Raw genomic sequence first — 56428 nt, 5'->3', positions numbered from 1 at the left:
GCGTCGAGTTTGCCGTCCTCGGTCGCCCCGGCCGAACCGGCGGCGGCCTCGATCCGGACCACGGCCACGCCCAGCACGCGGTGCAGCAGGGTGCTGGTGACGTCCACCCCCCGCACGCGTTCCAACGGGATCGTGCGGCGCGAACGCCGGATCAGGCCCCTGCTGATCTCGACCCGGTCCTCACCCACCTCGTAGCGGAAGGTCCGCCAGGTCACGAACCCGCCGATGAGCAGCACGACGATGCCCATGCCGGTCGCGGCCAGCAGCCAGGGGTTGAACCCGCCCAGCACCAGACCGACGAGGACCGGCAGGAGGAGGCTCCTGAGCTGGTTGATGGGTCCGACCACCATGCTGCGCGGACTGAGCCGCTGCGCGGTCTCCGCACCGAAGCCCGTCGAGGGAGCGCCCTCGGGGGGCTCGCCCCACCAGGACCGCGCGGCCCCGTCCGGCCCCGGAGGCACGGGGTGCCACGGAGCGCCCTGCGGGTACGGCGGGTTCGTCGGGTTCCAGGGCGCGGACGGTCCACCGGGGCCCCGGCCCGCGTGGCCGGGTCCGCCGCCGTGGCCGCCCTGGTGGGGGCCGGGGCCCTGGTGGGGGCCAGGGCCGTGGCCGCCCTGGTGGGGGCCGGGTGCGGGTGCGGGCCACGGCCCGGGGTACCCGGTGGGTCCGGGATCCCCGCCGGACCAGGTGTTCGGCCCGGGGCGTCGAGCCGGTCCCTGGTCGGGCCGGTGGCCCGACCAGGGACCGGACTGTCCGGGCGTCCCCGGCTGAGGGCCGTGGCCGGACCAGGTGCTCGGCCCGGACGCGGGACCGGACCTCGAGTCAGGGCCGTGACCGGGGTGACCGGTGGGCCCGTAGTGGTCGCCGGACCAGGTGTTCGGGCCGGGGCCTGGTGGGGTCCCAGGGCCGGGGTGGTCGCCGGACCAGGTGCGGGGACCGGCGACGGGCGGGGTCCCGGGGCCCGGCGGGGTCGGCCCGGAGGGCGTGCTGCCCGGGGCGACCCAGGGCCGCGCCTCCCCGGCGGTGTCGGAGTCGGTGGGGTCGGTGCCGGGCTCGTCCGGCTCCTCGTGGCGTCCGTGCTGTTCGTCCATCAGGTCGCGTCGTCCCGCAGGGTTCCGGCGCGCACGGCCAGCTCCTCGCTGAGCCTGCGGGCCTCGTCGGCGTCCAGCCCCTCGATGGTCGAGGAACCGGCGAAGGAGGCGGTCTGCACTTGCAGTGTGGCCACCCCGAAGATCCGTTCGAGCCACCCCTGTGTGTGGTCCACGGTCTGGAGCCGGTTGACCGGGACCAGCTGCCAGGCTCGGCTGATCCACCCCTCACGGGTGTAGATGACGTCGTCGGTGACCTCCCAGCGGTGCACCCGGTACCGCCAGGACGGGACGATCGCGATCTTGGCCACGGCGTACGCGGAGTAGGCCACCGGCAGCGCCCAGGCGTTCCGCGAGGCCCACTCCGGGATCCAGCTCCAGGGCGCCGCGCTCGCGGCCCAGGCGACCAGGCTCAACAGGACCAGGTTGAAGACCGCACCGAAGAGCAGCCGGAGCGTCCACACTCCGATCGCACGCCCGCTCACCCTGCGCGACGGCGGCCGCAGCCGTGCGGTCCCGGCCGGTCCGGGTGGATCGGGGAACTGTCCCGAGGGGGGAATGGCGTCGTGGGGCGGGGTGTTCATCACGTGCACGAGTCTAGGACGTCCCACCCGGACCGGGACGGACGCCAATGATGTCAGGGCGGGGCGAACCATACTGTCAGCGTTCTGTCAGTGCAGGTCGGCACACTTGGGGACAGACGTTGAAACGGAGGACCAATGACTGACGCCATCCGCGCGGAGGGTCTGGTCAAGCACTTCAAGGGCAAGACCGCCCTTGGCGGAGTGGACCTGACTGCGAGATCGGGGGCCGTGCTGGGCGTCCTGGGACCCAACGGGTCCGGGAAGACGACGACCGTCCGCATCCTCTCCACCCTGCTCAGGCCGGACGCCGGACACGCCGTCGTGGGCGGCCACGACGTGGTGCGCGAACCGCACGAGGTCCGCCGCCAGATCGGCCTCACCGGTCAGTACGCGGCGGTCGACGCCGAGCTGACCGGCACCCAGAACCTCGTGCTCATCGCCCGCCTGCTCGGCTTCGGGCGCGCCGACGCCCGGGCACGCTCCAGGGAACTGCTGGAGCGGTTCGGCCTCTCCGACGCCGCCGACCGCCCCGCCAAGACCTACTCGGGCGGAATGCGCCGCCGTCTGGACCTGGCAGCGAGCCTGGTGGGCCGCCCCGCGCTCCTGTACCTGGACGAGCCGACCACCGGTCTGGACCCGCACAGCCGCAACGGCCTGTGGGACGTCGTGCGCGACCTCGTGGCCGACGGCGTGACCGTGCTGCTCACCACCCAGTACCTGGAGGAGGCCGACCAGCTCGCCGACGACATCATCGTGCTGGACCACGGCAAGGTGATCAGCCGGGGCACGCCCGAGGAGCTGAAGAACCACGCGGGCAACCAGGTGCTGCAACTGCGCACCGTGGACCCCGCGCAGCTGCCGCTGGCCACCCGGATCGTCGAGGCCGTCACCAGCTCACCGGTGACCACGGACGGGCTGCTCGCCAGCGTCCCGGTCACCGACGTGGGCGTGCTGCCCGAGACGGTGCGCCGCCTGGACGAACAGGGTGTGTCCGTCGCGGAGCTCTCCCTGCGCAAGCCGAGCCTGGACGAGGTGTTCCTCGCCCTGACCGGCCACACCGCCGAAGACGAGACCGCGGGGCAGCCCGCGAACGAAGGGACCCCAGCATGAGTGCCGTGACGACCCGGCCGAGGTCGGCACAGGAGGGCGCGCCGGTGGCGCCCCCGCGCATCTCCCCCCTGACCACCGTCCAGCACGGGCTCCAGCTCACCTGGCGCAGCGTCCTGAAGATCAGGGCCAACCCCGAAGAGGTCTTCGGGCTGATGCTCCAGCCGGTCATGTTCGTGACCCTGTTCGTCTTCGTCTTCGGGCAGGCGATGATGGGCGACTGGCAGACCTACCGCGACTTCCTGATGCCCGGCATCATCGCGCAGTCGGTCATCTTCGCCACGATGGGCACGGGCTTCAGCCTCAGCCAGGACGTGGAGAAGGGCATCTTCGACCGGTTCCGGTCGCTGCCCATCGCGCGTTCGGGCCCGTTGATCGGCGCCATCCTGGGCGACCTGGTCCGCTACGCGATCACCGTGGTCATGGTGATGGTCGTCGGCCTGGCGATCGGCTTCCGGCCGGACGGCGGGTTCTTCGGTGTCCTGGCCGCCAGCGCCCTGGTGCTGCTGTTCGCGTTCGCCCTGTGCTGGATGTCGGCCTTCGTGGGCATGCTCGCCCGCACACCGATGGCGGTGCAGTCGTTCGCGATGATCCTGCTGTTCCCGCTGACCTTCGGCAGCTCGGCGTTCGTCGCTCCCGACGACATGCCGGGCTGGTTGGCCCCGATCGCGGCGAACAACCCGGTCACGCACGTGGTGGACGCCATGCGCGGGCTCATGCTCGGCGGTGACGCCGCCGCTCCCGTGGCCTGGACGCTGGTCTGGACCCTGGTGATCACGGCGGTCTTCTTCCCGCTGGCCGTCTGGGCCTACCGCCGCCGCACCTGATCCCGTGCGTCGGGCGCCGCCGTGTGCGGCGCCCGACGTCACTGTGCCCAGTCCCCGAGGTCGACGTCGTCCGGAACGATCGGGGCGAGCCACGCCTCCACGCGTTCCCGCCCGGTCTCGCGTTCACTGGCCTCGCCCTCCGCCAGCAGACGCGCGAACCCCTCCGCGCCCAGACTCTCCCTGAGCAGTCCGCGGACCCGGCGCCCCCTGTGCGAGGCGGTGTCGGGGACGCCGCGCAGCCGAGCCGCGTAGCCGAGCATGAACGCGGCCCACTCCGGGTTCGCTCCCGCCACCATGGACGCCATGGTGTCCAGGACGTCGGCGCTGATCGGCCCCAACCCGAACCGGGACAGCCACCAGGCACGGCCCACCTCGCGCCAGGCCAGGCCCGTGTCGCCCTCGGCCCAGGCGAGGTCGGCCGCCTGCACCCGCCACGCGGGTTCGACGTAGGCCGGGGCGAACCCGCCCAGGGCGGCCACGGCCGGTTCGGTCTCCTCCAGGAGCCGCCGGGCCTCGACCGTGCGTCCGGCGGCGCACAGCCACTGGATGTGGGTGAGCCGGAGGGAGATCAGGTGCTCGTCCTCGGCCGAGCTCCCCAGCAGCCGTTTGAGGTCCCGCTCGGCCTCCTCCACCTCGCCGAGGTCGACCAGGACCTGGGTCCGCCGGGCCCGGAACATGGTCACGACACCGTCCAGCCCGCCCTCGCGCGCCAGGGCGATCCCCTCGTCGAGCAGACGGCGGCAGCGTCCGAGGTCCGTGTAGCGGACCACGTCCACCAGGTGCACGATGGCGTTGCACTGCCCCCACACGTCCCCGACCTCGCGCATGGACTCCAGTGCGGTCGTGGCCCGGTCCACGGCCCGGTCGGCCTCGCCGTGGACCGCGTCCAGCAGCGAGAGCATCAGGTACGTCATCGCCCGGGCCCAGGGGTCCCGCTGTTCCCGGACGCTCTCCTCCAGCCGGGCGCGGGACCGGCCCCCGGGGTGGCGGTCGGCCATCGAGCGGTACACCAGGCACAGGATGAGCACGGGGTGGTCCTCGGCCCGGAGCCCGGCCCCCGTCAGCACCTCGTCCACCCGGTCGAGGCGTTCCATGACGGCGGCCCGCCCCAGGTCCATGTCCCCCGAACGGTGGAAGAGGCAGCTCGCGTAGGCCACCTCGTGCCCCTCGGGAGGTGTGTCGCCCACCAGCTCCAGGACCTGACGGGACCACCGCTCGGTCTGCTGCCAGTGTTCGTCCAGGGCCCAGTACCACTGGGAGTGCTCCACCAGCTCCAGGGCGAGGGCGGCGTCGCGCCGCTCCACCGCCCAGTGGAAGGCGGCCGCGCAGTTGTCCGCCTCCGCCGAGAGCCGGGCCAGCCAGGCCCGCTGGCCCGGTCCGCGCAGCTCGGGGTCGCCCCGGCGCCACAGGTCGCGCGCGTGGCGGGCCTGCGTGTCCCGGACGCGCTCCTCCTCACCGCTGGCGGTCAGGCGCTCGGCCGCGTAGGCACGGACCGTCTCCAGCTGCCGGTAGCGGGCGGGGGCGTCCTCGCCTTCGGGGTCCGCCACCACGAGCGACTTGTCGACGAGGGCGAACAGGACCGTCCAGACGTCGTCACCGGCCACGGTCCCGTCCGGCCCGTCCGGATCGGAGCCGACCGCCTCGACCGCCTCCAGGGTGGCACCGCCCGGGAGGACGGCCAGGCGGCGGAGCAGGCGACGTTCGGGTTCGTCGAGCAGTTCCCAGCTCCAGTCGACCACCGCGCGCAGGGTGCGGTGGCGGGGCAGCGCCGAGCGGCTGCCGTTGGTGAGCAGGCGGAACCGGTCGCAGAGGCGCTCCGCGAGCTGGGCGGGAGACATCGCGCGCAGACGGGCGGCGGCCAGTTCGAGCGCGAGCGGCATACCGTCCAGTTCACGGATGATCCGCACGACGTGGCCGACGTTGTCGGTGTTCACGGTGAAGCCGGGGAGGACCGCCCGCGCGCGTTCGGAGAACAGGGTCACGGCGGGGTAGGTTCCGGCCTCCTCCGCTCCGGCACCCTCGGGCGGCGGCTCCAGGGAGGGCACCGGCAACAGGACCTCTCCCCCGACTCCCAGGGGTTCGCGGGAGGTGACGAGCACGCGCAGGTCCGGGCAGCGCGACAGCAGGGTCTCGACCAGCCGGGCGGCGTCGGCCACCACGTGCTCGCAGTTGTCCAGCACGACCAGCGCGGAACGCTCACTCAGGAAGGAGACGATCCGTTCGAGCGGGGACTGCGGCAGGACGGCCGTACGCGCCTGGAAGACGGCCTGCCCGCGCAGGTCCAGGGCGGTGGCGAGCGCGTCGGGGAGGTCCGCGCCCTGGCGCACGGGAGCGAGACCGACGAACCACACCCCCTCGGACGCGAGCTCGGGTGCCCGTTCGACCAGGGTTGCGGCGGTTTCCACGGCCAGCCGGGTCTTGCCCGAACCGCCCGGGCCGGTGAGGGTGACCAGCCGGGCTGCGGAGAGGCGGTCCACGGCGGCGCACACCTCCGTCTCGCGGGGAACGAAGCTGGTCAGGGGCCGAGGCAGGCGGACCACGGCGGGTGGCCGGGGTTCCTTCGACACGGGACCGTCGGGGGCGAGCTCACCGCGCAGCAGCCGGAGGTGGACCCCCCGGAGGTGTTCGGAGGGGTCGAGCCCCAGCTCGTCCGCGAGCCGTACCCTGAAGGCGTCGTAGGCGGCGAGGGCGTCGGCGGTCCGCCCGTTGCCCGCCAGCGCGCGCATGAGGAGTTCGACGGGGCGTTCGCGCTGCGGTTCCCGGGAGGCCAGCGCCTCCGCCTCGGGCAGGGTCTCCACGAAGCGGCCGAGGTCGAGCCGGGCGCTGAGATGGTCCTCGCGGGCGGTTCGGCGGGCCTCGGACAGGCGCAGGGCCACGTCCTCGCCCACGCCGCGCGCGGTGAGGTCGGGCAGGGCCGGTCCGCGCCACAGGGCCAGGGCCGCCGACAGGGCGCGTTCGGCCTCCCTCGCCCGACCGGCCAGGAGCCGTTCCCGCCCGCGCCCGGCCAGTTCCTCGAACTCGTACAGGTCCACCTGGCCGGAGGCGACCTCCAGTCGGTAGCCGGTGGCGTCGCCGTGGAGGCGGACGTCACCGCCCAGGGCGCGGCGCAGGCGCGAGGCCAGGGCCTGGAGCGCGTTGCCCGTGGCGGCGGGGGCGTCGTCCCCCCAGATCGCGTCGGTGAGCCGTTCGGTGGACACCTGTCGGCCGGGGCTGAGCAGGAGGAGTGTCAGGAGGGCGCGCAGACGGGCGCCGCCGATGGTGAGGGGCTCTCCGGAGGCGTCGTGTACCTGGAGGGGCCCCAGAATGGAGAACCGCACCGAACCATCATCACCGATTTCGGGGACGTCCGGGCGTGACCGCCGCTCCGGAACGCCGGTGGCGGCACCGCCGCGACGCCGGTCCGCGAACGGCGCGGAATGCGGTGGTCGCGGCCGATCACAGTAGGGTTCGGACAGGGCCGTGTCGCGCCAACCGTCCAGGTGCCGGTGCGCACGGTTCCCCCGTGACCGGCCCGGGTCCCTCCCGCGCCTGGTCCGACGTACCGCGAGTCTCGCCTTATGGCCCGAAAGTCCAGCTGGAGCCCCATTGTTCCCGGTCTTGTCTTCCCTCCGGACCACCGCAGCGCACGGTGTGCCCCGAACGTCCCCCGGCACCCGTGCGGGCGCCGTGGCGGTGGGCGCCGCCCTGCTCGCGTCAACCGGTTGCGGGGTCCCCTCGGAGCTGCGTGGTGAGATGCCGACCGACATCAACGTGACCAGCCCGATGATGCAGGAGGGCCAGCCGCTTCCCGCCGCGTACTCGTGCGAGGCCGACGGCGAGCCGGTGTCGCCGCCGCTGAGCTGGTCGGGGCTGCCCGACGACGTGGGCTCGATCGCGCTGGTGGTGGACGACCCGAGCGCCGCCGTCGTGTTCTGGATGGTCTACGACCTGGACCCGCAGCTGGTCGAGCTGCGGCAGAACACCGTTCCGGGCGACGCGAGGCAGGGGCAGAACACCGCGGGGGACTCCGCCTACGGGGCCCCCTGCCCGGAGGAGGGGGACATGCACGAGTTCCGCTTCACCGTGTACGCGCTGGAGGGCAACCTGGACCTGCCCGAGGGCGCGTCGCTCGACCTGACCCTGGACGCCATCGCGGAACAGGCCGTGGCCCGGGGGACGCTGCTCACCAGCAGCGAGTGAAATAGGTCATAATAGGCAACTCCCTGCGCCCGGAAGCCGGACGGACCCGCCCGACCGACGACTCGGGGATCACCTGAGGAAGCACCCGTCGCCCTCTGCACACAGCGCGCGACAGCGCATACAGTGGGTCCGTGCCCCTCACCCCATTTCAGTTGACCGATACCCGTTCACCCGCCCCGCGGCACCCTGACCCGAGACCGCGTCGGATCACCGGCGGTCGCGCCCTGCCCACCACTCGGTCCCGGCACGCCGGGTCGACGCGGAACCGGGCCGCCGCCTTCCCACCTCGACCGGTACTCGTCAGGCCGGTCCCAGGCGCTCCCCGGGCGCGGCCGACCTCCCCAAGGTAGTGCGTACACCATGACCGTCACCGTCATCATCATCACCGCCGTCATCGTCGTGCTCGCCGTGCTCGTGCTCCTCCTCCTGGGGATGCGCGCGCTCAGCATCGGCTCGCGTGAGGACGACTACGACGACGAGTACGAGTACGACGACGTCGAGGACACCGACCGCGACGACCGGCGCGACCGGCGGGAGCGGGACGAGGCCCCCGAGGACGACGGGGCCGCCCCGAGGGGCCGGTCCCGCAGATCGCGCCAGGACTCCGGGGGCAGGGCGGAGCGGCGGCCCAAGGGTCGGCGCCAGCGCGGGGTGGACTGGGAGGACGACTCCGACGGGCTCTCCGACAACGACTTCTGGTCCAGTCTGAGCGACGAGGACGCGGCACCGACCCGTTCCGGTGGGCACGGGGGCGCCACCGGACCCGGTGACGACGACGGTTACGCGGACGACTACGACGACGACTTCGACGACCACGGTGTGCCCGAGCGGCAGGACACCGTCATCCAGGCCCCGATCAGCGGCGCCAACGCCCTTCCGCCCGCCCCGGCGGAGCGCGGGCCCACCGGCCCCTCCGACCTCGCGATGCTGGCGAGCCTGGGGCAGAGCGACACGCCCCCCGAGCCCGCCCCCCGCCACCAGGAGCAGCGCCCGCCCGAGCAGACTCCGGCGCAGGGTCTGACCGCGCTGCCGCCGAGCCAGGGCCTGCCTCCCACGCAGGGGCTCCCCCCCGCCCGGGCCGCGGCCTCGCCTTCCACTCCGGACGACGACCCTCTGGGCGCGGGTTCCTGGACCCCGCGTCCCCCCTCGACCGGGGACCCCTTCGAGGGGCGTGAGCCGCTCCGGCCCGCCGAGCGGCGTGACCCGATCGCCCAGGACCCGCTGGGCGGGCCCCTCGGCGGCGGGCCGCTGGGGGGAGGCGGCCCGGGCCCCGGTTCGCCGGGCGGTGGATCCCTGGACGGCGTGCCGCTGGGCGGTGGATCCCTGGACGGCGGTGCGCGTTCGTCCTACGACAGCGGGGCGATGCACCGCTCCGACTACCCGCCCCTGGGCGGCACCACGGGTTCCGGCGGTGTCGGCGGGACGACGCCGACCTCGTCCGATCCGTTGGACCCCGGGTTCCGGCCGAGCTCTTCCAGCGGTGACGACCTGAGCTCACCGATCTGGTCGAGCATGGACACCGGCGCCCACCAGCGCCCCGATCTCTCCTCGCTGGGCGGGTTCGGAGCGGGCCACGGGGGGCCGACCGGTGGTCACGCGGCCCCCGGACCGGGCGCCCAGCCCGCACCGGGCCAGCCGATGGGCGGCCCGACCGTGCCCGGACACCAGTTCCCCGGTTCCACCGATCCCCTCACCGGCGGGTACCCGGCGGGTTCGTTCACGTCCGGCGCGTCCTACGACAGCGGGTCCTTCTCGCGTTCCGAGTACGACACCGGCACCCACCGGCGCGGCCCCTACGACACCGGCGCCCACACCCGCGACTACCAGTCCGGAATGCCCGGCCAAGGCGCACTCGGCGGACCGGAGTACGACACCGGAACCCACCACCGCCCCGCCTACGACACCGACTCCTTCACCCGCTCCGAATACGACACCGGCACCCACCAGCGCAGCCCCTACGACACCGGCGCCCACACCCGCGACTACCAGTCCGGAATGCCCGGCCAAGGCGCACTCGGCGGACCGGAGTACGACACCGGAACCCACCACCGCCCCGCCTACGACACCGACTCCTTCACCCGCTCCGAATACGACACCGGCACCCACCAGCGCAGCCCCTACGACACCGGCGCCCACACCCGCGACTACCAGTCCGGAATGCCCGGCCAAGGCGCACTCGGCGGTCAGAGCGGTCGGCCGAACGCGCCCGGCGGCGTCGGCGGCAACGCTCCGCTCTGGGGCGGGCAGGACGACACGGGCGGCTTCGGCCAGCCGGGCCAGCCGACGATCCCGGGCGGCCAGCCGGGGCAGCCCTCCCCGTACGGGCAGGGCCCCGCCGTTCCTCCGGGGCCGGGCAGCCCGGCCAGTGGTCCCGGATACCCCGGCACCGGCTACGCGACCGGCGCCTACTCGGCCGAGCAGCTGCGCGGTGAGCTCCCGACCACCTTCCCGGGCCACACCCAGCAGGGCGACCCCTACGGCCAGCAGCCCCACTCCGGCGGGCAGGGCGGCTACGGCGGCCCGGGTGACTACGCCGACCCCCTCAGGGGCGGATACGCCCCGCAGCGGCCGGAGCCCGACTACGGGTACCCGCCGGTCGAGGGCTGGCAGCCGCCGTTCCCGGACGGCGGCGACGGCCAGGGCGGGCCCGGACAGCAGCAGGGCCCCGGCCCCTTCGGGCAGCAGCCCTACGGTCGCCGCGCCCAAGGTGAGCACTACGAGGGCGGCTACGAGGGCGGTTACGAGGACGGCCGCTTCCGCTAGGCCACGACCTCCGGCGCCACCGCGCGCCACCATCACCACTTCACACCACCGAGGTGGCGGGGAACCCCCGCCACCTCGGTTTTCTTCTGTCCCGGTTTGTCCGCGCGGACATGTGAAGTCCGGAAAAAGGTCACCGGGAGCACAACAGCGCGTAACACAGAGTCACCCGAATTGACTACAGTTGGTTATTGACGATGCACCCTTCGCGGTCACATCGTCGTCACGCGTTCAGCCACGTGCCCCCCGTTGCGGACTCTGCCGTCCCCGTGCGCCTACGCATACGCCTTTGCCTGGTCCAACCCGAACGGAGTAACCATGCGCAACGACGCCCAGGGAGCACCACCCGGCCGCCCGGAGAACACCTCCGAACGGCCCGGGACCCACACGGATCGCAAGGGGGTCGCCGCCGACGTCGGTGCCTCCCTCGTGGTCTTCCTGGTCGCCGTCCCCCTGTCCCTGGGGATCGCCGTAGCCTCCGGCGCGCCCCTGATCGCCGGGATCATCGCCGCCGTCGTCGGCGGTATCGTCGCCGGTCTCGTCGGCGGATCGGTGGTACAGGTCAGCGGCCCGGCCGCCGGACTGACCATCATCGTCGCCGACCTGATCCTGACGTACGGCTGGCGGGTCACCTGCCTGATCACCCTGCTGGCCGGTCTGGTCCAACTCGCACTGGGGGCGTTCCGCATCGCGCGGGCCGCCCTCGCCGTCTCCCCCGCCGTCGTGCACGGCATGCTCGCGGGGGTCGGCGTCACCATCGCGCTGGCCCAGCTGCACGTGGTCCTGGGCGGGGCCCCGCAGAGCTCGGCCCTGGCCAACATCGCGGACCTGCCGCACCAGATCGCGAACAACCACACCGCCGCCGTCGCGGTCGGCGTCATCACCATCGCGATCATGTTCGGCTGGAACCGGCTCCCCGCCATCGGCAGGGTGCGGCCGGGGATGATCCCCGCCGCGCTGGTCGCGGTGGGCACCGCCACCGTCATCGCCACCCTGGGGCGCTGGGAGGTGGAGACCGTGGCCCTGCCCGGCTCCCTGGCCGACGCCTGGAACGGGCCCATGCTGCCCGAGGCCGGGCAGTGGCACGGGATCGCCCTGGCCGTGGCGGCCGTCGCCATGGTCGCCAGCGTGGAGTCGCTGCTGGCCGCCATCGCGGTGGACCGCCTGCACAGCGGCCGCAGGGTCCAGCTCAACCGCGAGCTCTGCGGTCAGGGCGCGGCCAACACCGTCAGCGGCGCCCTGGGCGGCCTGCCCATCGCCGGTGTCATCGTGCGCAGCACCGCCAACGTGCGCGCCGGGGCCCGCAGCCCGCTCTCCACGATCCTGCACGGCGTGTGGATCCTGCTGTTCGTCGCGTTCTTCGCGCACGTGGTCGAGCTGATCCCGATGGCGGCCCTGGCCGCGCTGCTCGTCTTCATCGGCGTGCAGATGGTGTCCCTGGCCCACCTGCGCGACCTGCGCAAGCACCACGAGGCCAGCGTCTACCTGGTGACCCTGCTCGGTGTGGTGTTCATCGGGCTGCTGGAGGGGGTGTTCATCGGCTTCGCGTTGGCGATGATCGTGTCGCTGCGCCGCCTGACCAAGCTCACCGTGGTCACCGAGGAGCGCGCCGGACGGGTGCACGTGACCGTGCACGGGTCACTCACCTTCCTGGGCGTGCCCCGGCTGGCACACGTGCTGCGGACCATCCCCGAGGGGGCCAGCGTCGACCTCGACCTGCACGTGGACTTCATGGACCACGCCGCCTTCGAGGCGATCCACGCCTGGCGGGTGGACCACGAGCGCACCGGCGGCAGCGTCGACATCGACGAGGTCCACGAGAACTGGTACGCGCGCAGCTCCACGAGGTCGGCTCCGGCGGCCAAGACCATCCCCAAGGGCCGCTGGTGGGCCCCGTGGGACATGCGCCGTGAGTCCGGCGCCGACCTGGCGGTGAACCCGCTGGGCATGCTCACCGCCGGGGCGCGCGAGTACCACGCCAGCACGGCGGACCAGATGCGCTCGGTGATGAGCCGCCTCTCGCACCACCACAACCCGACCACCCTGTTCATCACCTGCGCGGACTCACGGGTGGTGCCGAACCTGATCACCGCCAGCGGTCCGGGTGACCTGTTCACCCTGCGCAACGTGGGGAACCTGGTGCCGCCCCACGGGAACGCCGACGGTTCCGCCGGCGCCGCCGTCGAGTACGCGGTCAACGTCCTGCGGGTGCCCTCGATCGTGGTCTGCGGGCACTCCCACTGCGGAGCGATGCGGGCCCTGGCCGAGGGGGCGCACCAGGGGCCGGTCGAGGCGGAGAGCACCCACATCCGCCGGTGGCTGGCCAACGGCGAGGGGAGCCTGCGCCGGGCCGGGGCGGACCACGGTGAGTTGGCGGGGCTGCCCGCCTCGGAGGCTCTGCGGCGCCTGGCCCAGGCCAACGTGGTCGAGCAGCTCGGCAACCTGATGGGGTACCCGGTCGTGCGGGAGCGCGTGGAGTCGGGGGAACTCACGCTGTCCGGGATGTACTACGACCTGGAGACCGCCAAGGTGCACCTGCTGGACGCCGGGACCGGGGAGTTCTCGCCCGTTCGTGGCGTCCAGGACGTGCCCGAGCCCGTGCCGCACCCCCGCCCGGAGGTGGTTCAGCCGTCGGACGGGTCGTCGTCGGGCGCGTCGTCCCGTCCGTCCTGCTGAACGCCTGAGGCCTGGTAGGTGGCGAGCAGGATGATCGCCACGATCGCCAGGATCGGCAGGGCGAAGAGCAGCACCCAGAAGGCGGTGGAGTCGAACAAGAGTCACCCATTCCCGTGAACGCGGATGCCCGTCGGGCCGTCGACCCCGGTCGGCCCACGGGCGTTCGCGCTCCGGAGCTCCCGGGGTACGGAACGCACGGGCCAATCTACCGTCCCACAAGGCGATCCGGCCATCACCGTGACGATTCAGGAATGTGTCCCCGAAGCCGTTCCGTCCGTCCGAAAGCACCCGGAACCCCCCTGTACGAATCGGAGCGGGCACCCTACTCTCCAGGGGACCGAAGGAAACCATCCATACGAACCCCCTCCTTCGGCATATTCCTTCACAGGAGACAAGATGTGCGAGTCCTGCACGGCGCCCGTCTCTGACCCCCGCGCCTGTGAACCCTCCGCCCCCTGGTCACGCCGCATGCTGTTCGGAACCGGGATGGGAGCCGCCGTGGCCCTGACCGGCCTGGGCGGCACCGCGCACGCGGCGTCCGCGATGAACGCCTCCTGGTGCAACCCGGCCCTGGGCTACTTCCCCTCCGGCGGGCACTTCGGTGCGCCCCGGGGCGGCAGCACCCACGCCGGTCAGGACGTCACCAACAGCACGGGCACCGCCGTGTACGCCGCGGCCGCCGGAACCGTGGTCGGCCGCTCCTGGGGAGGCGGCCTCCCCGGCCGGACCGGCGAGGCCGTCGTCATCTCCCATGGCGGCAACGTGTACACCTACTACGGACACCTGAGCGCCTACCGGGTCGCCCTCAACGCCCGGGTCAGCGCGGGCCAGCGCATCGCCGACATGGGCGCCACCGGCAACGTGACCGGCCCCCACCTGCACTTCGAGACCCACACGGGGCGCCTTGGAGGGATCACCAACCCGGTGCCCTTCCTGCGCTCCCGGGGTGTGGACCTGGGCGGTGGCTGGCCGAGCATCGACCCCGAGGCCAACGGGGTGACGGTCTCCGTCATCCAGCACCTGATGACCCAGCGCGGCACGTCCCTCGTGACCGACGGCTACTACGGCCCCACGTCGGTCAACGCGGTGAAGGCGTTCCAACGGTCCAAGGGGCTGGTCGCGGACGGCCAGGTCGGCCCGAAGACCTGGCCCCACCTGGTGTACGAGCTCAAGCAGGGGGTCCGCGACGGCTCCCACGTGCGCGGGCTCCAGACCGCGATGAACAGGCGCAGCGCGGGCCTGGCGGTGGACGGCAACTTCGGGCCGGTCGTGAACACGGCCGTCCGCGAGTTCCAGCGCGTCAATCGGCTGGTCGTCGACGGCGAGGCCGGCCCCCTCACCTGGCGGGCCCTGGTGGGCTGAGTGCGCCGCTCGGCCCCGCCCCCGGACCCGGGGCCGAGCACCACGGCCGCAGAGGCCGAGAAGAGGAAGGAGAGAGGGAGTCGGCCGGTAAGCCGGATTCCACTACGCCCGTTCCGCTGACCTCGACCGAAACCCAATGAAGCCACGGCACCTGCAGTGACAGGTCTCGCGGCTTCTCGCTGTTCCCCGGTGCTCCCCGACCTCCGAGCAAGCACAGAGCAAACACCACCAATAACCCTGAACTTCCTTTCACTTAAGGGTACATTTTTCTCAGATCTCTAAGCCCCCTAGGCTCCACGACCTTCAAATCTCCTATGTCGACCACAGGAGATCTATCATTCACAACCCTCCATGGATCAACGATTCGACCTTCCTGAACTAGTGGCTTGGCATCCACCTCCAACCCCACAGTGAAGACATCACCTCCAGCCTTTACAGGAAATATAGCAAAGGTCTCTTTGAGGAAATTATTTGAAACATCACCAGACCGCAGGGCGAACCAATCATCGACACACCCTCCCGCCCTCCATTCAAATATCGCCTCCACTCCGGGGCCAGGAAAATACTTCCCATACGCAGGATCCACCAGAGCCGGGACCTCGACCATGCCCTTTGAGAAAAATGACTCCCCATCAATAAAACTCGCCAACCGAGGAGACACAAGGACCGCACTGCTGCCAGAGTTAAACAGAGCCCCTCTAATAACGTAGTAAAGATCGTATTCCCAATCGTCAAGAGGGGATACTACCGCCAGTTGATCGTCGAAGTCATGCCTCGGATGGGGATAAGGGTACTTATCCTCATACTTCACAATGACGGGGGACTCCGGAGAACTCGACACCGCAACCACCACCTGAGGCGACCCAGCGTGGAGCTTACTCTCTATATCCCCGATCAAGGCAAGGCCAGTATTTCTCAGCGCATCCCGTGCTATAGCATTAGAGTGATCTGCCGCACTCGCCTGCTCTGCAGCCCACGCAGTCTGCTCCTGCATTTCCTTCACATTTCTTTTTGAGATCCAAGCCGACCAAAAAGAAACAAAAAGAGCAAGGAGTGCAACACCAAAGGAGAGCACACCGAGATTAACATTCTCAACAGTCCAAATCCACGAATCCTCAAGCAAGAAACCCTAAGCCCCCTTGCGTGGTTTGATAAGCCAAATCTAGATTTTAGCCGCAAGGGGTTCCTGCCGCCAGGGGTCGCCTGCGGTTGCTGTATTCATACCTCAGCTGAACTACACAAAGAACCTCTCACCTGCCCGATCTTCGTCCGTCCGCCTGGGCTCCCAGGGAAACCGCATTCTCCTCCAATCTTTGGCAGCCTCCCTGTTCTCTGTCTTACGCGCGCTCCGAGGCCCTGCACTTCCGTGTACTGCTCGCTCCATGGTTGCTATCTGGCCCTGGTTGTCTGGAGTCCCGCCGCTCGAACTGCCCGCTGTCGGTCCGAACCCCTGCGTCCCTGGACTGTTGCTGCCCCTGGTTCGCTCACTCTGTGAAGAATCGCCGTGCCCACTGGGCTGGCGGGGCGCGCGAGGCCGCGCCGCGCGGAACGCAGGCGAGCGCGGACGCGGCGCGCCTACCGCCGAACACCCCCGGGTGCGGTGTGGTAGGTCCTTGACCGGACGAAGGGTGAAAGGGAAGAGGGGCGCACCGCCACAGCAGTCCTGCACCGTGCGCAGCTGCCCCCACTTCCTAGATTCCCGAGTCCCCGCCGGAGGCCTGTTCTCACCGGAGGAACTGCGGGGCCGCAGCCGCCAGCAACACGCCCAGCCATCCGCCCTCCCGACCGCGTCCCGCACCCGACCGCCCAAGCTCAGCCAAGGCTGCCCCGCACCGCAGGTGCGGGCTTGAAGACGTAACGAAACTTCTCATCACCCGGCTCCGGGGATGAAGAAACCCGGAAGACTCAAGGTCCTCCGGGTTAGCTCCCCGCCCTACAGCAGGTTCGTGCCATCGTGGCAGCGGATAAAGGGGCCATCACCTCGCAGCGCGTCCAGAACACGGACCAGCCTCGCTTCCGGCATCCGTTCTCGGGCTCCACGCTGATCCAACGCGCAGTCTTCGCTTCTTCCGACGGCCGGGGTTCACCGGATTCGATCGTGCAAGCGATGGCCATGCTCACCACGCCAAGAGACATGTTCTTGTAGATCCCGATCAGCCGCCCCGGCCTGACCTTCACCCTGGTCTCCTCGAAGACCTCCCGAACAACGCCGTCTCTGGGGTCCTCGTGGAGCTCCAGAACAACGCCCGGCGGAACCCACCGACCGTCGTCGTCGCGCTCGATCGCGAGGACCTGGCCGTCATCGTTGAAGACCACGCCTGTGACGCTTACCGAATGCCGCGGAGTCTCAGTCATTGCGGTTCTCTTCCCACTCGTGCACCAGGGACCAGGCACAGGCGTCCAGGACGTTCACGGTCGCCTCGACGTTCATGCCCTGCGTATCGATGCCGATCCGGGTCACGACGATGACCGGAGTGCGAGGAAGTCCGCCTCTTCCTGAAGAGGACGGCGAATGGTGATCTCCTCGGAGACGTAGAGGAGAGGGAGTCGGCCGGTAAGCCGGATTCTGTCGGTCCTGGGACCGGACGGTCATCCATCTGGGGCCGCCGTTGCCGACGACCTCGGTGCGGTCTACCCGCGGACTCGGGCGGGCCGCCCTCGAACATCCGCGCGGGAACCCGGAGGTTCCCTTTTTGACCTTGCTCCGGGTGGGGTTTACCTAGCCAGCCGGATCGCTCCGGCCGCTGGTGGTCTCTTACACCACCGTTTCACCCTTACCACCGCGAGCGGTGGCGGTCTGTTTTCTGTGGCACTGTCCCGCGGGTCACCCCGGGTCGGCGTTACCGACCACCCTGCCCTGTGGAGTCCGGACTTTCCTCGAACCCGCGCCGGGCGCGGGTCCGCGACCGTCTGGCCGACTCCCCCTCTGACCCCAGTCTAGCCGCCTCGGGAGGGTCCGGATCCCCTACCGGTCCAGGTGTGCGGTGTCGTTGAGGGAACGCACCACCTGGGGTCCGTCCGCGTAGCAGTCCACCTCGGTCAGGCACGCGGTGTCCAGGTGCATCCGGTACAGCGCGGCGATCGGTGCGAGCATCGCCTGCTGGACGGTGACCTTGATCGGGGTGACGTGGGTGACCACCAGGACCCTGCGGCCCCGGTGGCGTTCCAGCAGGGCGTCCCGGGCCGCGCCCACGCGGCGGGCCACCTCGGTGAAGCTCTCCCCGCCGGGCGGGCCCGTCTCCGGGTCCGCCAGCCACCGGGCCACCCCCTCGGGGTCGCGCTGGTGCGCCTCGGCGAAGGTCAGCCCCTCCCAGGCACCGAAGTCGGTCTCCACGAACCCCTCGTCGGTCTCCACCGGGAGTCCGAGGAGCTCCGCCGCGTACCCGGCGGTCTGCCGGGCACGCGACAGCGGGGAGGAGACCACCGCGTCGATCCCCCACCCGGACAGGCGCCGCGCGGCCGCCCCGGCCTGGGCGTGCCCCTCCTCCGTCAGGGGGACGTCCCCGCGTCCGGCGAAACGGCGCTCGACGGAGAGCGGCGTCTGCCCGTGCCGGAGCAGCACCAGACGGGTCGGCTCGGTGTCCGGCGCGCCCCAGCTCATTCGGCGGCGGGGGCGTTGAGCCCCGACTCCTCGGTGCGCACCAGGATGCGGCGGCAGTCCTCACAGCGGACGACCTCGTCGGCTGCGGTCGCGCGGATCTCGTTGAGTTCCACGGTGCTCAGCGCCAGCTTGCAGCCGTTGCAGCGGCCGTACCGCAGCGGGGCGGCGGCCACACCGTCGTACTGGGAGCGCAGCTTGTCGTAGAGCGCCAGCAGGTCGGCGGGGATGTCCGCGCTGACCCGCTGGCGGTCCTGGGTGACGCGGGTGCGGTCCCACTGGATCTCGGCGGCGGCGGTGTCCCGGCGGGCGGTGACCTCCGTGAACTTGGCCACGGCCTCCTCGCGCTCCGCGGTCAGGCGCGTGACGTCGGTGTTGACGGACTCGGCCTCCTCCATGACCTCCAGGACGACCTCCTCCAGCTCGGTCTGGCGGCGGCCCAGCGAGGCGATCTCCGACTGGAGGTTCTGGAGCTCCTTGGCGTTGGTGATCCGCCCCGACTCCAGACGCTGGGTGTCCCGCTCGGCGCGGGAACGCACCTGGTCGACGTCGCTCTCGGCCTTGCGCTGGTGGCGTTCGATGTCGGAGGCCCGGGTCTGGGCCGTGATGAGCTCGGCGTCGATCGCGTCGACGCGCTCCTTGAGCCGGGCCGCCTCGGCGATCTCGGTCAGGCTCCGGAGACGGTGGTCCAGGCGCTGGAGCGCGGTGTCGAGCTCCTGGAGGTCGAGCAGTCTGGCCTGAGCGGCGGGTTCGGCTTTCACTTGGGGTCTCCTGGGAATCGCGGTTGGGAGGCCGGGGAGGCCGCCCGCGCCCTGTGCAGTTGTGGTCGTCGAGGGGGTGTCACGCGTGTGGGAAGGTCCGTGACCAGGCATCCGTCACGGTGGTCGACACGCGGGTCTCCACGTTAGCCCCATTCGGGCCACCCGTGCGCCGGAGCGCGTCGGCCAGGTGGGCGGCGCCGTCGGCCAGCCACGGCCACTCGCTGGCGAAGTGGGCGGTGTCCACGAGCGCGGGGCCGCCCGGTTCCTCGACGAACTCCGAGGCCGGGTGGTGGCGCAGGTCGGAGGTGACGTAGGCGTCGACCCCGGCTGCGCGGGCGGCGCCGAGCAGGGAGTCCCCCGCCCCTCCCGAGACGGCGACGGTGGTGACGAGACGGTCCAGGTCACCGGCCACCCGGACGCCTCCGGCGGTGGCGGGCAGCCCCTGGGCGACCCGGGTCGCGAAGTCGCGCAGGACCATCGGCTCGTCCAGCTCCCCGACACGGCCGATGCCGCGCCGTCCCTCGGGGTCGGTGGCGTCGGGGTCCAGCGGTCGCAGCGCACCGGTGAGGCCCACGGCGCGGGCCAGGGCGTCGGAGACACCGGGCGCGGCCGTGTCGGCGTTGGTGTGCGCGGTGTACAGGGCCACCCCGGAGCGGATCAGCCGGTGCACGATCCGGCCCTTGGGGGTGTTCGCGGCGACGCTGGTGACGCCGCGCAGCATCAGCGGGTGGTGCGTGATGATCAGGTCCGCGCCCCAGGTCACGGCCTCGTCGACCACCGCGTCCACGGGGTCGACCGCGAACAGGACGCGCTCCACCGGCTGCGCGGGGTCCCCGCAGACCAGGCCGACCGCGTCCCAGGAGGCGGCCCACTGGGGTGGGTAGACCTCCTCGAAGGCGGCGGTGACGTCGGACAGGGTGAAGGGCTGCGCGGTCGAGGTGCTCACGGCCACGAGACTAACGCCCCGCCCGACCGGGCGCGCAAACGCGCGTCCGGCCTCAGGGCAGCCGTGCGGCCATGGTGCGCAGCCGTGCCGTGACCTCGGGTGGCGCGTCGGTCTCGGAGTCCGCCCCCAGGGACAGGACCGTGGCCGTGTACTGGCAGACGAGGTCCAGGGACTCCGCGCTGATCCGGACCCGGCAGCGGCCGGGGGCGAGCGGTTCGACCCCTCCGGGCAGCGGCCCGTACAGGCGGCGCCGCAGTTCCTCCGCGTCCAGGCCCACCGTGAGGGTGATGGTGTACCGGTAGGAGCCCCGGGCGAACGACCGTGTGAGGAAGGTCGCGGGGTCGGGTGCGGGCAGGTCACGCGGCTCGAACCGCCGGTGGGTGGGGCGGGGCCCGCTCAGCCGGTCCACCCGGAAGGTGCGCCACGCGTCGCGGTCGGTGTCGTGCGCGACCAGGTACCAGTGCCCGCCGTGCAGGACCAGGTGGTGCGGTTCGACCCGCCGTTCGGTGGCGGTGCCGGACCGGTCCCGGTAGGTGAAGTCGGTGACCGCGCGTTCGCGTCGGCAGGAGGCCAGCGCCCCGAGCACGGCCGGATCCACCGCCGGGGTGTCGGGGTCGGGCACGGCCGAGGCGGATCCGGACACCGCCGCGAGCCGGGGCCGCAGGCGCCGGGGCAGGACCCGTTCGAGTTTGGCCAGGGCCCGCAGGGCGCTGTCCTGGACCCCGGTCGCGGTGGTCAGGGCCAGGGCGACCGCCACCGCCTCCTCGTCGTCCAGCAACAGGGGCGGCAGGTCGCGGCCCGAGACCAGGCGGTAGCCCCCGGCGGCCCCGGGGGTGCCCTCCACCTGGTAGTCGAGGTCGCGCAGGCGCTCCACGTCGCGGCGCAGGGTGCGGGCGCTGACCCCGAGTCGGTCCGTGAGTTCGGCGCCGCTCCACTCGCGGCGGACCTGGAGCAGCGACAGCAGGCGCAGCAGGCGTTGGGGCAGGGTCGCGCGCGCCGAACCCTCCGGTCGATCGTTCATGGTGGCCATACTGCCGGTCATCGCGGCCACGATGTGACCGCATCGGTTCCTACGGTGACGTCATGAGCGACACGAGAACGCACCCCACAGGCCAGGAATCAGAGCGAACCCAGCTGCTGGAGGCGCTGGGCGCACGGGTGGGCGGGACGGTGCACGCCCCCGGCAGCCCCGGGCACGAACGGGGGAGATCGGGCATCCAGCAGGTGGACCGCCACGCGCCCGACGCGGTCGTGACGGCCGCGCACACCGAGGACGTCCGCGCGGCGGTGGAGGTCGCCGCCGAACGGGGGCTCACCGTGGCCGCCCAGCGCACCGGGCACGGACACGGCTCCGGCATGCGCGGCGGTGTCCTGGTGGACACCCGGAACCTGGACGGGGTACGGGTCGATCCCGAGCGCCGCCGGGCCGTCATCGGTGCCGGTGCCACCTGGCAGGACGTGATCGACGCGGCCGCCCCGCACGGGCTGGCCCCGCTCTCGGGCAGCCTGCCGGGGGTGGGCGCGGTCTCCTACACGCTCGGGGGCGGGCTGGGGCTGCTGGGCCGCCGCCACGGCTACGCCGCCGACCACGTCCGTTCCCTCGACCTCGTCACCGCCGACGCCCGACCACTGCGTGTGGACGCCCTCAGCGACCCGGACCTGTTCTGGGCGTTGCGCGGCGGAGGGAGTTCGTTCGGCCTGGTCACGGGAATGGAGTTCGACCTCTTCCCGGTCGCGCGCCTGTACGGCGGCAGCCTGTACCTGGACGCGACCGACGCACCGGGGGTCCTGGACACCTGGCGCCGCTGGGCGGAGGACTCCCCCGAGGAACTGACCTCCGGGGTGACCGTGCTGGTCCATCCCGACTTCGAGGGGGTGCCCGCCCCCATGCGCGGCCGACTGGTCGCGCAGGTCTCCCTCGCCTGGTCCGGGCCCGTGGAGAAGGGTCCGGCGCTGGCGGAGCCGTTGCGCTCGGCCGCGCCGGTCCTGCTGGACACCCTGCGCGAACTCCCCTACGCGGAGTCCGGGAGCGTGTTCGCCGACCACGACGGCCCCGCCGGGTTCCGCGGTGAGGGGCTCATGGTGGACGCCCTGGAACCGGAGGCCCTGGACGGGCTCCTGCGGCTGGCCGTCGCCGAACGCCCGTACATGAGCGTGTTCGGCCTCCGTCACCTGGGCGGGGCCCTGGCCCGGCCGCCCGAGGTCCCCAACGCGGTCGGCCACCGCGACGCCGCCCACCTGGTGAGCGTGCTGACCCTCACCGGCTCCGGCGCGGACGACCCCGGCGCCGACCTGCGCGCGGAGGCGGCCGGGCTCTTCTCCGGGCACACGTCGGGGCGCTCGTCCAACCTGAGCTTCGGGGCGGTCACCGAGGCCGAGGTCCGCGCGATGTACACCCCCGGCGACCTGCCTCGGCTGGCCCGGACCAGGGACCGCGTCGACCCCCTTCGGCGTGTCCACTCCCACCGTCCGATCCCCTCCTTGCGCGCCTCGACGGACAACGTCTAGCGTGCGGTGAAACCGAGGGAAGCGGGTACGGGCGATGCGGGACACCACGGTCGAACTCCACGGGCGCACCGTCGCCCACACCGACCTGGGGGACCCGGCGGGCACCCCGGTCCTGTACTCGCACGGCGCCCCGATGAGCCGACGGAACCTGGGTGACCAGCACGACGAGTTCGCCGCCGCCGGGCTGCGGGTGGTCACCGCCGACCGCCCCGGCTACGGCGGTTCCGCCCCCGCCCCCGGCCGGACGCTCACGGACTGGGCCGACGACACGGCCGCGCTCGCGGACTCCCTCGGTATCGACCGGTTCCTGGTCGCGGCGCACTCCTCCGGCGGGCCCTACGGGGTGGCCGTCGCCGCCCTGCTGCCCGAACGCGTGCTCGGCGCCGTGGTCCTGGGCGGAGTCACCGACTTCTCATGGGAACCGAGCTGGGAGGGCTACTCCGAGGACGAGCGGGCCATGATGCGCCTGCCGGACGAACGGGCCGCCCTGGAGTGGGGCGAGCGCCACCTGGGTGACTCGCCCACCGAGTGGCCCGTCCCCGACCGGGAGCTGTTCGCGACCCGGCACGTCCCGCACCTGGCCGCGGCGGCCAAGGAGGCGTTCGCCCAGGGGGTGGGCGGATACACCCAGGACTCCTGGGTGCAGGGACGCCCCTGGGCCTTCGACCCGGGGGCCGTCCGCGCCCCCTTCCTGGTGGTGCACGGCGACCGGGACACCGTCGTACCGATCGCACACTCCCGGCACACCGCCGACCTGGTCCCCGGGGCCGACCTGCGCGTGCTGCCCGGCCACGGACACGTCACCGTGCTCTGGGAGCTCCCCGCCCTGCTCACCGAGGTGCGCGACCGGACCTGACCGGCCGGGCCGACACGGCGACGCCGCGCCGGGTGGGGCGTCGCACACCCCGCCCACCGGCCGGTCGGCCCTAGAGTTGGTTGGCGATGAACGACACTGAGCAGAAGCGGCCCCAGTCCCCGATCGGGGCACACGTGCCCGTGGCGGGCGGCATGGCGACCAAGGGCCTGGCGTACGCCCGGCAGATCGGCGCGGAGACCGTCCAGGTCTTCGTCTCCAACCCGCGAGGCTGGGCGACCAACGCGGGAGACCCCGCACAGGACGCGATGATGCGCGAGCGCACGGACCTGCCGCTGTTCGTGCACTCCCCGTACCTGATCAACCCGGGCACGCCCAACGAGGAGACCGGCGAGAAGTCGATGGTCTCCCTGGAGCACGCCCTGCGCCGGGGCGCGGAGATCAACGCCCTCGGGGTGGTGATGCACACCGGTTCGGCCGTGTCCGGCGGGCGCGAGGCGGGACTGGAGCGGGTCCGTTCCCGGGTGCTCCCGCTCATGGAGCGGCTCGGGGACGACGTCCCGCCGATGCTGCTGGAACCGATGGCCGGTCAGGGCCAGGTCCTGTGCGCAACCGTCGACGACCTCGTCACCTACCTGGAGGCCCTGGACTGGCACCCGAACGTGGGCGTGTGCCTGGACACCGCGCACCTGTTCGCGGCCGGTCACGACATCTCGACGGTCGAGGGCATGCGCGAGACCATGGACCGTTTCGGTGAGGTGGTCGGGGCCGACCGCCTCAAGCTGATCCACGGCAACGACTCCAAGGTGCCCTGCGGCAGCAACAGGGACCGGCACGAGAACATCGGTCTGGGCCACATCGGCGCCGAGCCGTTCGCGGAGCTCTTCCGCCACCCGGTGACCGCCGGTGTCCCCATCACCCTGGAGACGCCGGGCCCGGAGGGTCCGCACGCCGAGGACGTGGCCACCCTCAAGAGGCTCCGCGCCGAGGCCTGATCCGTCGGCCCCGCCCGCGTGGCCGGGCGGGGCCGGGGCGGCGGTCAGTCCCGTTCCGGCGCGGCCTCCTGCTCACCCACGGCACGGTCGCACAGGTCGGCTGTCTCGAACATGGTGCGCACGTTGAACAGCACGACGACGCCGACGACCGCCCCGCCCACCAGGTAGGGCAGCCCCAGATCCAACCGGCCCAGCACGCCGCCGAGGAGCGCCCCCACGGGGGTGGCGCCCCAGCCGACCGCGCGGTGCACGTTGCCCGCCCTGGCCCGGATACGGTCGGGCACCACGCTCTGGAAGAACACCGAACCGGCGATGTTGGACACGCTCATGCACAGGCCCATCCCGACCAGGAGCAGGCCCGCCACGGCGGGGTGTGTGGTCAGCCCCATCCCCAACAGGACCGCGGACGCGCCGAGGTAGCCCCCGAGGAACGCGGTGCGCCGTCCCAGACGGCGCAGCGTCCAACCGACCGCGAAGGTGCCCAGCACTCCCCCGACCGCCAGTCCCGCGACGAGGAACCCGTACAGGGACGCGGGCAGCTCCAGTCGTTGCCCGGCGTACAGGACCAGCACGGCCAGGCCCGTGTTCAGCCCGATCATGGTCCCGGCGTTGCACACCGCCAGGCGGCGCAGCAGCCGGTCACCGAAGACGTAGCGCAGGCCCTCGGCCAGATCGCGCAACGGGCCCTGGGAGGGGTCCTCCCGGGGCTCGACCGGCGGGTGCTCCTCCGGGCGCCGACGCAGGATCAGGACGACCGTGCCGACCAGCACCGCGCAGAGGGCGTAGGAAAGCGCCGCACCGGCCACGGGGATCACCGCGGCGACGGCGAAGAGCACCGCGGCCACCGGGGCCGCGCCGAAGTCCTGGGCGACCAGTCGGCCGCCCTCCACCCGGCTGTTGGCCCGGTCCAGCTGCCCTCTGGGGACGAGCCGGACGAGGCCGAGCCTGCTCGCCGGGTCGCTGACGGTCTCACAGCACATCACCACGAACATCGCCGCGTACAGGACCCACACGGTGGCGTGGCCGGTGACCAGGGCGACGGCGAGCAGGGCCACGGTGGCGGCGGCGACGGTGTTGGACACCACGAGCGCCCGCATGCGGTCCACCCGGTCCAACAGCACCCCGCTGAAGGGGGCGACGAGCAGCCACGGCAGGAAGCGGGCCACGGTCAGCCCCGCCACCAGGAGCGGGTCCCCGGTGAGGGTGGCGGCGACGAGCGGGAGGGCGACCGCCAGGAGCCCGTCCCCGAGGTTGGTGGACACTCCGGCCGCCCAGAAGCGGTGGAAGGTACCGCCCAACCGTTCCCGGTCCGGGGCCCCGGGGGCCCTCGGGGTCGACGGGGTGGTGGTCATCGGTTCTCCTTCTCGGTCACGGGCCGTGCGGCGGCCTCGATCAGGGCCAGGTCCGCTCGACGGGCGGTCTCGGAGGTCACCCGCCGAGCGAGGATGACGGTGACCGCCATGATCACGGCGCCCACCAGGAAGGGCAGCGCGAGGTCGAGGCGGCCGAGGAGTCCGCCCGCCAGGGCGCCGATCGGCGTGACGCCCCAGCCGATCATCCGGCTGACGCCCGCGACGCGGCCGCGCACGGCGTCGGGGACCACGGTCTGGTAGTACGGGCTCGCGGCGATGTTGGACACGACCATGCAGAAGCCGGACACCGTGAGCAGGACGAAGGCCACGTAGGGGTCGCCGGTGAGGGCCACGCCCAGATACGCGGCGGCGATCCCCAGGTAGCCCCAGGTCACGACCGCGCGCCGCCCGCACCGGGTGATCACCCGGTCGGCGGTCAGGCTGGCGAGGACGCCGCCGACCGCGGCGGAGGTCATGAACACCCCGAAGAACGCGGCGGGGACACCGAGGCCGTCCTGCGCGTGGAGGACCAGCACGGCGCCGCCCATGTTCCCGCCGACCATCATCCCGGCGTTGCAGAGTGTGTTGCCGCGCAGGATCGGGTCACCGAGGACCTGCCGGAACCCCCCACCGGTGGCGCGCAGGAACCCCTCGGGCTCCGTGGGTGACCCCTCCCCCGGGTCGGAGCGGCGCCACACCAGGGGGACGGCGCACAGCAGCACCGCGCACAGGGCGTAGGACCCGGCGATGCCCGCCAGCGGCGCGACCGCTCCGGCGGCGAAGAGGAACCCGGCGACCGGGCGGCCGAGGCAGTCCTGGGCGACCAGCCTCCCGCCCTCCACCCGGCTGTTGGCGCGGTCGAGGAGCCGGGCGGGGACCAGTTGGACCACCGCGATCCGGCTCGCCGGGTCGGTCACCGTCTCACAGCTGATCAGCGCGAACATCGCCGCGTACAGAGCCCAGACGGACAGGTTCCCGGTGACCAGGGTCAGGATCAGTCCGAGCACGACCAGCACGGCCACGGTGTTGGACACGAGCATGGCGCGTACGCGGTGTACCCGGTCGATGAGTACGCCCGACAGCGGCGCGAGCAGCAGCCAGGGGAGGAAGCGCACGGCGGTGAGCCCGGCGACGAGGAGCGGGTCCTGGGTGAGGGTGACGGCGATCAGCGGCAGCGCCACCATCAGCATGCCGTCCGCCAGGTTGGTGAGGACCCCGGCGCCCCAGAAGCGGTGGAAGTCCGCGCTGAGGCGTTCGGATCGGGGTGAGGTCGGGGTGGGGGGTGCGGTGGTCATGCGGCTCCTGAAGGGGGGTGGTGTTCAGGCGGCACTGCGAGGGGGTCAGGTGGACGTGGTTCCGGAGCCGTCCTCCTCGCTCGCGTCCGTCGGCGCGAGGTGGGGGAACAGGTCGGTGTGCAGTTCCACCGACTCGGTGTCGGGGTGGCTCCGGGCGGTGCGTCCCTCGTACCGGCGGGTCCGGGAGCGGATGAACTCCTGGAGCTCACCGGCGAACTCCTCGGTCTCCTCCGGGGTCATCCGCGCGTGGGACAGGGAGTCCTGTGCGGCCGACTGCCAACGGCGGACCACCGGGTCGTCGGGGCTGGTCCTGACCAGGGCCCGCCACTGGTCGAGCCGTTCCCGGCGGCCGCCGTAGTAGCGGTCCAGGACGACCTCGGCGGCCGCCCGCGTGGCCGGGTCGCGCAGGTGGTCGATCCCGCTCATGTGCCAGCCGCCGGGGCGGACGCGCCACCACCGGTCCCGGCGGCCGGTGTGGCCGGGGTCGGCCTCGACGAACCCGTACCGGGAGAGTTGGCGCAGGTGGTAGCTGGTGGATCCGCTGCTCTCGCCCAGCCGTTCGGCCAGGATGGTCGCGGTCGCGGCGCCCTGGACGGTGAGTTCGTCCAGGATGCGTGCGCGCAGGGGGTGGGCCAGGCCGCGCAGGGCCTCGGCACCGACCTCCAGGGACGGCTGATCCGGTTCCGTCGCCTCCGTGGGCTCTTCCTCGTTCATACCCGAACCGTACTCCAAAGACTTCTTTGCAAAAATACTTTTGCAGAGTTTTCTTTGCGGAATTTCCGCGCCCGGGGCCGACCTACCGGGGCACCCCACCCCCCGAAAAGCACGCGCATGGGCGACAATGGGCGAAGGCCCGTGGCGGGACGGGTCCCGGGAACCGAGGAGGCTGTCACCTCATGGAACCGTTCTTCATGGTCATCGGCGCGGCGATCGCGGCCGCCGGCTACCTCGCGGGGCGGCGCACCGCCCGCCGAGACGCCCGGCGCGAACTCCAGCGGCACCACGGCACCCCGCAGATCCCGGACCGCGGCCAGCGCACCCCCCAGCCGGTCTGCGGCTGCGGCCACAACCTGGTCTTCCACGACCACGAGACCAAGCGCTGCCAGACCCAGGTGGTCATCCCCGGCCGCTGGACCGGCCAGGCCAACTCCACCTACCGGCAGTGCATGTGCCAGGGCTACCGGGGCCCGCTCCCCGTGGACGAGTACTACGCCCCCGACTACCTCGACGGCACCGGACCCTGACCCCGCCGCTGGCACGAAGCCTCCGTCCCACCGCCAGCCCCAGAAGACCCGAACCGCACCGAACCGCCCGATCCCGCCCGCACCGCCGCACTCCCCCGCGCGACCCCGGGTCAGGGCAGGGGTGTTCGTGCGGGAACCTGGGAGTGCGGACGGCGACGCGCCGGGATGACAACAGCCCCGCGCACCGCGAGAATGTCCGCGCACCGAACAGCCAGAGAGTGGACGTTTACTCGTGACGACCCCTGTGACACCCACGATCGACCAGCGCATCGCCGAGGAACTCGGCGTGGGCACGCACCAGGTCAGTGCCGCCGTCGACATGCTCGACGCCGGGTCGACCGTGCCCTTCATCGCCCGGTACCGCAAGGAGGCGACCGGAGCGCTGGACGACGCCCAGTTGCGCGCGCTGGAGGAGCGCCTGCGCTACCTGCGTGAGCTGGCCGAACGCCGGAGCGCGATCCTGGAGTCGATCCGTTCCCAGGGCAAGTTGGACGACGCGCTGGCGGCCCGGATCAACGAGGCCGACTCCAAGGCCCGTCTGGAGGACATCTACCTCCCCTACAAGCCCAAGCGCCGCACCAAGGCCCAGATCGCCCGCGAGGCCGGTCTCGAACCGCTCGCCGAGGGTCTGATCGGTGACCCGAACCAGGACCCGCAGGAGGTCGCCGCCGCCTACGTGGACTCCGACAAGGGCGTGGCCGACGTCAAGGCCGCCCTGGACGGGGCCCGTTCGATCCTGGTGGAGCGGTTCGCGGAGGACGCCGACCTCACCGGCACGCTGCGCGAACGCCTGTGGGAGAAGGGCCGCCTGGGTTCCGCGGTCCGCGAGGGCAAGGAGGAGGCCGGGGCCAAGTTCGCGGACTACTTCGACTTCTCCGAACCGCTCACCGCGCTCCCCTCCCACCGCGTCCTGGCGATGTACCGGGGCGAGAAGGAGGAGGTCCTCACGCTCAACCTGGAGCCGGAGGAGACCCCCGAGGCGGGCCCGGACGGCACCGTCCCCCGCAGCTCCTACGAGAACGCCATCGCCTCCCACTTCGAGATCGTGGACCGGGGCCGCCCCGCCGACCGCTGGCTCCAGGACACCGTGCGCTGGACCTGGCGCACCCGGATCCTGGTCCGCCTCGACATCGACGTGCGCATGCGCCTGTGGCAGCGGGCCGAGGACGACGGCGTCAACGTGTTCGCCGCCAACCTGCGCGACCTGCTGCTGGCCGCGCCCGCCGGAAGCCGCTCCACCCTGGGTCTGGACCCGGGCCTGCGCACCGGCGTGAAGGTCGCCGTCACCGACCCCACCGGCAAGGTCGTGGCCACCGACACGGTCTTCCCGCACGCGCCGCGCCGCGACTGGGACGGCTCGATCGACCGCCTGGCCAAGCTGTGCTCCGCCCACGACGTGGAGCTGGTCGCGATCGGCAACGGCACCGCCTCACGGGAGACGGACAAGCTGGCGGGCGACCTGATCAAGCGCCACCCGGAGCTGAAGCTCACCAAGGTGATGGTGTCGGAGGCGGGCGCCTCGGTGTACTCGGCCTCCGCCTACGCCTCCGAGGAGCTGCCCGATCTGGACGTTTCCCTGCGCGGGGCCGCCTCGATCGCCCGACGACTCCAGGACCCGCTGGCCGAGCTGGTCAAGATCGACCCGAAGTCCATCGGTGTGGGCCAGTACCAGCACGACCTCGCGGAGGCGAAGCTCTCCCGCTCCCTGGACGCCGTGGTCGAGGACTGCGTGAACGGCGTGGGCGTGGACGTGAACACCGCCTCCGTCCCGCTGCTGACCCGGGTGTCGGGCGTGACCTCCACCCTGGCCCGCAACATCGTGTCGCACCGTGACGCCAACGGCCCGTTCCGGACCCGCGACGCCCTGCGTTCGGTGCCCCGGCTGGGCCCCAAGGCCTTCGAGCAGTGCGCGGGCTTCCTGCGTGTGCCGGGCGGCGACGACCCCCTGGACGCGTCGGCGGTGCACCCCGAGGCCTACCCGGTGGTGCGCCGCATCCTGGACCGGGCCGGCACCGACCTGCCGTCGCTGATCGGAGACGGGAAGGCGCTGTCGGGGGTCCGCCCCGAGGACTTCGTCGACGACACCTTCGGTCTGCCGACCGTCACCGACATCCTCAGTGAGCTGGAGAAGCCCGGCCGCGACCCGCGTCCCGCCTTCACCACCGCCACCTTCAAGGAGGGCGTGGAGAAGCTGGACGACCTGGAGCCGGGGATGCTCCTGGAGGGCGTGGTCACCAACGTGGCCGCCTTCGGCGCGTTCGTGGACGTGGGCGTGCACCAGGACGGTCTGGTCCACGTCTCCGCGCTCTCCAACAAGTTCGTGGAGGACCCGCGCGAGATCGTCAAGCCCGGCGACATCGTCAAGGTCAAGGTGCGCGAGGTCGACATCCCCCGCAAGCGCATCTCGCTGACCATGCGGCTGGACGACGAGACCCCGGCCTCCGGTGGCCAGGGCGGCGGTCGCGGTGAGCGCGGCAACCGCGGTGGCAACGGCGGCGGCCAGCCCCGCGGTGGTGGCCGGGGCGGTGAGCAGCGGCGTGGCGGCGGCCGTCAGAACGGTGGCGGTCGCGGCGGTCGGGACGCCGCCCCGGCGCCCTCGGGCGCCATGGCCGAAGCGCTCCGCCGCGCGGGCCTGGGCAAGTAGCGGTCGCCCCCGCCCTGCGGGGGTCGGTGGATCGTGGTGAGGGGTTCCCGCTGGTCGGGGACCCCTCCTCCGTGCTTCGGGCACCCGTTGCCGTCTCCCCGGTGCGCCGTCCGCGCCGCCGTGCGGTCGGCCGCTAGCGTGGCGCCGGGGGCGCCCTCCGCCGGGCGCCGATCCGACCGACGAACCCCCGGGGCCCATGGACGACACGACCGAGACGAGCACCGGCGCCGACGCGGATTCCGCACCACGGCGGAACGACACGCGCCTGTGGTCCACGGGGACGACGGCCGCCGGGGCCGCCTTCGTGTTCATCCTCCTGCGCCTCATGGCCGTCACCCACTACGACTGGGAGACCGCGTTCGGGCTGGCCGACGCCATCGACTTCGGTGACGCGGTCACCATCGTGGTCGGCACCTTCCTCGGCGCGGGAAGCATCACCCTGTGGCTCCTGGCTTTCTTCGTACCGCTGGCGGCCGCCGGGCACCTGCGTCACCTCCGCGAGGGCAACCACTCCACCGGATCCCTGCTGGTCGTGGTGGCCATGGCGGTCGTGTTCGCGGCGGCGGTGCTCTCCTTCTCGGCGTGGGCGGCCCTGGTGGCGGCCCTGGCCTGGTTCACGCTGCTGGCCGTCGTCGACCTGCGCGGCGGCCCCGTCCGCGACTTCTTCCACCGGCTCGTCGCCCGCGCCGGAATCCTCGCCCTGGCCGCGGTCCTCATCGGAGCGGCCGTCGTCGACGAGGTCTGGGTGCCCGAGGAACGCATCGAGCTCCAGGACGAGGTGGTGCACGCCTACGTCGTCCAGAACGGCAGCCAGTTCCTCACCGTGCTCACCGCCGACACCCGGGAGAAGCGGATCCTGCTCTCCGGTGAGGTCGTCTCCCGCACCGAGGCGGGCTGACCGCTCCGTTCAGTCGGAGCGCTCGGAGTTGACCCGCTCGGCCAGCGCCCGCAGCAGTTCGTCGGCCAGGGGCAGCTTGCGCAGCTCCTCCGGTCCGGGCAGCGGTCCCCTGGCCCGGTCCCCCTGCTCCCGGACCTCGCCGTGCAGGCGCTCCATGGTCTCGTCGAGCCGGTGGGCGGTCTCGGCCGCCTCCCGGATCTCGTCCAGCAGCCCGTCCGGAACCGACTTGCCGTACTTGTAGTAGATCTTGTGTTCCAGGCTGGCCCAGAAGTCCATCGCGATGGTGCGGATCTGGATCTCCACCGGCACGTCCTCGGTCCGGTCCGACATCCGCACCGACGTCTCCACCAGCAGGTGCAGGCTCCGGTACCCGTTGGGCTTGGGGGAACGGATGTAGTCGCGTTCCTCCATCACCCGGATGTCCTCGTGCCCGGCCAGCATGTCCCGGATCGTGTAGGTGTCCGAGACGAAACTGCACGTCACGCGGATCCCGGCGATGTCGAGTATGGACCCGCGAATCTCGTTGAGGTCGTAGGGCACCCCGCGCCGCCGTGCCTTCTCCATGATGCTGGCCGGGGTCTTGAGCCGGGAGCTCACGTGCTCGATGGGATTGTGGTCGTGGGTGTAGCGGAACTCCTCGTTGAGGATGTTGACCTTCGCCATCACGGTGTCGATGGCGAACTTGTACGACAGGAGGAAGCGCGCGACGTCGTCGCGAGCGGCCAGCAGCGCCTCCGGTACGTCTTCCACCACGAATCGACCCCCGTCACACCAGTACCAAACCCCGTGGCCAAATGTTATCGACCGTCGGAGCCCTCCGGGGGTGGGGGGCGCTACCTCGGTGCGAAGGTCACACCGGACCACAGGGCGCGCAACGGTGAGTCGTCACCCTCCCGCTGGGCGTCCTCCAGATCCCAGACCCGGACCACGGTCGTTTCCGGACGAACCGGGTCCCACCCCGGGTCGCCGCCGGACACGAAGGCGCTCCAGGCCGCCCTCATCCGCTCGGACAACGCCAGGTACGCGGCGTCCGGCGGACCGTCGCAGAGGAACCGCGCCAGGTCGCAGTCCATGTTGCCGAAGGCGAAGGGAAGGTCGAAGGCGTGGCAGGCCCCCAGCGTCCCCTCCAGGACACGGCTGCGCGCGGCGAACCGGAAGAAGTGCGCGCTGCCGCCCGCCGCCGCCTGCGCCTCCGCCAGCCGGGTGGAGTACTCGCAGAACATGGCGTCGCCGCGGATCTCGCCGTAGAGGTCCGTGAGGGAGGCTCCGGGGTGCGCCGCGCGGTAGACCTCCACCGCCTCCTCCCCCAGACCGAGACGGCCCGCGGTGACCGCGAGGGCCGACGCGTCCTCGATCTCCACCTTCTGGCCGAGCCCGGTGAAGAGCGTGAACTCGTCGGTGTTGTGGCCCACCAGCAGCGCCACGTCGGCGGCGGCGCCCCGCGCGATGGCCGCCAACGGCGGCTCGGGGAGTTCGGGGCCGCCCACCACGGGCGCGTAGCAGGTGAACGCCCTGGACCGCGCCCCTCCGCTGGACCCCCCGGTACCCGAGAGGATCGCGTCGGTGGCGGCCAGCAGCTTCTCCGGCGCCACCTCGGCCAGGGCACCGGCCTCCAACGGCACACCGACCTCCGTGGCCACGTTCTCGGCGACCAGGCGCGCGGTGTCGGCGGTGACCATGTCGCCAGGGACGCTGTGCGCGACGGCGCGGTGGAAGAGACCGCGTGCCTGGGGCGAGGCCATGAGGCAGACCACGGCACCGGCACCGGCGGACTCCCCCGCCACGGTGACGTCGTCGGGGTCGCCGCCGAACGCGGCGATGTTGTCGCGGACCCAGCGCAGGGCGGCGATCTGGTCGAGCAGCCCCCGGTTGTCGGGGCGGCCGGGGACGTGGCCGAAGCCCTCGAAACCCAGCCGGTAGTTGACGCTCACCACGACGATCCCGGTCTCGGCCAGGCGGGTGCCGTCGTAGGTGGCCTCCGAGCCGGAGCCGACGATGTAGGCGCCGCCGTGGATCCACACCATGACCGGGGCGGCGGCGCCCGGCCCGCTCCCGTTCCGCGGGGACCACACGTTGAGGACGAGGCAGTCCAGGGAGGTGTCCGCGTCCCACGGCTCGGTACCGATGAACTGGGCGCTCTGCGGCGCGGGCGGGCCCGGTTCGGTACAGTCGCGGACCCCGTCCCAGGCCGGGGCGGCGCGGGGGCCGCGAAGCGGTGTTCCCCGAAGGGCGCGGCGGCGAAGGGGATGCCCCGGTACAGGGTGGTCCGCCCGTCCAGGGACCGGGGGGAGACGGTGCCGCGCACCCGTCCGTTCACGGTCTCCACGATGTGCTCGGCGTCCACGGGTGCCTCCTGGGGGTCGGTGCCGTTTCCACCTAACAACGTTAGGTTTGCTCGCGCAAGGCCCGCGGGACCGTGCGGAACCCGGGAGGGCGCGTGTCCGTCGAAGCCGGACAGGAGGTTCCGCTGGATTCTCCCGAGTCCGCCCGACGCGGATCCAGCGCCCCCGCACCCCACCGACCCGCCGCCCCGCAGGGCGACAGCGCCGGAAAGGCCCCCACCCCATGCACGCACCCCTGTTCACCGCGCCCGTGTTGCTGGTCGAGCAACCCCGCCGCCTGTTCGCCGCCGAAGGACACTACGAGGTCCTCGACGGCGGAGGCCACCCGCTCGCGTACGTGAACGAACACATGACCGCGTGGACGCACACGCACCGGCGCGACTCCCGGCTGCCACACAGGTTCACGATCTACGCCCCCGACGGTCATCCACTCATCACCCTGGACAAGCCCTGGGACCGCGGGCGCCCCTACATCCACGTGAGCGGCCCGCACCGCGAGCCCTACGGCACCATCGTCCAGGACCGTTCCTTCATGGGCTCGCGGTTCCGGCTCAACGACCCCCGGGGCCACACCGTCGCCGAGATCCGGGGCGACTGGAGAGGCTGGGACTTCACCGTCCTGGACCACGCCGGGATCGAGATCGCCCGGATCGGCAAGGAGCACCCAGGGTTGGGCGGACGGTTCTTCACCACGGAGGACCGCTACGCGCTGGAGTTCGCCTACGACCTGCCCTGGCCACTGCGACGCCTGGTGATCGGAGCCGCGATCACCATCGACGTGCTGTTGCACGAGCGCGAGCCGGAGTTCTACCACTCGCACTACGCGGACTTCCGCCGCCACCCCGAGTACGGCTACGAGCCGCGCCACCACTGGCACCACCCCCGGCGCGGGTACATGGTCACCCGGCGCCGACGTCGGCCCCTGGTGGTCCACACCTTCCAGCCGGTGCGCCGCCGGTCCCGTGTGGTCTCCGGCGGGCACGCGGGGGTCTCCCGGCGCGACCACCGCCCGGTCTCGGGCCGGTCCGAGGCCCCTGCTCCGAGGGCCGTCCGTGCCCCGCGTGTGGAGCGCCGGGGCGGGGCGGGGTTCGCCTCGCGCTCGGAGACCCCTGCCAGCGGCTGGACCTCGCGCCGCGAACGCCGGGGGCGCGCCCAGGGCGGCGGCGGGACCTCGCGGGCCGCCCGGATCAAGCGCGACGTGTCAGGGAGCAGGACCGCCGGTCGCGCCTCGGACGGGACGGCCGGGAGCTCCGGGCGTTCCTCGTCGGGTCTGGGGTTCGACCGTTCCTCGGGTACCCCCGCCCGTAAGGCGTCCACCTCACGCGGGACCTCGTCGTCCCGGAGCGCCTCCTCCGCCCGCGGGACCTCGTCGCGCGGCACCGCCTCGCGGAGCGGATCGAGCCGTGTCTCCGGCGGTGGCCGCGGTTTCGGGAAGGCCGCCTCCAGCAGGGTCGGCCGTTCGGGCGCGGGCCGTTCGAGCACCGGCCGATCGAGCTCCAGCCGATCGGGTTCGGGCCGCAGGTCCGGCGGGGGCCGCTCCGGGGGCGGCCGTTCCAGCGGCGGCTCCTCCCGCCGCAGGTAGCACCGGCACCCGTGCCCGGGCCCCTCGCCACGGTGAACCACCGAGGGCCGAGGGGCCCGTCCGCGTCCGACGCCACACGCCCGTGAGCGGCCCACCCCACGAGACATACCATCTGGTCGGTATGATGTCCGCCGAGACCGCTCCACCATCAGGAAGGGCCCAGCATGCGCGCCATCCAGATCACCGAGTTCGGCGGACCCGAGGTCCTCGTTCCCACGGAGCTGCCGGACCCGGAGCCGGGCCCCGGTCAGCTCCTGGTCGACGTCGCCCTCAGCGGGGTGAACTTCGCCGACACCCACCAGGCGGAGAACACCTATCTGTCCCCCTCCGACCTGCCCATGGTCCCCGGCAGCGAGGTCGCCGGGCGCACCGCCGACGGCCGCCGGGTGGTGGGCCTGCTCAACGGCGGCGGCGGGTACGCCCAGCGGGCGGTGGTCGACCCCAACCTGGCGTACGACATCCCCGACGACGTGACCGACGCGGCCGCGCTCGCCCTGGTCGTGCAGGGCGCCTCGGCCTGGCTGCTGCTGCGCCGCACCACCCGGATCGAACCCGGGGAGTCGGTCGTGGTGCACGCGGCCGGCGGCGGCGTGGGCACCCTCGCCGTACAGCTGGCCAAGCGGTTCGGCGCCGGTCGGGTGATCGCCGTGGCCAGCACCGGGGACAAGCGCGACCTCGCCCTGGAGCTGGGCGCGGACGCGGTGGTGGACTCCTCCGCCCCGGACATGACCACCGCGCTGATCGACGCCAACGAGGGCAGGCGGGTGGACATCGTCCTGGACATGGTGGGCGGCCGGATCACCGACGAGAGCATCCGGGCCCTGGCCCCGTTCGGGCGCCTGGGCTTCTACGGGATGGCCTCGCGTGAACAGCCCTCCCCCGTGAAGCTGCCCAACCTGATGCGCCACTCGGCCACGGTGGGCGGCATGTGGCTGCCGCACGCCTACCTGCTTCCGGGCGACGTGGTCGGCCAGGCCATGCGCGAGCTCTTCGCCCTGGTGTCGGAGGGCGCCCTCCGGCCGGTGCTCGGGACCATCTATCCCCTGACCGAGGCCCGGCGCGCGCACCAGGACCTGCGGGCGCGCGGCACCGTGGGCAAGCTGACGCTCGACCCCTCCGCGTAGCGGCTCTCCACCCCTCAGAACGCCCACCTTTACGATGTAGATTCACCATCGTCCGCTTTCCCCCGTTCCGGGTGGCCGTCCGGAACGGGGGGAACGGACCTCGGCGTCAGGACCGGGCCGCGCGTACCGCCTCCCGGACGGCGGGCGCCACCTCGGCGGCGAACAGTTCCACCTGCGCGGCCGAGTTCTCCGCCGGGCCGACCACGAACGTGTCCATGCCGTGCTCCAGGACGAACCCGGTGACCGCCTCCACCCACGCCTCCACCGGACCGCGCAGCGGGTCCCCCGGGGCGCCCTCGGCACCACGACCGGTGATCGTGCCCCACAGGTTGTACACGCGGCGCACGGACGCCGGGTCCCGGCCGGCCTCGGCCGCCCCCGCGTCGATCCGGGCGTGCGCCTCGGCCAACCGCTCCGGCCCCAGGTTCGCGTGGGAGACCACCCACCCGTCGGCGCTCCGCCCCACGGCCCGCAGCATCCGTGGACCGCCCACACCGAGCCAGATCCCCATGTCGTGCGCGGGGGCGGGCCCCGGCTTGACCCCTGCGAGCCGGTGGTACTCCCCCTCGAAGCGAACCGACCTCTGGCCGGACCACATCAGCCGGATCACCTCCATCGCCTCCAGCAGGGAGTCGGCGGCCTCGCGCGGGGTCCGGCGCTCGCCGCCCATCGCCTCGATCGCCTCCCAGAACGCCCCGGCGCCCAGGCCGAGCTCGAACCGCCCGCCGGAGAGCACGTCCAGGGAGGCCGCGTTCTTGGCCATGACGGCCGGGGGCCGCAGCGGCAGGTTGGCGACGTCGGGAAAGACCCGCAGCCGTTCGGTGCGGGCCAGCACCGTGGCCATCAGGCTCCAGGTGTCCAGGTGCCGCCGCTGGTAGGGATGGTCCTGGAACCCGGCGAACTCGAGACCGCCGCGCTCGGCCGCCTCGATCACCGACCAGGTCCGCCGCAGGGTGTCCGGGTCCGCGTCCGGGGAGGGGAAGACCCCGAAGGCGATCTCGCGCCCGTAGTCAGTACTCACGCTCGTGGCTCCTTTCCTCGGATCCCTCACCGGTACACGAGGTCGGCGTACTCGCGGTGGCGCCCGATCCACTCCTTGACGAAGGGGCACAGCGGGAGCACGGCCAGCCCTCGGGAGCGCACATCGTCCAGGGCCGCGCGGACCAGGGCGCCGCCCAACCCCCGCCCCTCGAAGGCGGGGTCGATCTCGGTGTGGGTGAAGGTGATGAGTTCGTCGGTGAGGATGTACTCCGCGTGTCCCGCGACCTCGCCGTCGGCGGTGACCTCGTAGCGGCGCCGCTCGGGGACGTCGGTGACCTCGGTGGCCATGGTGGAACCTCCTGTGTGCCCGGCACGGGCGATCGCGCCCGCGTCCGCGTCATTGTCCCCCGGCCTGCCCACGGACCCCTTGCGGCACGCGCCCCCACCGACATAGAGTCTCCGTGACATACCGACCAGTCGGTCTAGGGAGTACGCATGACATCGCGGTTCGGCGGGCGCACCGCCATCATCACCGGTGCCAGTCGCGGCATCGGCCTGGCCGTCGCCCAGCGGCTCGTCTCCGAGGGCGCCCGCGTGTGCGTCACGGCGCGCAAGCCCGAACCCCTCAAGGAGGCGGTCGAGGCCCTCGGCGGCCCCGAGCACGCCATCGGGATCCCCGGCCGGGCCCACGACCCCGAGCACCAGGACGCCGCGATCGCCGCCACGCTCGACGCCTTCGGCGGAGTCGACCTCCTCGTCAACAACACCGGCATCAACCCGGTCTACGGCCGCATGGTCGACCTCGACCTCGACGCCGCCCGCAAGATCTTCGAGGTCAACGTCCTCTCCGCGATCTCCTGGGTCCAGAAGGTGTACCGCGCCGGGCTGGCCGAGCACGGCGGCGCCATCGTCAACGTCTCCTCCGTGGCCGGGACCAAACCCGCCCCCGGCATCGGCTTCTACGGCGCCACCAAGGCCATGCTCACCCACGTCACCGAGGAGCTCGCGGTCGAACTCGGCCCCGGCGTCCGCGTGAACGGGGTCGCCCCCGCGGTGGTCAAGACCCGCTTCGCGGAGGCCCTGTACGAGGGGCGTGAGGAGGAGGTGGCCGCCCAGTACCCGCTGGGCCGCCTCGGCGTGCCCGAGGACGTCGCGGGCGCCGTCGCCTTCCTGCTCTCCGACGACGCCGCGTGGGTCACCGGCCGCACCCTGGTGCTGGACGGCGGCGTCACCCTGACCGGAGGGGTGTGAACGGCATGGATCCGAACGGCATCGGAGCCGTGGTCACCGGCGGTGGGAACGGGATCGGCGCGGCCCTCGCCCGCCGCCTGGCCGGATCCGGGGCGCGCGTCGTGGTCAACGACCTGGACGCGGACGCCGCCCGGGCCGTGGCCGAGGAGATCGGCGGGACCGCCGTACCCGGGGACGCCGCGAGCGAGGAGGGCGTGGCCGCCCTGGTCGGCGAGGCCGGGGAGCGACTGGGCGGGATCGACCTGTACGTGGCCAACGCCGGGGTCGCGGTCCACGGCGGGCCCGAGGCCCTGGAGTCCGACTGGGAACTCTCCTGGCAGGTCAACGTGATGGCGCACGTCCGCGCGGCCCGCGCGCTGGTGCCGGGGTGGCTGGAGCGCGGCCGCGGCCACCTGCTCACCACCGTGTCCGCCGCCGGGCTGCTCAGCATGCTGGGCAGCGCCCCGTACTCGGTGACCAAGCACGCGGCGCTGGCCTTCGGTGAGTGGATGTCGGCCACCTACGGGGACCGGGGCGTCACCACCCAGTGCCTGTGCCCCCTCGGTGTGCGCACCGGCATGCTCGACTCCACCGGGCCGGAGGGCCGCGCCATCCTGGCGGGTGAGGCCATCAGCGCCGAGGAGGTGGCCGAGGCCGTGATGGCCGGGCTGGCGGACGGGCGCTTCCTGATCCTGCCCCACCCCCGGGTCGCCGACTACTACGCGGCCCGGGCCACCGACACCGACGCCTGGCTGGCCGGGATGCGCCGCCTCCAGGCGCGGGTGTTCACCACCGAGGAGCGAACATGAGCGAGGCACTGCCCGGCCTGGACCTGGAACGGCTGCGCGCGCACCTGGACCGCGAGGTGCCCGGACTGGTCTCGGGGCCGCTCGCCGGGCGGGTGGTCGCCGGCGGGAAGTCCAACCTGACCTACACGGTCTCGGACGGCACCGGTTCGTGGGTGGTACGCCGCCCGCCGCTGGGACACGTGCTCGCCACCGCGCACGACATGCCCCGCGAGTACCGGGTGATGAGCGCGCTGAGCGGGACCGCCGTGCCGGTCCCGCGCACCCACCTCCTGTGCGAGGACACCGAGGTGCTGGGCGCGCCGTTCTACGTCATGGAGCACGTGGCGGGCACCCCGCTGCGCACCCTGGACGAGATCGCCCCGTTCGGCGCCACGGGGGTGCGCGCGCTCGCGGACGCGCTGGTCACCACGCTGGGCGAGCTGCACGCGGTGGACCCCGAGGAGGTGGGCCTGGCCGACTTCGGCCGCCCGGCGGGCTTCCTGGAACGCCAGGTGCGCCGGTGGAGCAGGCAGTTGGAGGCCTCGCGCAGCCGCGACCTCCCCGGGATCGACGAGCTCCGGGAGCGCCTCGCCGCCACCCTTCCCGAACAGGGCGCGCCCGCGATCGTGCACGGTGACTACCGGCTCGACAACGTGCTGGTCACCGAGGACGGGCGGCTCACCGCCGTCCTCGACTGGGAGATGGCCACCCTCGGGGACCCCCTCGTCGACCTGGGTCTGATGCTGGTCTACCGGGAGCAGCCCGTCACCGGCGGCCCGAGCCCGGCCACCTCCGCCAAGGGGTTCCCCTCCTCCCCCGAACTCGCCCGGATGTACGCGGCCGCGACCGGCCGGGACGTGTCCCGGCTCGGCTGGTACGTGGCCTTCGGCTGCTTCAAGCTCGCGGTGATCGCCGAGGGCATCCACTACCGGCACGCGCGGGGCCTGACCGTGGGGGCGGGATTCGACGGGATCGGGGACGTGGTCGTCCCCCTGGTCCAGCGCGCCCACTCCGTACTCAAGGAGGACTGAGGACCGATGGACTTCGCTTTCGACGCCAGGACCGAGGAGCTGCGCGCCCGGCTGCTGGCCTTCATGGACGAACACGTCCACCCCGCCGAGCCCGTGTTCGCCGCCCAGCTGGCCGAGCGCGCGGACCCCTGGTCCGCGCCGCCCGTGGTCGAGGAGCTCAAGGCCGAGGCCCGCCGACGCGGGCTGTGGAACCTCTTCCTGGCCGGACACCCCGAACACGGGGGGCTGCCCAACCTCCAGTACGCCCCGTTGGCCGAGATCACCGGGCGCAGCCCCCAGCTGGCCCCGGTGGCGCTCAACTGCGCGGCCCCGGACACCGGGAACATGGAGGTGCTGACGATGTTCGGCACCCCGGAGCAGAGGGAGCGGTGGCTGGAGCCCCTGCTGGACGGGCGGATCCGCTCCGCCTTCGCGATGACGGAGCCGGAGGTGGCCTCCTCCGACGCCACCAACATCACCACCAGGATCGTCCGCGAGGGCGACGAGTACGTGGTGAACGGCCACAAGTGGTTCATCACCGGAGCGCTCAACCCGGCCTGCGAGGTCCTCATCGTGATGGGCCGGACCGACCCCGACGCGGAGCGGCACCGGCAGCAGAGCATGGTGCTGGTGCCTCGCGACACCCCGGGGCTGCGGATCGAGCGCGGCATGAGTGTGTTCGGCTACGACGACAACGACCACGGCGGTCACGCGGAGGTGTTCTTCGAGGACGTCCGCGTGCCGGTCGGGAACCTGGTGGGGGGCGAGGGCGAGGGGTTCGCGATCGCCCAGGCCCGGCTGGGCCCGGGGCGCATCCACCACTGCATGAGGTCGATCGGCATCGCTGAGCGCGCCCTGGAACTGACCTGCAGACGGGTGGTGGAGCGGGTCGCGTTCGGTCGTCCGCTGGCCGAGCAGGGTGTGGTCCGCGAATGGATCGCGGAGGCCCGGGTCGCGATCGAGCAGCTGCGCCTGCTGGTGCTCAAGACCGCCTATCTGATGGACACCGTGGGCAACAAGGGGGCGCACACCGAGATCCAGGCGATCAAGATCGCCACCCCGCGCACGGTGGAGCGGATCCTGGACCGGTGCGTGCAGGCGCACGGCGCGGCCGGGGTCAGTCAGGACACGCCGCTGGCCGGGTGGCAGGCGGGGGTGCGCTCGCTGCGGCTGGCCGACGGCCCGGACGAGGTGCACCTGCGTTCGCTGGCCCGGGCGGAGCTGCGCAAGTACGCCTGACGGAGCGGAGTTCCCGGTGGCCGTGTGGGCGGCGCCGGTGAGGGCCGGGGGCGGCGTGCGCCCCGGCCCTCGTCGTGTCCGTGTCGTCCGCGGTACCCGCCGACGCTCAGGTCGGCGGGCGCAGACCCGCGACGAGCAGGTCCGCGAAGTGGCGGCCGACGTCGTCGCCGGTGAGTTCGCCGTCACGCCGGTACCAGGTGCCCAGGTGGTGCACGGAACCGAAGAAGTAGTCCACGACCAGGTCGGCGGGGACGTCGGAGCGGAAGACGCCCTCGCTCTGACCCTGCTCGATCATCGCGCGGAAGATCTCGTGGTAGGCGCGGCGTTCGGCCCGCACGCTGCGCTGCTTCTCCGGGGTGAGCTGGTGCATGGACCGGAAGAAGATCTTGGTGTCGTCCATGTTGGCGACGCTGGTGACGATGACGTCGGCGGCGGCCGCGTGGACCCGTTCGGCCACGGGTGCCTCGCGGGCGGAGATCTCCACCAGGTGTTCGGTCTGCATCCGCAGCACGCGGGCGTAGACCTCGTGGAGCAGGTCGTCCTTGGAGCCGAAGTAGTGGTACATGGCCCCCTTGGTGACGCCCGCCGCCGCCACGACCTCCTGCACGGAGGTGCTCTCGAACCCCCGCTCCGCGAAGAGCCTGGTGGCCGCCTCCAGCAGGCGTTCGGGCACGGTCCCGCGCCCGGCTCCGACCTCGGCCGTCCGCCGTCCTCGCGCCATGTCCCGCCTCACCTCGTGCCCCCGCGGTTCCCCCGGTGGGGGTGTCGACCACCGACCCCGCCAGCATACCGACCGGATGGTACCCCGTGCGTCGCGCACGGAGCGGGCCCGGGAACGCGGACGGGGCGCAAGGCGGCGGCCGGGCGCCTCAGTCGAGGAACCGCTCCGCGTACTCGTCGGAGGGGTCGATCGGGGTGATGACGTCGACCAGGACCCCGGCGGGGTCGGCCACGATGAAGTGCCGCTGTCCGAACGCCTCGCTGCGGAGGGTGAGCACCGGTTCCAGTCCGCCCTCGACCACCAGGCGACGCCACTCGGCGTCCACGTCGGCCACCTCGAGGTTGAGCAGCACGCCCTGGGCGGCGGGCGCCCGGTGGCCCTCGGGCAGGGTCGGGTGGCCGGCCGCGAGCAGTGCGAGTTCGTGGGCGGGCGGGCCGGGGCGGCGCAGGCTCACGTACCAGTCCGCCACGAAGGTGTCCTCGAAGCCGAACCAGCGCGTGTAGAAGGCGTGGCTCTCCTGGAGGCGGGGTGTGCACAGCACGGGATAGAAGCCGCTGAGGCGCATGGGCGCTCCTTTCACATACCAACGGTATGTCGAGTACGCTATTCACGTACCGTCGGTATGTCAACAGGAGGACCAGTGACCAGGGACACCGGGGCCAGGGCCGAACAGCGGGAGCGGACCAGGCGGGCCCTGGTCCGCGAGGGACGCCGCCTGTTCACCGAGCACGGGTACGGCGGCGTGGGGCTGGCCGAGATCGTGGCGGCCGCCCAGGTCACCAAGGGCGCGCTCTACCACCACTTCTCGGGCAAGACCGCCCTGTTCCGCGCGGTCCTGGAACAGGCCCAGGCGGAGGTGGGGGCCGCCGTGGCCGAGGCCGCCGACGCCCACGAGGACCCATGGGAGCGGCTGACCGCCGGGTGCCGCGCCTTCCTCACCGCCAGCACCGCCCCCGACGTCCGCCGCGTGATGCTGGTGGACGGCCCCGCCGTCCTGGGGTGGAGCGAGTGGCGCGCCCTCGACGAGGCCACCTCCGCGCGCCACCTGGCCGAGGCGCTCACCTCACTGGCCGAGGCGGGCGTCATCGCGCCGCGACCGGTCGCCCCGCTCTCCCACCTGCTGTCCGGGGCCATGAACGAGGCCGCGCTGTGGCTGGCCGACACGGGCACCGAACGCGACCTGGAGGACGTGTGGTCGGCCCTCGCGCACCTGTTGGAGTCGTTGCGCGCCACCCCCTGAACGGCCCTCCCGCAACCGGCGGAGAGCCGACCGTATGGGCGATATCGTGGCCCCCATGACGCAGGGGGCACAGGAGGAACAGGCGTTGGACGCGGGTGCGGTGGAGGAGGACGGGGACGGCGCGGAGGAGTTCCGCGACGACTTCGTCGGGCGCTTCGCCGCCTACTGGCAGTCCCAGGGGCGCCCCAAGGCCGAGGGCCGCATCGTGGGCTACCTGCTGGTGGCCGACCGGGACGCGGTCAGCGCCGAGGCCGTCGCCGAGGGCGCGGGGGTGAGCCGGGGCTCGGTCTCCCAGTCGGTGCGCCGCCTGCGCGAGCTGGGGTTCGTGACCCTCGTGGACGCCCCCGACAGCCGCTCACGGCTGATCAGCATGGACGAGGACGTCTGGGGCGGGTTCCTGCGCAACGAGCGCTCCTACCTGCGCCAGCAGCGCGACCTCGCCGCCTCGGCGCTGGAGCGGCTCCCCGATCTGGGCGAGTCCTCCCGTACCCGGCTGCACAACATGTACGACTACATGACCTGGCTGGACGGCTACCACGACGTGCTGCTGGAACGCTGGGAGGAGTACAAGGCCGCCCGCGGTCGGCGGACCCCGCCGGGTCCGGGGACCACGGCCCCGGCGCCACGGCCGCACCCCTGAGGTCAGGGGGCCGCGGGCACCCGCTCGTGCGGGATGACCAGCGGCGTCCCGGTCCGGGGGTCCGGCACCACGTCGCAGGCCAACCCGAACACCGACGCCACGCGTTCGGCCGTGACGACCTCCTCCGGGGTGCCGTCCGCGACCACCGCTCCCCCGTCCATCATCACCACGCGCGTGGCGAACCGGGCCGCCTGGGCCAGGTCGTGCAGGACGGCGACCACCGTGCGGCCGCCACGGTGCAGATCGGCGAAGAGCTCCAGCAGGTCGTACTGGTGCGCGATGTCCAGGTAGGTGGTGGGCTCGTCCAGCAGCAGCGTGCCGCTGTCCTGGGCCAGGACCATCGCCACCCAGGCGCGCTGGCGCTGGCCGCCCGAGAGCGACCCCACCTGGACGTGCGCGAGGTCGGTGAGCCCGGCCAGTTCCAGGGCGCGCGACACGGCGGTCACGTCCTCGGGGCTCCACTGCCGCAACAGGGTGTGGTGGGGGAACCGTCCGCGCGCCGCCAGCGCGCGGACGGTGATGCCCTCGGGCGCCAGAGGGCTCTGCGGCAGCAGCGCCAGCTGGCGGGCGACCGCCTTGGGGCGCTGCGAACGCACGTCGCGACCGTGCAGCAGCACCCGTCCGGAGCCCGGCTTGTTGACCCGCCCCAACGCCTTGAGCAGGGTGGACTTGCCACAGCCGTTGGGGCCGACGATCACGGTGAACTCACCCTGGGCGATGGTCAGGTCCAGGTCGCGCACGACCGGGTCCGCGCCGTAGCCCAGGGTGAGGCCCTCGGCGGCCAGGACCGGGACGGTCTCTCGGCTCACAGTCTTCCCTTTCGCCATTCACGGATGAGCAGGTAGCCCAGGTACACGCCGCCGAACGCCAGGGTGAGGACGCCGACCGGCAGGCCCTCGGCGATCGGCGCGTGCTGGACGGCCAGATCGGCCGTGACCAGGAGGAACGCCCCCACCAGGCCGGAGAGCGCCAGGTTGGGGCCGGGCGCGCCGCTGAGCCTGCGCGCGATCTGCGGCGCGGTGAGGGACACGAACGCGATCGGCCCGGCCACGCTCACGGCCGCCGCCGACAGCACCACGGAGAGGACGACCGCGGCGGTGCGGCTGCTGGCGGCCCGGGCCCCCAGGGAGTCCGCGAGTTCGTCGCCCATCTCGTTGACGGTGATGGGTCCGGCCAGGGCCACGACCACCGGGACCGCGAGCGCCAGGGTCAGCCAGATGGTGGTGGAGTGCTCCCAGGAGCGGGCTCCGAGGCTGCCGTTGACGTAGGCGGCCAGGACGCTGGCCTTGTCGCGGGCCATCACCGAGACCACGAAGTGGGTGAAGGCCTGGGCCATCGCGGCCACGCCGATGCCCGCGACGATCAGCCGCCCGGGGTCGCGCAGCCCCGTTCCGGTCACGGCGGCCACGACCGCCACCGCCAGGGCCGCTCCGGCCAGCGCTCCCAGGGGGACGGGCACGATCCCCGGCAGCATGAGCGCGGCGAAGGCCGCGCCCGCCCCGGCCCCCGCACCCAGCCCGATCACGTCGGGGCTGCCCAGCGGGTTGCGGGTCACGGACTGGAAGAGCGCGCCGGCCAGGCCCAGGGCGACGCCCGTGCCCACGGCCACGGACAGCCGGGGGCCGCGCAGCCGTTCGAGGGCGAAGAGGTGGGTGGCCTCTCCCTGGCCGGACAGGACGGCGGGCAGCTGTGTGAGGGGCACGCCCAGTCGGCCCAGGCTCAGGGTGGCGGCGGCCGCCGCGAGGAGGAGCGCCGACAGCAGGAGTCCCATCACCAGGGAGCGCCGGTGCAGAGGCAACGCGACATGGCGGCCCAGGCGCAGGACCGGGAACGGCGGTCGCGGGGCGGGGGCGGGGGCGGGTCCGCGCGCCGTTCCGGGGAGCGGCCGGTCCGCCGTGGTTCGGATCTGGTGGTTCACGTCCCCGTCCTCGACTTCCGGACCACGTACAGCAGCACCGGCGCGCCCACGAAGGCCGTGACCACGCCCACCATGAGCTCCATGGGACGCACCAGGGTGCGGCCCACGACGTCGGCCACCAACAGCAGGGAGGGGCCGACCAACAGGGCGAAGGGCACCTGGAGGCGGAAGTCCACCCCGACCAGGCCGCGCACCACGTGCGGGACGGCCAGGCCGACGAAGGCGATGGGCCCGGCCGCGGCGGTGGCACCCGCCGCGAGCACGGTGCCCGCGAGCAGCCCTCCCGAGCGCGCCAGGAACACGTTGGCGCCGGTGGCCACGGCCGCCTCCTCCCCCAGAGCCAGGGCGTTGAGCGAGCCCATGACCAGCAGCGCGAGCAGCATTCCCGCGCCGACCACCGGCAGCACGGCGAGGACCACGTCGTAGCCGCGCCCCGCCAGGGAGCCGACGACCCAGTAGCGGTAGCTGTCGAACACGTCCGGCATGTTCAGGGAGATCGCCTGGACGTAGGCCATGAGCACCGCGGAGACCACCGCCCCAGCCAGGACGAGGCGCACCATGCCGCCGTCTCCGCCACGGGTGCCCACCGTGTGGGCGGCCAACCCGGCCAGCAGGGCACCGGGCAGCGCCCACCACACGGTGGCCGAGGTGGAGGCGGGCCCGAGCAGTGCCGTGGCGGTGACCACGGCGGCGGCGGCGCCCGCGTTGACTCCCAGGAGACCGGGGTCGGCCAACGGGTTACGGGTCACCCCCTGCATGAGGGTGCCGGACAGGGCCAGCGCCGCCCCGGCCACGATCCCGAGCAGGGTGCGCGGGTAGCGGCTCTCGACCACCACGGTGACGTGGGGGTCGCCCTCTCCGAGGAGTACCTGCCACACCTCCAGGGGCGAGGTGGGTCTGCTGCCCGCCACCAGGCTGAGCAGGACCGCGCCGACCAGGACCGCCCCGGCCGCGACCAGGACGAGCGCGGCGCGGGCGGGCCCGGTGCGGGGCGGCGCCGCGGGTGTCTTCACGATCACGTCGCCGGTCCGCCTCAGTCGTCCAGGGTCTGGGCGGCCTCTTCGATGAGGGGGACGTACCGTTCGATGACCCAGGGCACGGTGAGCGGGTTGATCAGGGAGGAGGCGGTGACGAAGGAGTTGTCGTCGCTGGTGACCACGGAGCCGCGTTCGATGGCGGGGATGGAGCCGTACAGGTCCTGGGACTCGATCTCGGCGCGCGTCTCGGCGTCGGTGTAGAAGGTGAAGACGAGGTCGCTGTCACCGAACTGGTCGGCGTTCTCCAGTCCGACCAGGGCGGAGTCGGTGCCCTCGGTCTCGGGGAAGGTCTCCACGACCGGGTCGACCTGGAGTCCCAGGCCGCGGACCATGGCCACGCGCTGCTCGTCGGGGAGGAAGACGCCGAGCGTGCCGGGGCCGTCGGTGTAGACGTACGAGAAGGTGAGGTCGGCGAACTCGGGGTTCGCGGCGGCCGCCTCCTCGAACCGGCCCTCGATCTCGGTGACGAGTTCCCCGGCCTCCTCGGGCTGGCCGAGGGCCTGGCCGATGATCTCGATCTGCTCGTCCCAGTCGGTGCTCCAGGCGAGGTCGGGGTAGGCGACCGTGGGGGCGATGTCGGTGAGGATGTCGTACTGCTCCTGGGTCACCCCGGACCAGGGGGCGAGGATGACGTCGGGGGCGAGTTCGATGATCGCCTCGAAGTCGATGTCGTCGGCCCCGGCGAACTGCTCGGGCAGCTCCTCGCCGGACTCGGTGACGGCCTCGTGGATCCAGGGCAGGTACCCGGTGTCGTCGCTGCCCCACTCGTAGCTCTCGATACCGACCGGCACGGTGCCCAGGGCGATGGCGGTCTCGGCGGAGCCCTGGCCGAGGGTGACGACGCGTTCGGGGCGTTCGGGGATCTCGGCGGTGCCGAGGGCGCTCTCGATGGTGACGGGGAAGGTGCCGTCCCCGCCGCCGCCCGAGGAGGTGTCCTCGCCGTCGGTTCCGCAGGCGGCGAGGCCGAGGGCGAGGGCCGAGGTGAGTGCGATGCCGCCGACTCGGCGCAGGGTGGAGTTCATGCTCACTGCTTTCTTCGTCACGGGGAGCGGCCGCGTCGCTCTGGGCGGGCCGGATACGCGCAGGGGGAGGCCCCTCGAAGGAGGGCAGCGCGAAGAAGCCAACAAAACGGGAGAACCCCGACATCAAGCAAGGTTAGTCTAACCTCACTTGATGCCAATTCAAAAAATCTGAACCGGGAGGGGTCTCCCCTCCCGGTTCGGATGCGGCCGGTCACCCCCGGGGACGAACTCAGGGACGGCGGTCGGTGAGGACGTTGCTCACCCCGCCCAGGTATCCGATGAACTGACGGGTGGCCAGGGAGCCGAGCCGTTCGCGACCCAGGAACCGGGGCGGGGAGAACCGCGTGATCGCCTCCGCGCCCGAGGCCAGCGACGCAACGTGCACCGGCCCCCGCCGCACCGACTCGTACCGGCGCAGCGCGGCGGCGGGATCGGCCTCGGCGGCCTCGTCGGACAGGGCCAGGGTCAGCGCCCACGCGTCCTCCAGGGCCTGGTTGGCCCCCTGCGCGGTGGAGGACGCGAAGGCGTGGGCGGCGTCGCCCAGCAGCGTCGCCCCGCCCTCGCCCCAGACCCGGCGCACCCGGTGGCGCACGTGCTCGACCAGCCCGAGGTCGTCGTCCTCCGCGTGCTCCAGGACCGCGCGCACGTCGGGGTCGGTCCAGCCCTCGAACAGGCGGCGCAGCACGCCCACCGGGGACGCGGGCGCGGAGATGTCCGGCCGCCAGCGCACGTCGAACCACCACTGCACGAGACCGTCACCGGCGGGCATCATGCCGCACACGCCCTGACGCCCCTGGACCACGGCCGCGACCGTGCCCGACGCCAGGTCCGTGGGCACCCGGGTGAGCCCCCGCCAGCTGGCCCAGCCGGTCGGGCGGGCCGGGTCGCCCTCCCACAGCTCACGACGGGCGGCGGAGCGCACACCGTCCGCGCCGACGACCACGTCGCCGGTGGCGCTGGAACCGTCCCCGAAGAGCGCGCTGACTGTGCCGTCGGTGTTGACCCGCACCCGGGTGCACACGCGCCCGTACCGCACGGTGCCCTCGGGCAGTCCGTCCGCGAGGAGGGCGAGGAGCGCGCGCCGGGGCACGGTGCGGGACCCGAACCCGTAGTGCTCGCCCACCGCGTCCACGTCGAGCGTGTAGCGCGGGCGCCCGGACGGGTCACGGTTCTCCAGGCCGTCGAGGCGACGGCCGATGCCCCCGGACTCCACCCCCAGGGCCCGCAGGGCCGCGGTCCCGTTGGGGTAGAGGGCGAGCCCGGCGCCACCGGAGCGCGGTTCGGGCGCGCGCTCGTGGACCTCGACCGCGTGTCCGCTCCCGACGAGCCCCCGGGCCAGGGCGAGCCCTCCCACACCGGCTCCGACGATGACCACTCTCATGAAGGCCCCACTCCCGCTCGATCGGCTGACCCACACAGTACTCACGGATCGGGCGCGGGAGCAGGGCCCCTGTCCGGTGGATCAGGCGGTCAGGTGGACGCGGGCCTCCCAGGGGCGCAGCGGGGCCCGGGCCGGTCCGGGGTCGGGGAGGTTGCCGATCAGCGTCGCGGCGTCGGGGCCCGCCACGTCCTCGGGCAGGTCCACCTCCACCGTCCGGTCGCTCCAGTTGGCCAGCACGAGCAGCACCTGGCCGTTGTACGCGCGGGTGTAGGCGTAGACCCGGGGGTCCTCCTCCAGCAGCGGCGCGAAGCGCCCGTGCGCGATGACCGGGTGCTTCTTGCGGAGCGCGATCAGACGCCGGTAGTGGTGGAAGACCGACCCCTGGTCCGCGACGGCGGCCTCGGCGTTGATCCCCACGTGGTTCGGGTTGACCCCGATCCACGGTGTCCCGGTGGTGAACCCGGCGTTCTCCCCGGCGGTCCACTGCATGGGGGTACGCGCGTTGTCCCGGCTCATCCCGGCGATCCCGGCCATGGCGGTCGCGGCGTCCACCCGGCCGGTCTCCACCATGGTCCGGTGGTAGTTGAGGGTCTCCAGGTCGCGGTAGTCCGCGATGTCGTCCAGGTGGGCGTTGGTCATGCCCAGTTCCTCGCCCTGGTAGACGTACGGCGTGCCCTGCATCATGTGCAGCGTGGTGGCGATCGCCGTCGCGGACTCGACCCGGTACCGGCCGTCGTCACCGAACCGCGAGACCACGCGCGGCTGGTCGTGGTTGTTCCAGTACAGGCTGTTCCAGCCCCGGTCGTTGAGCCCCGTCTGCCAGCGGTTGAGCGAGGCCTTGAGCCGGACCAGGTCCAGCGGGCGGGGGTCGAACTTGCCGCCGGGACCGTGGTCCAGGTCCACGTGCTCGAACTGGAACACCATGTCCAGCTCGCGGTTGACCGGGTTGGTGTGGATGCGCGCCTGCTCCACGCTCACCCCGGGCATCTCCCCCACGGTGAGCACGTCGCGCCCGGCGAACACGGTCTCGTGCATCTCGTGCAGGAACTCGTGCATCCGCGGCCCGTTGATCGCGTGCTCGGCGAAGTCACCGTAGTCGCCGGTCAGCGGCCCGTCGGGGAGTTTGGGGTTCTTGGACACGAAGTTGATGACGTCCATCCGGAACCCGTCCGCGCCCCGGGCCAGCCACCACAGGGCGACCTCGTGCACGGCCGCGCGCACCTTCGGGTTCTCCCAGTCCAGGTCGGGTTGCGACGGGCTGAACAGGTGGAGGTAGTACTCGCCGCGCCCCTCGTCGTAGGTCCAGGCGGGGCCGGAGAAGACCGATCCCCAGTTGTTGGGGGGTCCGCCGTCGCGTCCGGGCCGCCAGACGTAGAAGTCGCGCCGGTCCGGGTCGCCCTCGCGGGAGGCGGTGAACCAGGGGTGGCGGTCGCTGGTGTGGTTGACGACCAGGTCCATCACCAGGCGCATGCCGCGCTCGTGCAGCCCGTCCCGGAGGCGGTCCCAGTCGTCCAGGGTGCCGAACCGGGGGTCGATGCCGGTGTAGTCGCTGATGTCGTAGCCGTTGTCGTCCCACGGCGAGGGGTAGACGGGTGACAGCCACACCACGTCCACGCCGAGCAGCTTCAGGTAGTCGAGTTTCTCGATGATCCCCGGCAGGTCTCCGACGCCGTCGCCGTCGCTGTCCTTGAAGCTGCTCGGATAGATCTGGTAGACGACGCTGGACTTCCACCAGTCGGCGCTGGATTCGGGCATGTGTTCCTTCTCCGCTCGTGGTTCGGCCCACCATTCAATCGTTCCGGGCCCCCGTTGTGGAGGGGAATCGCGGCGCCTTCGCGCAGCCGATCCCAAGGCGGGAAGCCTCTGGAGGTAACTGGTCTGGACCGGTAGTGTGCACACGCCCTCACGACCGGCGCGGGGGTGACGGAGGGGTGCCCCATGGAGCGCGGTGGACCGACGGACGAGCTCGACCGGACGCCGCGGAGGCCGGTGCCGCGTGGGGCGTCCGGGCCCCGGCTGTGGTCACGGGACTTCGCCCTCTTCTTCGCCGCGCGGGCGGTGGCGAAGACCGGTGACGGGATGCTCCCGGTCGCCCTGGCGGCCGGGCTGCTCGCCCATGGGCTGGGCGCGGGCGGTGTCGGACTGGCGATGGCCGCGTTCTCCGCGTTCTTCGTGGGGTTCGTGATCTTCGGCGGGGTGTTGTCCGACCGCTGGGGTGCCCGGCGCATGATGGTCGCCGCCGACCTGGTGCGCGTGGTCACCCAGAGCACGGCGGCCCTGCTGTTCCTGACGGGGCACGTGGTGCTGTGGCAGATCTGTGTGATCGGCGCCGTCAACGGGATCGCGGCCGGGGCGTTCCAGCCGGGGGTGGCCTCGGTGGTGCCGAGGGTGGCCCGGGACGTGCAGGGTGCCAACGGGGTCGTCCGCACGGCGGAGGCACTCGCGATGCTGATCGGTCCGGCGGTGGCGGGACTGCTGGTCGCGGCGGTCTCCGCGGCCGGTGTCTTCGCCGTGCACGCCGGAACCTACGCGGTGGGAGCGCTGCTGCTCGCGATGATCCGGCTCCCCGAGTCGACCCGTGGACGGGGCGAGGGGCCGGGGTACGTCGCGGACCTCGTCGAGGGGTGGCGCGAGTTCCGCTCGCGGACCTGGATGTGGTCGGTGATCCTGCTGTGGATGGTGCTGATGGTGACCATGTGGGGCCCGAAGATTCCCCTGACCTCGACGGAGATCATCCTCGGACACGGCGCCAAGGCGTTCGGACTGGTGAGTTCCGCGCTGGGTGGGGGGACCGCTCTGGGCGGGGTGCTCGCCATGCGGGTACGTCCGCGCTTCCCCCTCCGAGCGGGGGCGGTCGCGCTGTTCGGGGCGGGCGCGTACTCGATGGCCGTCGGTCTGGGGCTGGGGGTTCCGGCGCTGGCGCTGGGCGCGGCGGTGAGCGGCGCCGCCGTGGGGTTCTGGGGCGTGATGTGGATGACCAGTGTGCAGACCCAGGTGCCGGGGCCCGTGCTGGGTCGCATCCACGCCTACGAGGTGGCCGGGTCGTTGGCCATGCTGCCGGTGGGGCAGGCCCTGGCCGGTCCGGTCGCCGGTCTTCTCGGAGCGCGGACCGTGTTGCTGGTCGGCGGGGTGGCGACGCTCGCCGTGGGAGTGGTCCTGCTGTTCCTGCGGCCGGTCCGGAACCTCACCGCGGTCCCCCCGTCACACCACTGAACGGAACGCGGCCCCGTGCGGGCTCCGAGGCGGGCGCGCCCTTCGTCCCGACCCGTGGCCGCCCGCGTCCCTGATCGGAGCGGCCGCGCGCTGGCCTCGCCGCCCCGGTCCTGGGAGGGTTGACCCGACACACCCCCGGGGTACGTCCCCGGGGGTTCGCACGACGAAGGGGACGCCATGTGCTTGCACGGAACCGGTGAGACCGTGAGGGCCCGGACGGAGCACGCCGCGCCCGCCGGGCCGCCGACCCCTCCGCTCACCCCACGCCCCTGGCCGAAGGGCTTCCGACGGGTGGTCGACCTCAGCCACACCATCTCCCCCACCATGCCGTCCTGGGACGAGGAGAAACCGGTCCGGGAGACGGTCGTCCCGTCCGCCGCACCGGGGGAGTTCGGGCTCTACCTGCAACGGTGGAGCATGACCGAGCACACCGGCACGCACCTGGACGCTCCGGGCCACGTGATCGGCGGGGGCCGCCTCGTGCCCGACATCGACCCGTCCGAGCTGGTCGCCCCGGCGGCCGTGATCGACATCCGCGCCCGGGCCGCCGAGGACCCCGACACGACCGTGACGGTGGACGACGTCCACGCCTTCGAGCGCGTGTACGGGCGCATCCCCGCAGGGGCGGCGGTCCTGATGTGCTCGGGGTGGAGCTCGCGCTGGGCGGAGGGGGACGACCGGGTCCGCGGCGTCGCGGAGGACGGCTCCTGGCACTTTCCCGGCTTCTCCCCCGAGGCCTGCGACTTCCTGTTCTCCCAGCGGGCCGTCGCCGGAACCGGGGTGGACACGCTCAGCACGGACCCCGGTTGCTCCACGGACTTCGCGGCACACGAGGTGGTGGGGCGCGCCGACCGCTGGGGGCTGGAGTCCCTGACCGGTCTGGAGCAGCTGCCGCCGAGCGGGGCGATGATCACGGTGGGCGTGCTGCCCGGCCTGGACGCCTCCGGCGGCCCCAGCCGGGTCCTCGCCCTCTGGTGATCCGGTCCGGGGTCAGAGGTGGCCCCGGACCGCTCCTCCGGGGGTCCACTCCAGCAGCATGATGGTGGCGTCGTCGGTGAAGCCGCCGCGCTGGTGGTCGAGGATGTCGTGGATCAGGCGCCGCAGTGTCTCGGGGGCGGGTTCGTCGGCGGAGGCCGCCCGGATGACGAAGTCGGCGAAGCGTTCCAGCCCGAACATCCTCCCTTCGCTGTCGTGGGCCTCTGTGACACCGTCCGTGTAAAGGAGCACCTGGTCGCCGGGTTCCAGGGCGACCCGGTGGACGGTGCGCGGGGTGGTCTCGGAGACCACCCCGTCGAGGCCGAGCGGGAGTTCGGGGGTGCGTTCCAGGGCCCCCTCCACCAGGCTCTGGCGGCGGATGAGCAGGGGTGCGGGGTGGGCGCAGTTGGCCCAGGAGAACAGGCCGCTGGACAGGTCCAGGGTGGCGAAGATGGCGGTGCAGAAGCGTTCGGGGAGCCAGGTGACCAGGGCGCGTTCCACGTTCTCGGTGAGTTCCGCGAGGTCGGCTCCGTTGCGGCGGGCGCTCCGCGCCCCGGCCATGGCGACCGACGCCGTCAGTCCGGAGGCGAGGTCGTGGCCCATGGCGTCCAGGATGACGGCGTGCAGGGTGTCGCGGGTGAGGGAGTGGTCGAAGGCGTCGCCGCCGAGCTCGTAGGCGGGTTCGAGGACCGCGGTGGAGACCCCGCGCCGGGTTCCGAGAGTGCGGGGAGGGAGGAAGGCGCGCAGCATCTCGGTGCGTAGCTGCACGTCGCGGGCGCGGGTGCGGCGGACGTAGGTGTCGCTGTAGGCGCGTTTGGACGTGATGACCAGGGCCAGCAGCGCGGCGAGGGTCTGGCAGCGGCGGAGGGTGGGTTCGTCGATGGCGGGGGTGCGGATGTGCACGACCCCGATGCGGTCGGCGCCGTCCTTGAGCGGGAGCCACAGGCTGAGCGCGTCGGCGCCGCCCTCGACCAGCCGCAGGGTGTCCGAGCGGTAGGCCTCTCCGGCGATGGTGGACTCGACGTCGAGGATGGCCCCGCCGGTGAGCGGGACCAGCAGGCGTTGTTGCAGGTCCACGAGGTGGACGGTGATCTCGCCGAGGCCGATCGCCGCGCCGTAGCGGTCGGCGGCCTCCAAGACCTCGATGGGGCCGCTGTTGTGCACGGATCTGACGAGGTTCTGGAACAGGAGTTCGCTCTGGCCGAGCGCTCCCGCCTCGTCGCGTTCCTCTTCCATTCCCACCCCCACCGTTCGCGGCCGGTCGGGGGTCCCCGGCGTCGGTCACCAGTGTCGCACCGGCGTCGCCGCTCACCCAGTCTTCGGCTGGCGTGTCCCGTAGCAGGTCAAATCGGTGTATTCGGCCGCACAACCCCACCGAAGTCAACTTTGATTGACTTTTCCGGGCGGTCAACCTAGATTGACTTTCAGGGGACGACATCCACGGCCCCGTCCACCATCCGGGGAGGAACCATGACCCTCACCTTCGACGACCCCGCGCCCGACCCCGAGGACCCGCGCGCCTGGACGGCACGCGGCTTCACCGTGAACGAGGCGCGCGGATGGATCGACGCGGGCTTCCCGCCGGAGACCGCCGAGCGCTGGCGGGCGCGCGGGGTGTACCGCCCCGCCCCGGCCCGCACCTGGCGGGCCGCCGGGCTGACCCCGCACACGGTGGAGCCGGTCCTGCGCGCCGGGATGGGCCCGGCCGAGGCCGTGCGCTGGCACGAGCTGGGTTACTCCCCCGCCGAGGCGGCCGAACGGCACCTGGCCGGGGAGCGCCCCCACCGTCGACGCCCGCTCGCCCGGCTGTTCCGGCGCCGCCGCGACCGCGACCCGGCACTGGACGGCGCCCAGGCGGAGACGATGCGCGCCCTCCTACGTGCCGGTGTCACCCCGGGACTCGCCCGCGCCTACCTGGATGCGGGCTGGCGGCGCCGCGAGCCGGTCCCCTGGGCGCGGGCCGGGGTCAACGCCACCCAGGCGGTCCTGTACCGGTCACTGGGATGGACGCCCGAGCGGGCCGCGCGGGCCGCCGAGGCCGGTCGGAACGCCGAGGACATGCTCCGGGACTGGTGGGACGCGGGGATTCCCCGCGCGGACGTGGCCGCCTGGACAGCCGCCGGGTTCGGCCCCGAGGAGGCCGCCCGCGCCGTCGCGAAGGGCCGCACCGCCGCACGGGCGACGCGGCCCGGAGACGGCCGGGAACCGGACCCCTGAGGAACACGGACACCGCCGCGCGTCCCTCCGTGGCGGGGGCCCGCGCGGGCACGTACCGCGGTTTCCACGAGGAGCCCCGGCTCAGCGGGCGGTCCGAGCCCCGTTCGCGCCGTTCCTCGAACCCCTCGGA

Annotated in this window: 49 protein-coding genes, 1 other RNA gene and 1 pseudogene (2 of these 51 cut by a window edge); 23 read left to right on the top strand and 28 right to left on the bottom strand. The window is 72.6% G+C overall.

Annotation, left to right across the window (positions count from 1 at the left end; genetic code table 11):
* Positions 1–1091, bottom strand: partial view of a PH domain-containing protein gene (locus tag AC0VYM_RS12615; protein ID WP_475462383.1) — the start only. The gene continues 1132 nt to the left of window position 1, outside the view; only the first 1091 of its 2223 coding nucleotides appear in the window; it begins with the start codon at positions 1089–1091; the stop codon falls past the left edge of the window.
* A complete protein-coding gene (locus tag AC0VYM_RS12610) occupies positions 1091–1672 on the bottom strand; it encodes a PH domain-containing protein (RefSeq protein WP_475463012.1) in 582 nt (193 codons plus the stop codon). The genes AC0VYM_RS12615 and AC0VYM_RS12610 overlap by 1 nt, the downstream gene beginning before the upstream one ends.
* Before the next feature lie 135 nt (positions 1673–1807).
* Here AC0VYM_RS12610 and AC0VYM_RS12605 point away from each other — a divergent pair, with 135 nt between their 5' ends.
* Both AC0VYM_RS12605 and AC0VYM_RS12600 read left to right on the top strand, forming a co-directional pair.
* Complete coding sequence (locus AC0VYM_RS12605; RefSeq protein WP_475462382.1) at positions 1808–2782, top strand: ATP-binding cassette domain-containing protein; 975 nt, start codon at positions 1808–1810, stop codon at positions 2780–2782.
* Complete coding sequence (locus AC0VYM_RS12600; protein WP_475462380.1) at positions 2779–3606, top strand: ABC transporter permease; 828 nt, start codon at positions 2779–2781, stop codon at positions 3604–3606. Before AC0VYM_RS12605 ends, AC0VYM_RS12600 begins: the two co-directional genes overlap by 4 nt.
* Positions 3607–3644: 38 nt before the next feature.
* Here the strand turns inward: AC0VYM_RS12600 and AC0VYM_RS12595 are convergent, their stop codons facing one another.
* Positions 3645–6923, bottom strand: a complete 3279-nt coding sequence (locus AC0VYM_RS12595) for an AfsR/SARP family transcriptional regulator (protein WP_475462378.1) — start codon at positions 6921–6923, stop codon at positions 3645–3647.
* Between the two features lie 268 nt (positions 6924–7191).
* On the opposite strand from AC0VYM_RS12595, the gene AC0VYM_RS12590 reads away from it, so the two are divergent.
* The 3 genes from AC0VYM_RS12590 (at position 7192) to AC0VYM_RS12580 (ending at position 13221) form a co-directional block, all read left to right on the top strand.
* Positions 7192–7785: a YbhB/YbcL family Raf kinase inhibitor-like protein gene (locus tag AC0VYM_RS12590; protein WP_475462376.1), complete on the top strand. Its 594-nt coding sequence runs from the start codon at positions 7192–7194 to the stop codon at positions 7783–7785.
* Between the two features lie 360 nt (positions 7786–8145).
* Complete coding sequence (locus AC0VYM_RS12585; protein ID WP_475462374.1) at positions 8146–10548, top strand: hypothetical protein; 2403 nt, start codon at positions 8146–8148, stop codon at positions 10546–10548.
* A gap of 315 nt (positions 10549–10863) precedes the next feature.
* The gene (locus AC0VYM_RS12580) at positions 10864–13221 is read left to right on the top strand and encodes a SulP family inorganic anion transporter (RefSeq protein WP_475462372.1); all 2358 of its coding nucleotides are present in this window, start codon (positions 10864–10866) and stop codon (positions 13219–13221) included.
* Here the strand turns inward: AC0VYM_RS12580 and AC0VYM_RS12575 are convergent.
* On the bottom strand, positions 13170–13319 hold the full coding sequence (locus AC0VYM_RS12575) for a hypothetical protein (RefSeq protein ID WP_378739439.1): 150 nt from the start codon (positions 13317–13319) through the stop codon (positions 13170–13172). The genes AC0VYM_RS12580 and AC0VYM_RS12575 overlap by 52 nt on opposite strands.
* 370 nt (positions 13320–13689) lie before the next feature.
* Between AC0VYM_RS12575 and AC0VYM_RS12570 the strand changes: the two genes are divergently transcribed.
* Positions 13690–14583: a peptidoglycan-binding protein gene (locus AC0VYM_RS12570; RefSeq protein ID WP_475462370.1), complete on the top strand. Its 894-nt coding sequence runs from the start codon at positions 13690–13692 to the stop codon at positions 14581–14583.
* A 253-nt stretch (positions 14584–14836) separates the two neighbouring features.
* Here AC0VYM_RS12570 and AC0VYM_RS12565 read toward each other — a convergent pair whose 3' ends face one another.
* The 7 genes from AC0VYM_RS12565 to AC0VYM_RS12535 all read right to left on the bottom strand — a co-directional run bounded on the left by AC0VYM_RS12565 (position 14837) and on the right by AC0VYM_RS12535 (position 20909).
* A complete protein-coding gene (locus tag AC0VYM_RS12565; protein WP_475462368.1) occupies positions 14837–15706 on the bottom strand; it encodes a hypothetical protein in 870 nt (289 codons plus the stop codon).
* Positions 15707–16503: 797 nt separating this feature from the next.
* The gene (locus AC0VYM_RS12560; protein WP_475462366.1) at positions 16504–16899 is read right to left on the bottom strand and encodes an NUDIX hydrolase; all 396 of its coding nucleotides are present in this window, start codon (positions 16897–16899) and stop codon (positions 16504–16506) included.
* Between the two features lie 223 nt (positions 16900–17122).
* Positions 17123–17505: RNase P RNA component class A (rnpB, locus tag AC0VYM_RS12555), an RNA gene on the bottom strand.
* 43 nt (positions 17506–17548) lie between these two features.
* Positions 17549–18184 (bottom strand): histidine phosphatase family protein, encoded by a 636-nt coding sequence (locus tag AC0VYM_RS12550; RefSeq protein WP_475462364.1) that lies wholly within the window; start codon positions 18182–18184, stop codon positions 17549–17551.
* Positions 18181–18942 carry a zinc ribbon domain-containing protein gene (locus AC0VYM_RS12545; RefSeq protein ID WP_475462362.1) on the bottom strand — a complete coding sequence of 254 codons (762 nt, stop codon included), beginning with the start codon at positions 18940–18942 and terminating at the stop codon, positions 18181–18183. The genes AC0VYM_RS12550 and AC0VYM_RS12545 overlap by 4 nt, the downstream gene beginning before the upstream one ends.
* Before the next feature lie 79 nt (positions 18943–19021).
* Positions 19022–19894, bottom strand: a complete 873-nt coding sequence (locus AC0VYM_RS12540) for a Nif3-like dinuclear metal center hexameric protein (protein ID WP_475462360.1) — start codon at positions 19892–19894, stop codon at positions 19022–19024.
* 46 nt (positions 19895–19940) lie between these two features.
* Positions 19941–20909 (bottom strand): helix-turn-helix transcriptional regulator, encoded by a 969-nt coding sequence (locus tag AC0VYM_RS12535; protein WP_475462358.1) that lies wholly within the window; start codon positions 20907–20909, stop codon positions 19941–19943.
* Positions 20910–20971: 62 nt separating this feature from the next.
* On the opposite strand from AC0VYM_RS12535, the gene AC0VYM_RS12530 reads away from it, so the two are divergent.
* From AC0VYM_RS12530 to AC0VYM_RS12520, 3 genes are all read left to right on the top strand, one after another.
* On the top strand, positions 20972–22396 hold the full coding sequence (locus AC0VYM_RS12530; RefSeq protein WP_475462356.1) for an FAD-binding oxidoreductase: 1425 nt from the start codon (positions 20972–20974) through the stop codon (positions 22394–22396).
* A 34-nt stretch (positions 22397–22430) separates the two neighbouring features.
* A complete protein-coding gene (locus AC0VYM_RS12525) occupies positions 22431–23252 on the top strand; it encodes an alpha/beta fold hydrolase (protein ID WP_475462354.1) in 822 nt (273 codons plus the stop codon).
* A gap of 86 nt (positions 23253–23338) precedes the next feature.
* A complete protein-coding gene (locus tag AC0VYM_RS12520; RefSeq protein WP_475462352.1) occupies positions 23339–24205 on the top strand; it encodes a deoxyribonuclease IV in 867 nt (288 codons plus the stop codon).
* A gap of 44 nt (positions 24206–24249) precedes the next feature.
* On the opposite strand, the gene AC0VYM_RS12515 is transcribed toward AC0VYM_RS12520, so the two are convergent.
* From AC0VYM_RS12515 to AC0VYM_RS12505, 3 genes are read right to left on the bottom strand one after another with little or no spacing between them, the layout of a single operon-like run.
* Complete coding sequence (locus AC0VYM_RS12515) at positions 24250–25557, bottom strand: MFS transporter (RefSeq protein ID WP_475462350.1); 1308 nt, start codon at positions 25555–25557, stop codon at positions 24250–24252.
* Positions 25554–26852 carry an MFS transporter gene (locus AC0VYM_RS12510; protein WP_475462348.1) on the bottom strand — a complete coding sequence of 433 codons (1299 nt, stop codon included), beginning with the start codon at positions 26850–26852 and terminating at the stop codon, positions 25554–25556. The genes AC0VYM_RS12515 and AC0VYM_RS12510 overlap by 4 nt, the downstream gene beginning before the upstream one ends.
* Before the next feature lie 45 nt (positions 26853–26897).
* Positions 26898–27566 carry an ArsR/SmtB family transcription factor gene (locus AC0VYM_RS12505; RefSeq protein ID WP_475462346.1) on the bottom strand — a complete coding sequence of 223 codons (669 nt, stop codon included), beginning with the start codon at positions 27564–27566 and terminating at the stop codon, positions 26898–26900.
* 182 nt (positions 27567–27748) lie between these two features.
* Here AC0VYM_RS12505 and AC0VYM_RS12500 point away from each other — a divergent pair, with 182 nt between their 5' ends.
* From AC0VYM_RS12500 to AC0VYM_RS12490, 3 genes are all read left to right on the top strand, one after another.
* The gene (locus tag AC0VYM_RS12500) at positions 27749–28096 is read left to right on the top strand and encodes a hypothetical protein (protein WP_475462345.1); all 348 of its coding nucleotides are present in this window, start codon (positions 27749–27751) and stop codon (positions 28094–28096) included.
* Positions 28097–28328: 232 nt separating this feature from the next.
* Positions 28329–30740: a Tex family protein gene (locus AC0VYM_RS12495; protein ID WP_475462343.1), complete on the top strand. Its 2412-nt coding sequence runs from the start codon at positions 28329–28331 to the stop codon at positions 30738–30740.
* A 196-nt stretch (positions 30741–30936) separates the two neighbouring features.
* Positions 30937–31638 carry a hypothetical protein gene (locus AC0VYM_RS12490; RefSeq protein ID WP_475462341.1) on the top strand — a complete coding sequence of 234 codons (702 nt, stop codon included), beginning with the start codon at positions 30937–30939 and terminating at the stop codon, positions 31636–31638.
* 9 nt (positions 31639–31647) lie between these two features.
* Here the strand turns inward: AC0VYM_RS12490 and AC0VYM_RS12485 are convergent, their stop codons facing one another.
* Together AC0VYM_RS12485 and AC0VYM_RS12480 are read right to left on the bottom strand one after the other, a co-directional pair.
* Entirely contained in the window at positions 31648–32391 is a 744-nt protein-coding gene (locus AC0VYM_RS12485) for a GTP pyrophosphokinase (RefSeq protein ID WP_475462339.1), read from the bottom strand.
* 80 nt (positions 32392–32471) lie between these two features.
* Positions 32472–33982, bottom strand: a pseudogene (locus AC0VYM_RS12480) (carboxylesterase/lipase family protein).
* A 221-nt stretch (positions 33983–34203) separates the two neighbouring features.
* Between AC0VYM_RS12480 and AC0VYM_RS12475 the strand changes: the two are divergent.
* Positions 34204–35562 carry an LURP-one-related/scramblase family protein gene (locus AC0VYM_RS12475; protein WP_475462337.1) on the top strand — a complete coding sequence of 453 codons (1359 nt, stop codon included), beginning with the start codon at positions 34204–34206 and terminating at the stop codon, positions 35560–35562.
* 164 nt (positions 35563–35726) lie between these two features.
* Complete coding sequence (locus AC0VYM_RS12470; RefSeq protein ID WP_475462335.1) at positions 35727–36686, top strand: quinone oxidoreductase family protein; 960 nt, start codon at positions 35727–35729, stop codon at positions 36684–36686.
* 106 nt (positions 36687–36792) lie between these two features.
* Here the strand turns inward: AC0VYM_RS12470 and AC0VYM_RS12465 are convergent, their stop codons facing one another.
* The gene (locus AC0VYM_RS12465; RefSeq protein ID WP_475462333.1) at positions 36793–37707 is read right to left on the bottom strand and encodes an LLM class flavin-dependent oxidoreductase; all 915 of its coding nucleotides are present in this window, start codon (positions 37705–37707) and stop codon (positions 36793–36795) included.
* A 26-nt stretch (positions 37708–37733) separates the two neighbouring features.
* Entirely contained in the window at positions 37734–38015 is a 282-nt protein-coding gene (locus AC0VYM_RS12460; protein ID WP_475462331.1) for a GNAT family N-acetyltransferase, read from the bottom strand.
* A 147-nt stretch (positions 38016–38162) separates the two neighbouring features.
* Between AC0VYM_RS12460 and AC0VYM_RS12455 the strand changes: the two genes are divergently transcribed.
* The 4 genes from AC0VYM_RS12455 to AC0VYM_RS12440 are packed head-to-tail and all read left to right on the top strand — an operon-like array spanning position 38163 to position 41934.
* Positions 38163–38918: an SDR family oxidoreductase gene (locus AC0VYM_RS12455; protein WP_475462329.1), complete on the top strand. Its 756-nt coding sequence runs from the start codon at positions 38163–38165 to the stop codon at positions 38916–38918.
* Between the two features lie 5 nt (positions 38919–38923).
* Entirely contained in the window at positions 38924–39706 is a 783-nt protein-coding gene (locus tag AC0VYM_RS12450) for an SDR family oxidoreductase (RefSeq protein ID WP_475462327.1), read from the top strand.
* A complete protein-coding gene (locus AC0VYM_RS12445; RefSeq protein WP_475462325.1) occupies positions 39703–40716 on the top strand; it encodes a phosphotransferase family protein in 1014 nt (337 codons plus the stop codon). Before AC0VYM_RS12450 ends, AC0VYM_RS12445 begins: the two co-directional genes overlap by 4 nt.
* A 6-nt stretch (positions 40717–40722) precedes the next feature.
* Positions 40723–41934 carry an acyl-CoA dehydrogenase family protein gene (locus AC0VYM_RS12440; RefSeq protein ID WP_475462323.1) on the top strand — a complete coding sequence of 404 codons (1212 nt, stop codon included), beginning with the start codon at positions 40723–40725 and terminating at the stop codon, positions 41932–41934.
* 106 nt (positions 41935–42040) lie between these two features.
* Here the strand turns inward: AC0VYM_RS12440 and AC0VYM_RS12435 are convergent, their stop codons facing one another.
* Both AC0VYM_RS12435 and AC0VYM_RS12430 read right to left on the bottom strand, forming a co-directional pair.
* The gene (locus tag AC0VYM_RS12435; protein ID WP_475462322.1) at positions 42041–42655 is read right to left on the bottom strand and encodes a TetR/AcrR family transcriptional regulator; all 615 of its coding nucleotides are present in this window, start codon (positions 42653–42655) and stop codon (positions 42041–42043) included.
* Between the two features lie 148 nt (positions 42656–42803).
* Positions 42804–43220 (bottom strand): VOC family protein, encoded by a 417-nt coding sequence (locus tag AC0VYM_RS12430; RefSeq protein ID WP_475462320.1) that lies wholly within the window; start codon positions 43218–43220, stop codon positions 42804–42806.
* Positions 43221–43295: 75 nt separating this feature from the next.
* Here AC0VYM_RS12430 and AC0VYM_RS12425 point away from each other — a divergent pair, with 75 nt between their 5' ends.
* Positions 43296–43895 carry a TetR/AcrR family transcriptional regulator gene (locus AC0VYM_RS12425; protein ID WP_475462318.1) on the top strand — a complete coding sequence of 200 codons (600 nt, stop codon included), beginning with the start codon at positions 43296–43298 and terminating at the stop codon, positions 43893–43895.
* Positions 43896–43950: 55 nt separating this feature from the next.
* Positions 43951–44535, top strand: a complete 585-nt coding sequence (locus tag AC0VYM_RS12420; protein WP_475462316.1) for a GbsR/MarR family transcriptional regulator — start codon at positions 43951–43953, stop codon at positions 44533–44535.
* Between the two features lie 2 nt (positions 44536–44537).
* Here AC0VYM_RS12420 and AC0VYM_RS12415 read toward each other — a convergent pair whose 3' ends face one another.
* From AC0VYM_RS12415 to AC0VYM_RS12390, 6 genes are all read right to left on the bottom strand, one after another.
* Complete coding sequence (locus AC0VYM_RS12415; protein WP_475462315.1) at positions 44538–45344, bottom strand: ABC transporter ATP-binding protein; 807 nt, start codon at positions 45342–45344, stop codon at positions 44538–44540.
* Positions 45341–46453 (bottom strand): FecCD family ABC transporter permease, encoded by a 1113-nt coding sequence (locus tag AC0VYM_RS12410; protein WP_475462313.1) that lies wholly within the window; start codon positions 46451–46453, stop codon positions 45341–45343. Before AC0VYM_RS12410 ends, AC0VYM_RS12415 begins: the two co-directional genes overlap by 4 nt.
* A complete protein-coding gene (locus AC0VYM_RS12405; protein WP_475462312.1) occupies positions 46450–47472 on the bottom strand; it encodes a FecCD family ABC transporter permease in 1023 nt (340 codons plus the stop codon). The genes AC0VYM_RS12410 and AC0VYM_RS12405 overlap by 4 nt, the downstream gene beginning before the upstream one ends.
* A gap of 14 nt (positions 47473–47486) precedes the next feature.
* On the bottom strand, positions 47487–48512 hold the full coding sequence (locus tag AC0VYM_RS12400; RefSeq protein ID WP_475462310.1) for an iron-siderophore ABC transporter substrate-binding protein: 1026 nt from the start codon (positions 48510–48512) through the stop codon (positions 47487–47489).
* Between the two features lie 229 nt (positions 48513–48741).
* Positions 48742–49893 (bottom strand): FAD-dependent oxidoreductase, encoded by a 1152-nt coding sequence (locus tag AC0VYM_RS12395; protein WP_475462308.1) that lies wholly within the window; start codon positions 49891–49893, stop codon positions 48742–48744.
* An 81-nt stretch (positions 49894–49974) separates the two neighbouring features.
* A complete protein-coding gene (locus AC0VYM_RS12390) occupies positions 49975–51648 on the bottom strand; it encodes a glycoside hydrolase family 13 protein (RefSeq protein WP_475462306.1) in 1674 nt (557 codons plus the stop codon).
* 183 nt (positions 51649–51831) lie between these two features.
* Here AC0VYM_RS12390 and AC0VYM_RS12385 point away from each other — a divergent pair, with 183 nt between their 5' ends.
* Together AC0VYM_RS12385 and AC0VYM_RS12380 are read left to right on the top strand one after the other, a co-directional pair.
* Positions 51832–53106 carry an MFS transporter gene (locus AC0VYM_RS12385; protein WP_475462304.1) on the top strand — a complete coding sequence of 425 codons (1275 nt, stop codon included), beginning with the start codon at positions 51832–51834 and terminating at the stop codon, positions 53104–53106.
* A gap of 177 nt (positions 53107–53283) precedes the next feature.
* The gene (locus AC0VYM_RS12380) at positions 53284–54084 is read left to right on the top strand and encodes a cyclase family protein (RefSeq protein ID WP_475462302.1); all 801 of its coding nucleotides are present in this window, start codon (positions 53284–53286) and stop codon (positions 54082–54084) included.
* Between the two features lie 12 nt (positions 54085–54096).
* Here the strand turns inward: AC0VYM_RS12380 and AC0VYM_RS12375 are convergent, their stop codons facing one another.
* Positions 54097–55317, bottom strand: a complete 1221-nt coding sequence (locus tag AC0VYM_RS12375; protein ID WP_475462300.1) for a PP2C family protein-serine/threonine phosphatase — start codon at positions 55315–55317, stop codon at positions 54097–54099.
* Between the two features lie 234 nt (positions 55318–55551).
* Here AC0VYM_RS12375 and AC0VYM_RS12370 point away from each other — a divergent pair, with 234 nt between their 5' ends.
* Positions 55552–56298 (top strand): hypothetical protein, encoded by a 747-nt coding sequence (locus tag AC0VYM_RS12370; RefSeq protein WP_475462298.1) that lies wholly within the window; start codon positions 55552–55554, stop codon positions 56296–56298.
* Positions 56299–56379: 81 nt separating this feature from the next.
* Here the strand turns inward: AC0VYM_RS12370 and AC0VYM_RS12365 are convergent, their stop codons facing one another.
* Positions 56380–56428, bottom strand: partial view of a TetR/AcrR family transcriptional regulator gene (locus AC0VYM_RS12365; protein ID WP_475462296.1) — the 3' end only. The gene runs 1052 nt beyond the window's last position; 49 of the gene's 1101 nt are visible here — the last part of the coding sequence; its start codon lies beyond the right edge, outside the window; the stop codon is at positions 56380–56382.

The sequence above is a fragment of the Nocardiopsis sp. iso_237 genome, from assembly GCF_056173345.1.
The sequence above is the reverse complement of the archived record's forward strand: the minus strand, read 5'-3'. Positions and strand labels throughout refer to the sequence as shown.

What these genes read in the sequence shown, in the direction of transcription:
- AC0VYM_RS12610 (WP_475463012.1), bottom strand. Translation starts at nt 1,672, where the DNA reads ATGAACACCCCGCCCCACGACGCCATTCCCCCCTCGGGACAGTTCCCC.
- AC0VYM_RS12605 (WP_475462382.1), top strand. Translation starts at nt 1,808, where the DNA reads ATGACTGACGCCATCCGCGCGGAGGGTCTGGTCAAGCACTTCAAGGGC.
- AC0VYM_RS12600 (WP_475462380.1), top strand. Translation starts at nt 2,779, where the DNA reads ATGAGTGCCGTGACGACCCGGCCGAGGTCGGCACAGGAGGGCGCGCCG.
- AC0VYM_RS12585 (WP_475462374.1), top strand. Translation starts at nt 8,146, where the DNA reads ATGACCGTCACCGTCATCATCATCACCGCCGTCATCGTCGTGCTCGCC.
- AC0VYM_RS12580 (WP_475462372.1), top strand. Translation starts at nt 10,864, where the DNA reads ATGCGCAACGACGCCCAGGGAGCACCACCCGGCCGCCCGGAGAACACC.
- AC0VYM_RS12570 (WP_475462370.1), top strand. Translation starts at nt 13,690, where the DNA reads ATGCTGTTCGGAACCGGGATGGGAGCCGCCGTGGCCCTGACCGGCCTG.
- AC0VYM_RS12550 (WP_475462364.1), bottom strand. Translation starts at nt 18,184, where the DNA reads ATGAGCTGGGGCGCGCCGGACACCGAGCCGACCCGTCTGGTGCTGCTC.
- AC0VYM_RS12535 (WP_475462358.1), bottom strand. Translation starts at nt 20,909, where the DNA reads ATGAACGATCGACCGGAGGGTTCGGCGCGCGCGACCCTGCCCCAACGC.
- AC0VYM_RS12530 (WP_475462356.1), top strand. Translation starts at nt 20,972, where the DNA reads ATGAGCGACACGAGAACGCACCCCACAGGCCAGGAATCAGAGCGAACC.
- AC0VYM_RS12525 (WP_475462354.1), top strand. Translation starts at nt 22,431, where the DNA reads ATGCGGGACACCACGGTCGAACTCCACGGGCGCACCGTCGCCCACACC.
- AC0VYM_RS12520 (WP_475462352.1), top strand. Translation starts at nt 23,339, where the DNA reads ATGAACGACACTGAGCAGAAGCGGCCCCAGTCCCCGATCGGGGCACAC.
- AC0VYM_RS12515 (WP_475462350.1), bottom strand. Translation starts at nt 25,557, where the DNA reads ATGACCACCACCCCGTCGACCCCGAGGGCCCCCGGGGCCCCGGACCGG.
- AC0VYM_RS12510 (WP_475462348.1), bottom strand. Translation starts at nt 26,852, where the DNA reads ATGACCACCGCACCCCCCACCCCGACCTCACCCCGATCCGAACGCCTC.
- AC0VYM_RS12505 (WP_475462346.1), bottom strand. Translation starts at nt 27,566, where the DNA reads ATGAACGAGGAAGAGCCCACGGAGGCGACGGAACCGGATCAGCCGTCC.
- AC0VYM_RS12500 (WP_475462345.1), top strand. Translation starts at nt 27,749, where the DNA reads ATGGAACCGTTCTTCATGGTCATCGGCGCGGCGATCGCGGCCGCCGGC.
- AC0VYM_RS12490 (WP_475462341.1), top strand. Translation starts at nt 30,937, where the DNA reads ATGGACGACACGACCGAGACGAGCACCGGCGCCGACGCGGATTCCGCA.
- AC0VYM_RS12475 (WP_475462337.1), top strand. Translation starts at nt 34,204, where the DNA reads ATGCACGCACCCCTGTTCACCGCGCCCGTGTTGCTGGTCGAGCAACCC.
- AC0VYM_RS12470 (WP_475462335.1), top strand. Translation starts at nt 35,727, where the DNA reads ATGCGCGCCATCCAGATCACCGAGTTCGGCGGACCCGAGGTCCTCGTT.
- AC0VYM_RS12460 (WP_475462331.1), bottom strand. Translation starts at nt 38,015, where the DNA reads ATGGCCACCGAGGTCACCGACGTCCCCGAGCGGCGCCGCTACGAGGTC.
- AC0VYM_RS12455 (WP_475462329.1), top strand. Translation starts at nt 38,163, where the DNA reads ATGACATCGCGGTTCGGCGGGCGCACCGCCATCATCACCGGTGCCAGT.
- AC0VYM_RS12450 (WP_475462327.1), top strand. Translation starts at nt 38,924, where the DNA reads ATGGATCCGAACGGCATCGGAGCCGTGGTCACCGGCGGTGGGAACGGG.
- AC0VYM_RS12445 (WP_475462325.1), top strand. Translation starts at nt 39,703, where the DNA reads ATGAGCGAGGCACTGCCCGGCCTGGACCTGGAACGGCTGCGCGCGCAC.
- AC0VYM_RS12440 (WP_475462323.1), top strand. Translation starts at nt 40,723, where the DNA reads ATGGACTTCGCTTTCGACGCCAGGACCGAGGAGCTGCGCGCCCGGCTG.
- AC0VYM_RS12435 (WP_475462322.1), bottom strand. Translation starts at nt 42,655, where the DNA reads ATGGCGCGAGGACGGCGGACGGCCGAGGTCGGAGCCGGGCGCGGGACC.
- AC0VYM_RS12430 (WP_475462320.1), bottom strand. Translation starts at nt 43,220, where the DNA reads ATGCGCCTCAGCGGCTTCTATCCCGTGCTGTGCACACCCCGCCTCCAG.
- AC0VYM_RS12420 (WP_475462316.1), top strand. Translation starts at nt 43,951, where the DNA reads ATGACGCAGGGGGCACAGGAGGAACAGGCGTTGGACGCGGGTGCGGTG.
- AC0VYM_RS12400 (WP_475462310.1), bottom strand. Translation starts at nt 48,512, where the DNA reads ATGAACTCCACCCTGCGCCGAGTCGGCGGCATCGCACTCACCTCGGCC.
- AC0VYM_RS12395 (WP_475462308.1), bottom strand. Translation starts at nt 49,893, where the DNA reads ATGAGAGTGGTCATCGTCGGAGCCGGTGTGGGAGGGCTCGCCCTGGCC.
- AC0VYM_RS12390 (WP_475462306.1), bottom strand. Translation starts at nt 51,648, where the DNA reads ATGCCCGAATCCAGCGCCGACTGGTGGAAGTCCAGCGTCGTCTACCAG.
- AC0VYM_RS12385 (WP_475462304.1), top strand. Translation starts at nt 51,832, where the DNA reads ATGGAGCGCGGTGGACCGACGGACGAGCTCGACCGGACGCCGCGGAGG.
- AC0VYM_RS12380 (WP_475462302.1), top strand. Translation starts at nt 53,284, where the DNA reads ATGTGCTTGCACGGAACCGGTGAGACCGTGAGGGCCCGGACGGAGCAC.
- AC0VYM_RS12375 (WP_475462300.1), bottom strand. Translation starts at nt 55,317, where the DNA reads ATGGAAGAGGAACGCGACGAGGCGGGAGCGCTCGGCCAGAGCGAACTC.
- AC0VYM_RS12370 (WP_475462298.1), top strand. Translation starts at nt 55,552, where the DNA reads ATGACCCTCACCTTCGACGACCCCGCGCCCGACCCCGAGGACCCGCGC.